The following is a 57,671-nucleotide window of genomic DNA, read 5'->3' on the forward strand; positions in this document are numbered from 1 at the left end:
GAGAATCCAGGCCCGTCACTTCGTCCTGCCACCCAGGCGAGAACGGCACTATCCCCGCGTCGTGAAACCTAAACCGACCAAATACCCCAAAAAGAAAAATGCCAGTCAGCTTAACTGACTGGCATTAGGCAGATGCCGGGCGTTTCCATTTCCGCTTGGCTGGCAGGGCAGGAAGCGTTGCTTCCTGTCTGTTAGCGGGCGCGGTAGGTGATGCGACCCTTGCTCAGGTCGTAAGGCGTCAGCTCTACGCGCACCTTGTCACCAGTCAGAATGCGGATGTAATTCTTGCGCATCTTTCCGGAGATGTGCGCGGTAACGACGTGCCCGTTTTCCAACTCCACACGAAACATGGTGTTGGGCAGGGTGTCGACGACAGTGCCTTCCATTTCGAAGCTGTCTTCTTTCGACATGCAGTAAAGCCCTCGGTATCCAATGAATGGCCCGGCGCAACTGGCCCCAGGCAAAAGCGGCGTGCATTGTGCCCGAAAACTGGGGTTGACGCCAAGGGGCTGTTCCTGTTTCAGCGCAAGTCATGTTGCCGCGCGAAACTTTACGCAACCCGCAAGCCTGGCTCAGGCGTGGTCAGCCAAACTTCGTGATGCGGATCTTTCCTCGAGGCAAGGCGGGTTCCAGCGCGGTCAGACTGAGGCGGGAGCCTTCAGGTGAGAACGACCCAATGCTGATTGACGAACAGCTCTATCGGCCGGTATTGCGTCTTGTAATTCATTTTTCGGCAATTCTTGATCCAGTACCCCAGGTAGACGGCTTGAAGATTCATGCGACGGGCCTCGCCTATCTGCCAGAGGATGGCGAAGCGGCCGAGGCTGCGGCGCTCTTCGTCAGGATCGTAGAAGGTGTAGACCGCTGACAGCCCATTGGGCAGCACATCGGTCACGGCAATGGCCAGCAGCCGCCCCTCATCCCGAAACTCGTAAAAGCACGAGAACGGCAGGTCGCGTACCAGGAAAGTGGAGAACTGTTCGTGACTGGGCGGGTACATGTCCCCGTCGGCGTGGCGCTGCTCGATGTAGCGTACGTAGAGGTCGTAATACTCCTCGCTGAACACTGGCCTGACCGCGCGCACTTGAACCGATTCATTACGCTTGATGATTCGTCGCTGCTGCCGATTGGCAATGAACCGGGCAGCAGGAATCCGCGCCGGCACGCAGGCAGTGCAGCGCTGGCAATGTGGGCGGTAGAGATGATCGCCACTACGCCGGAAACCAAGCTCGGAAAGCTCGGCATATACGTGCGCATCCATTGGCTGGCTAGGGTCGAGAAACAGGGTTGTGGCCTGTTCTCCGGACAGGTAGCTGCACGGATGCGGCTGGGTGGCATAGAACTTCAGGCGAGCCAGCTCGGTCATGATCGACTCCCGGGATTAGCCTCGAATCAGTGTATGCCAGCTAGCAGGAGCCGGCCAGAATGAGCAGGTCATCGATCGCTCGGCGGCGTTCGAGTGATCCACTTGGAAGAGCCGGGTCGATCCAGAAAGCGCCGCAGGTAATCGGAGAACTCCGCTCGAGTGATGGCTCGCGCACCGAGGCTGTGCAGGTGCTGGGTTGGCATCTGGCAGTCGATCAGTTCGAATCCCCAGCTCTTGAGGTGCTCGACCAGCGCCACGAAACCAACCTTGGAGGCATTGTCGGCCCGGCTGAACATCGACTCGCCAAAGAACAACTTGCCCATGGCCAGCCCGTAAAGGCCGCCAACCAACTGCTCGCTTTGCCAGACTTCCACACTATGGGCCACGCCGCGCCCGTGCAACTCGATATAGGCCTGCTGCATGGGGGGGGTGATCCAGGTGCCGTCGGCGTAGTCACGCGGTGCGGCACAGGCCTGGATGACGTCAGAGAAGGCCTGGTCGAAGGTCACTCGGTAATGACCCTGACGGATCACTTTACGCAGGCTGCGTGACACATGCAGTTCGTCGGGAAACAGCACGGTGCGCGGATCCGGCGACCACCACAGCAGAGGCTGTCCCTCCTGATACCAGGGAAAGCAGCCATGCCGGTAGGCGGCGATCAGACGCTCGGCACGCAGATCGCCGCCGGCAGCCAGTAGCCCGTTGGGCTCGCGCAGGGCTTTATCGAGAGGCGGGAAGGTCAGTGAGTCGCGTTGCAACCAGGTGAGCATTGGCGAAACCGCGGCAGGGGAGGGCGGGTTTTACCCCGCCGGGGTTGATCAGTTGTCGTCGAGAAATTTTTCGACGTCGAGGGCGGCCATGCAGCCGGCACCGGCCGAGGTGATGGCCTGGCGGTAGACGTGGTCGGCCACGTCGCCAGCGGCGAACACGCCTTCGATGCTGGTGGCGGTGGCGTTGCCTTCGTTGCCGCCCTGGATCAGCAGGTAGCCATCGCGCATTTCCAGCTGGCCCTGGAACAGGTCGGTATTGGGTTTGTGGCCGATGGCGATGAACACGCCGGCCAGCGGCAGATCGCTGGTGCTGCCATCCCGGGTGTTGCGCAGGCGGGCACCGGTTACCCCAGTGGCGTCGCCGAGAACTTCTTCCAGGGTGTGGTTCCAATGCAGGCGCACGTTGCCGTTGGCAGCCTTGTCGAACAGCTTGTCCTGCAGGATCTTCTCCGAACGCAGCTTGTCGCGGCGGTGTACCAGGTGCACTTCCTTGGCAATGTTGGAGAGGTAGAGGGCCTCTTCGACGGCAGTGTTGCCGCCGCCGATGACCGCGACCACCTGGTTACGGTAGAAGAAACCGTCGCAGGTTGCGCAGGCGGAAACCCCCTTGCCGGCGAACGCTTCTTCGGAAGGCAGGCCCAGGTACTGGGCCGATGCGCCAGTCGCGATGATCAGCGCATCACAGGTGTAGGTTCCGCTATCACCCTTGAGGGTAAACGGGCGGCTCTGCAACTCGGCAGTGTGGATGTGGTCGTAGATGATCTCGGTTTCGAAACGCTCGGCGTGTTTCTGCATGCGTTCCATCAGGCCCGGGCCTGTCAGCCCTTCGACATCACCCGGCCAGTTGTCGACTTCGGTTGTGGTGGTGAGCTGACCGCCAGGCTGAATACCGGTGATGATGACAGGCTTCAGATTGGCGCGAGCGGCATACACGGCGGCACTGTAGCCGGCTGGCCCGGAGCCCAGGATAATCAGGCGGGAATGCTTGACTTCGCTCATAAAAACACCTCATAAGCCTTTGTCACAAAAGAGAATGCGTGCTCAAATTGAGCCGCACGGACGAATAGTGGCCGCTATGCTACACCGAAGCGTCAAGCAAGCGGGAGCGGACGGGTTCGATCAGCTCCCCATCACTGGCGCAGCATGCCGTACAATGACGGCGTTTCGTCCTCCACCGATCATTCGGCGCGCTACTGGCGCAGGAACAGATGCGTTTGAAGAACTCTAGCTCTACAGCACCGGCGCCAGCCTGGCGTCAGCAACTACCGTATCGCCTCAAGGAGGGTGCGCTGATCGCCCTTGGCGCGTTGTGCCTCTACGTGTGGATGGCGCTGCTCACCTACGATCCGGCTGATCCGGGCTGGACCCATACCAGCAACGTCGAGCAGGTGCACAATGCGGCCGGTCGCGCCGGTGCCTGGTTCGCCGATGTATTGTTCATGGCTCTGGGCTACTTCGCTTATCTGTTCCCATTACTGCTCGGCATAAAGGCGCTGCAGGTATTCCGTGCCCGTCACGAACCCTGGCACTGGAGCGGCTGGCTGTTTTCCTGGCGCCTGATCGGCCTGGTGTTCCTGGTGCTGTCGGGGGCCGCGCTGGCCTACATTCACTTTCAGAGCAGTGCCGGCATGCCGGCATCGGCAGGTGGCGCGCTGGGCGAAAGCCTCGGACAACTGACCGTCGCCGCGCTGAACGTGCAGGGCAGTACGCTGCTGTTCATCGCGCTCTTCCTGTTCGGACTGACCGTATTTACCGACCTGTCCTGGTTCAAGGTCATGGATATCACCGGCAAGATCACCCTGGATCTGCTGGAGCTGGTGCAGAGTCTGGTCAATCGCTGGTGGAGCTCGCGCCAGGAGCGCAAGCAACTGGTCGCCCAGCTGCGCGAAGTGGACGAGCGCGTTCACGACGTGGCGGCCCCGGTAGTACGTGACCGCCGCGAGCAGGCCAAGGTCAAGGAGCGCCTGATCGAGCGTGAAGAGTCGCTCAACAAGCACATGAGCGAACGCGAAAGCCGTCCTGCTCCGGTCATTACCGCTCCGATCGCGCCCAAGGCACCTGAGCCGAGCAAGCGCGTGCAGAAGGAAAAGCAGGCGCCGCTGTTCGTCGACAGCGCCGTGGAGGGCACCCTGCCACCGATCTCGCTGCTCGACCCGGCAGAAGCCAAGAAGATCGAGTATTCGCCCGAGTCCCTGGCGGGTGTCGGTCATCTGCTGGAGATCAAGCTCAAGGAGTTCGGTGTCGAGGTGTCGGTCGACTCGATCCACCCCGGCCCGGTGATCACCCGCTACGAAATTCAACCCGCCGCTGGCGTCAAGGTCAGCCGCATCGCCAACCTGGCCAAGGATCTGGCGCGCTCGCTGGCGGTGACCAGCGTCCGTGTGGTGGAAGTGATTCCAGGCAAGACCACCGTCGGTATCGAGATTCCCAACGAGAACCGCCAGATCGTGCGCTTCTCCGAGGTGCTGTCGACTCCCGAATACGATGACGCCAAATCGCCGGTCACCCTGGCCCTGGGCCATGACATCGGCGGCAAGCCGGTGATCACCGACCTGGCGAAAATGCCCCACCTGCTGGTCGCCGGTACCACCGGTTCCGGTAAGTCGGTGGGCGTGAACGCGATGATTCTGTCGATCCTGTTCAAGTCGGGGCCGGAAGACGCCAAGATGATCATGATCGACCCGAAAATGCTCGAGTTGTCGATCTACGAAGGCATTCCCCATCTGCTCTGCCCGGTCGTCACCGACATGAAGGAAGCGGCCAACGCGCTGCGCTGGAGCGTCGCCGAGATGGAGCGTCGCTACAAGCTGATGTCGAAGATGGGCGTGCGTAACCTGGCGGGCTTCAACCGCAAGGTGAAAGACGCCATCGAGGCCGGCGAGCCGCTGTCCGATCCGCTGTATCGCCGCGAAAGCATGGAAGACGAAGCGCCGCTGCTGAAAACGCTGCCGACCATCGTCGTAGTCGTCGACGAATTCGCCGACATGATGATGATCGTCGGCAAGAAGGTCGAAGAACTGATCGCCCGTATCGCCCAGAAGGCACGGGCGGCGGGGATTCACCTGATTCTCGCTACCCAGCGGCCGTCGGTGGACGTGATCACCGGTCTGATCAAGGCCAACATCCCCACCCGCATGGCCTTCCAGGTATCGAGCAAGATCGACTCGCGCACCATCATCGACCAGGGTGGTGCCGAACAGTTGCTCGGCCACGGTGACATGCTCTACATGCCGCCTGGCACCAGCCTGCCGATTCGCGTGCACGGCGCCTTCGTCTCCGACGATGAAGTGCACCGTGTGGTCGAAGCCTGGAAGCTGCGTGGCGCACCGGATTACAACGAAGACATCCTGGCCGGCGCCGAAGAGGGTGGCGGTGGCTTCGACGGCGGTGGCGGCAGTTCCGAAGGTGGCGACGACAGTGAATCGGATCCGCTATACGACGAAGCGGTCAATTTCGTACTGGAAAGCCGCCGTGCGTCCATCTCCTCGGTACAGCGCAAACTGAAGATCGGCTACAACCGCGCCGCTCGCATGATCGAAGCCATGGAAATGGCCGGTGTGGTAACGCCAATGAACACCAACGGTTCGCGGGAAGTGATTGCCCCCGGGTCTAACCGCGATTAATACCCTGACAGAGGATTCACATGCGCCTGATTCGCCTGATGTTGCTCGCCGTGCTGAGTACCGCGAGCCTGTTCGCCCATGCCGATGATGAAGCCGCAGTACAGCGTCTGACCCAACTGCTCAACCAGGCGCAGACCATCACCGCGCGCTTCTCCCAGCTGTCCCTCGATGGCAGCGGTACCCAACTGCAGGAAACCTCCGGTGAATTGGCGCTGAAACGCCCGGGCCTGTTCCGCTGGCACACCGATGCGCCCATGGAGCAGTTGCTGGTATCCGACGGCAAGCAGGTATGGCTGTACGACCCGGATCTCGAGCAGGTGACCATCCAGGCGCTCGACCAGCGCCTGACCCACACCCCGGCCTTGTTGCTCTCCGGTGATGTCTCGCAGATTCGCGAGAACTTCGAGATCACTTTCAAGGAAGGTGGCAGCGTGGTGGATTTCATCCTCAAGCCGAAGTCCAAGGACACCCTGTTCGACAGCCTGCGCCTGTCGTTCCGTAACGGTGTGCTGAACGACATGCAACTGATCGACAGCATCGGCCAGCGCACCAATATTCTGTTCATGAACGTGAAGATGAACGACCCCCTGGATGACAAGCAGTTCAGCTTCGAAATCCCTGAGGGTGCGGACGTCATCCAAGAGTAGGTAGTCGTGGATCTGTTTCGCAGCGCGCCCGTCGCCCAGCCGCTGGCCGCCCGTTTACGGGCGACCACGCTGGACGAATACGTTGGCCAGGAGCACCTGCTGGCCCGCGGCAAGCCGCTGCGCGAAGCGCTGGAGCAGGGCGCTCTGCATTCGATGATCTTCTGGGGGCCGCCCGGTGTGGGCAAGACCACCCTGGCACGGCTGCTGGCCCAGGTCACCGATGCGCATTTCGAGACCATTTCCGCAGTGCTGTCCGGGGTCAAGGAAATCCGCCAGGCCGTGGAGGTCGCCCAGCAGCATGCGGCCCAGTACGGTCGCCGCACCATTCTGTTCGTCGACGAAGTGCATCGTTTCAACAAGTCGCAGCAGGATGCCTTCCTGCCTTACGTGGAAGACGGCACGCTGATCTTCATCGGCGCCACCACGGAAAACCCCTCGTTCGAACTCAACAACGCCTTGCTGTCCCGCGCCCGCGTCTACGTGCTCAAGAGCCTGGATGATGCAGCGCTGCGCAAGCTGGTCGACCGCGCCCTGAGCGAAGCCAAGGGGCTGGGCGAGCGCCAACTGACGCTACCGGACGAAAGCTTCGAGATTCTCAAGAGCGCCGCGGATGGCGATGGCCGACGCTTCCTCAATTTTCTCGAGAACGCCGCCGACCTGGCCGATGACGGGAGCGAGATCAGCACCGAACTGCTGCTCGATCTGCTGGGCGACACCCGCCGGCGTTTCGACAAGGGCGGCGAAGCCTTCTACGACCAGATTTCCGCGCTGCACAAATCGGTACGTGGCTCCAGCCCTGACGGTGCGCTGTACTGGTTCGCGCGTATGCTCGATGGCGGTTGCGACCCCCTGTATATCGCCCGGCGCGTGGTACGCATGGCCAGCGAGGATATCGGCAATGCCGACCCGCGCGCACTGACACTGTGCCTGAATGCCTGGGACGTGCAGGAGCGCCTCGGCAGCCCGGAAGGTGAGCTGGCCGTGGCCCAGGCCATCGTCTACCTGGCCTGCGCGCCGAAGAGCAATGCCGTGTACAGCGCCTTCAAGGCGGCCATGCGAGACGTGGCGGAAAACGGCTCCCGCGAAGTACCGCTACACCTGCGCAACGCACCGACCAAGCTGATGAAGCAACTCGGCTATGGCGATGAATACCGCTACGCCCATGATGAACCCGATGCCTACGCCGCTGGCGAAGACTACTTTCCCGAAGACCTCGAACCGCGTCACTATTACCAGCCGGTACCACGCGGCCTGGAATTGAAGATTCGCGACAAGCTCGCCCATCTGGCCGATCAGGACGCCAACAGCCCGCGGCAACGGAGAAAGCCATGATAGTGACGATTCTCGCCGTGGCCGTGGGTGGCGCGCTGGGTACTTTGGCACGCTTTGCCACGGGCAACTGGGTCAATGCCAACTGGCCGCAGCATTTCTATGGGGCAACCTTGCTGGTGAATCTCGTCGGCTGCCTGCTGATCGGGGTACTCTACGGCCTGTTCATGCTGCGCCCCGAGGTGCCACTGCCGATCCGGGCAGGGTTGATCGTCGGCGTGCTCGGCGGCTTCACCACTTTTTCTTCGTTTTCCCTGGACACCCTGCGCCTGCTGGAAAGCAGCCAGGCACCACTGGCCCTGGGCTATGTGGCAGCGAGTGTTCTGGGTGGCCTGCTCGCCACTTGGGCAGGCCTTTCGCTAACCAAACTCTGATCGACGAGAACCTGAAATGCTCGATTCCAAACTGGTGCGCAGCCAACTGCACGATATTGCCCAGCGTCTGGCCACCCGTGGCTATGAACTGGACGTGACCCGCGTCGAAGCCCTCGAGGCTCAGCGCAAGTCCGTTCAGACCCGTACCGAGCAATTGCAGGCCGAGCGCAACAGTCGATCCAAGTCCATCGGCCAGGCCAAGCAGCGCGGTGAAGACATCGCACCGCTGCTGGCTGACGTCGACCGCATGGGCAGCGAGCTGGAAGAGGGCAAGCGCGAGCTGGACGCCATCCAGGTCGAGCTGGACAACCTGCTGCTGAGCATTCCCAACCTGCCGGACGAGTCGGTGCCGGTCGGCGCGGATGAAGACGACAACCTCGAAGTGCGTCGCTGGGGTACACCCAAGACCTTCGACTTCCCGGTGCAGGATCACGTCAGCCTCGGCGAACAGCACGGCTGGCTGGATTTCGAGACCGCTGCCAAGCTGTCCGGTGCGCGTTTCGCCCTGTTGCGCGGCCCGATCGCCCGTCTGCACCGTGCTCTGGCGCAGTTCATGATCAACCTGCACACCGCCGAGCATGGTTACGAAGAAGCCTACACGCCGTATCTGGTACAGGCGCCAGCGCTGCAGGGCACTGGTCAACTGCCTAAGTTCGAGGAAGACCTGTTCAAGATCAGCCGCGAAGGCGAAGCCGACTTCTATCTCATTCCAACGGCCGAAGTGTCGCTGACCAATATCGTTGCTGGCGAGATCATCGATGCCAAGCAGCTGCCGCTGAAGTTCGTCGCCCACACGCCGTGCTTCCGCAGCGAGGCGGGGGCGTCGGGCCGTGATACCCGCGGCATGATCCGCCAGCATCAGTTCGACAAGGTCGAGATGGTGCACGTGGTCGAACCGGGCAAATCCTTCGAGGCGCTGGAAGAGCTGACCGGCCATGCCGAGAAGGTACTGCAGTTGCTCGAGCTGCCGTATCGCGTATTGGCGCTGTGCACCGGCGATATGGGTTTCAGCGCGACCAAGACCTACGACCTGGAAGTCTGGGTGCCGAGCCAGGACAAGTACCGCGAGATTTCCTCCTGCTCCAACTGCGGCGATTTCCAGGCGCGGCGCATGCAGGCGCGCTATCGCAACCCGGAAACCGGCAAGCCGGAACTGCTGCATACCCTCAACGGCTCCGGCCTGGCGGTCGGTCGTACCCTGGTGGCCGTACTGGAGAACTACCAGCAGGCCGACGGCACGATCCGTGTGCCGGACGTGCTGAAGCCGTACATGGGTGGCATCGAGGTCATCTGAAGCGGGTCTGCGAGAAGGCTCGGGCGCGCTGCTGAGACCCGGCCGTTGCAATGGTGGACGGATAGAGCGTCGGCTACGCGCCCCGATCCACCCTACAAATCAGGCTCCGAGCTTTGTCTCGGGGCCGCTATTTTTTACTGTCGCTGCCGTGAGCGACTGAAGCGGGCCTCGTTATGGACTTCCTTCCTCTGTTCCACAAATTGCAGAACCGCCGCGTGCTGGTGGTGGGCGGTGGCGAAATCGCCTTACGCAAGGCGCGGCTGCTCGCCGATGCGGGCGGTACGCTGCGCGTGGTATCGCCCGATGTGGTCAGCGAATTGCGCGAGCTGGTCGAGCACGGGGCTGGGGAGCTGGTGTTGCGTGGCTACGAGACAGGCGACCTGCAGGGCGTATCCCTGGTGATCGCCGCCACCGACGACATGCCGCTCAATGCGCAGATATCCCAGCAGGCACAGGCGCTCGGCATTCCGGTCAATGTGGTGGATGCGCCGGCGCTGTGCAGCGTGATCTTCCCGGCGATCGTCGATCGTTCTCCGCTGATCGTCGCCGTCAGCAGCGGCGGGGATGCGCCAGTGCTGGCTCGCCTGATCCGCGCCAAGATCGAAACCTGGATTCCCGCCACATACGGTCAGCTAGCCGGCTTGGCGAAGATCTTCCGTGCCCAGGTCAAGAGCCTGTTCCCCGATGTACAGCAGCGCCGGGTGTTCTGGGAGGACGTGTTCCAGGGGGCAATCGCCGAAAGCGTATTCGCTGGCAAGCTCGGCGAAGCTCGCCGTCTGCTGGAAGAAAAGCTCAGTGGCGCCGCGCCTCGGGCGCTGGGCGAGGTCTATCTGGTCGGTGCCGGCCCAGGCGACCCCGATCTGCTGACCTTTCGCGCCCTGCGCCTGATGCAGCAGGCCGACGTGGTGCTCTACGATCGCCTGGTAGCCCCGGCGATCATCGAACTGTGCCGCCGCGATGCCGAACGCATCTACGTGGGCAAGCGCCGCGCCGACCATGCCGTCCCCCAGGAGCAGATCAACCAGCGCCTGATCGATCTGGCCAAGGCCGGCAAGCGCGTATTGAGACTGAAGGGTGGCGATCCGTTCATCTTCGGCCGTGGTGGCGAAGAGATCGAGCATTTGGCAGCCCATGGCATTCCCTTCCAGGTAGTGCCCGGCATCACCGCGGCCAGCGGCTGCTCGGCCTATGCAGGCATTCCGCTGACCCATCGCGATCATGCGCAGTCGGTACGCTTCGTCACGGGCCACCTCAAGGACGGCAGCTGCGACCTGCCCTGGCCAGAGCTGATCGCGCCAAGCCAGACCCTGGTGTTCTACATGGGGTTGGTTGGGTTACCGACCATCTGTCAGCAACTGATCGCCCACGGCCGTGCCGCCAGCACGCCGGCAGCGCTGGTGCAGCAGGGCACCACGGAGAATCAGCGGGTATTTACCGGCACCCTGGCCAACCTGCCGGATCTGGTGGCTCGCCATGAGGTGCATGCACCGACGCTGGTAATCGTCGGCGAAGTGGTGCAGTTACGGGAAAAACTGGCCTGGTTCGAAGGCGCTCAGGAGCGCTCCGAGTAGCGTCTACTGGTTTCGTAGTGGTGGATGAAGAGCGTCAGCGACGCCCCCTATCCACCCAGCGGCTCAGTTGTAGCGTTTGCGGTTGACGATCTGCGCTGCCTTGATCGCATCACTGCCAATCTCGGCTTCGAACTGCTGCCACACCGGGCGCATGGCTTCGCGCCAGGCTTCGCGTTGCTCCGGGGTGAGCGTGATGACCTGGCTCTTCCCCGAGGCTTCGATACGACGACGGTCAGCCAGATTGGCCTCTTCAGCCTGGCGGTTCACCGCAAAGGTGACCTCGTCGATGATGGCCTCGAGCTCGGTGCGGATCTGGTGGGGAATGCCGTACCAGAAGCGCGCGTTGCTGATCAGCATGTAGTCGAGCACGCCGTGGTTGGTTTCGGTGATGAACGGTTGAACCTCATGTAAACTCTGGCTGTAGAGGTTCGACCAAGGGTTCTCGGCACCCTGTACCTGGCCACTCTGCAGGCCCTTGTAGACCTCGGCGAACGGCATTTTCACCGACTTCGCGCCCAACTGGGAGAACTGGGCTTCGAGCACCGTGGAGTTCTGGATACGGAAGCTCAACCCTGTGGCATCTCCCGGTAGACGCAGGGCCTTGGTCGCCGACATCTGCTTCATGCCGTTGTGCCAATAGGCCAGGCCGACGATGTTCTGATCCTCCATGGAGCGCAGCAGCTGGCGGCCTTTGGCGCGTTTCTGGAAACGGTTGACCGCTTCCAGGTCATCGAACATGAAGGGTAGATCGAACACCTGGAGCTGCTTGGTGTACTGGTCGAACTTGGCCAGCGAAGGGGCCAGCATCTGCACATCGTTGTTGCGCAGCGCTTCCAGTTCGTTGGCGTCGCCATACAGCGATGAGTTGGGATAGACCTCGACTCTGACCTTGCCTTCCAGGCGCTGATCGACCAGCTTCTGGAACATCAGCGCGCCCTGGCCCTTGGGGGTGTCATCGGTCACCACATGAGCGAACTTGATCACCAATGTGCTTTCTTGGGCGAGGGTAGTATACGAAGTGAGCGTCAGGGCGCAGGCGGCCGCAACGGCGATCTTTTTGAACATGCGGGTGACCTTATTCTTATCGACTATTTTTAGGTCGGACGCTGGTTGGCAGAAGCGTCCGTGCGAGAACCGGTTACGGTTGTTCGCGGAGTCTACTGCAAACATGACGTCCTATTTGTGACGTCCGTCCGGGGAGCAGCAGGAAAGCTGGCAGATTGCCCTCAAACCTTTACTTTGCCGATAGCCGCATTCTTGGCCGCGATCCACTGCGACATGTACTGGGTACTCTTGTGCTGGTGGTGACGCAGCATGGCGCCCACGAAGTTGGTCTGACGGTGCTGCTCGCGCGTAATGAACAGCGCGTTCAGGCGGGCCACCAACTCTTCACCGAGCCGTTGACGATCGAAGCGGCTGTCGAGCAGGGCATGGCCATGCTGCTGCGCCTCTAGCCAGCGCGCTTGATCCTGATAGAGCTGCACTGCGGCATCGGCGAAAGCATCTGCGTCATCAGCGATGCCGCCGGGCCATGGCAACTCGCCGTGCATACCCTCACTGCCGATCGGCGTGGTCACACTCGGCGTGCCACAGGCCATGGCGTCGGCCAGTTTGCCCTTGATTCCGGCACCGAAGCGCAGCGGCGCGAGGCAGACCCTGGCCTGGGCCATTACCCGGTGAGCATCATCGACCCAGCCGAGCACATGGAAGCCCTGTTTGGGATTGTGCAGCGCCGTGGCCTTGGGTGGCGGATAGGCGCCGTAGACGTGCAGTTGGGCCTGAGGCAGGCGCGTTCGGATCAGCGGCCACAGGGCGTGCTTGAGCCACAGCACGGCATCCCAGTTCGGCGCATGGCGAAAGTTGCCGATGCTGAGGAAATGCTGCCGTTCGGAGAAGGGCAGATCCTCGACCGCAGGCGGAATCAGCATCAGTGCACAGTCGTGCAGCAGCGCTGCGGGTACGCCGAATTGCTCCCGCAGTAGCTCCATTTCGAATTCGGAGATCATCAATGTCAGGTCGCAGCGGTAGATCGATGCGACCTCGCGTTGCGCCATGTCGCTATTCGCCATGGCCTCGTATAGCTGAATCGCCGTGGCGTGCAGCGGGCCGACCCGTTGCCGCTCGGCCTCCCCGGAGCAAGCCTGCTGGTTGGCCTTGAGCAAAGCGTGGCGGGCATCGCGCAGGCAGTGCAGATCGCTGGTATCGAGTACCCGCAGGGCAGCAGGCCAGGCGCGCTCGACACGCCAGGCGAACTGTTCCTCGGTGAAGAAACGGTCGAACAGCACCAGATCCGGCTGCAACTGCGCGACGAAGCCATCGAAACTGTCGCAGTTCAGGGCGACGGCGACTTCCTCGATCTGCAGCTCGCCCAAGTCAGCGCGGTGCGAGGACAATGCCGCAGCGCTGGCGAAGGTGACCTGCCAGCCCTGGCCGCGAAAAACGCCCAGCAGTTCGAGCATGCGGCTGCCCGCAGCGGACGAGCGCGGCTCCGGCCAGACGTAGCCGATGACCAATACCTTGCGCATGACGGACTCAGCGCTTGCCGCGAATGCTGCGCCACAGGGCGAGCAGCACCAGGGCGAACAGCGCGGCGATGCTCGCCAGTGTCCAGACGGTGAAGGGCAGGCCGAGAATCTTGTAGTCGTTCTGCCCGCAGATGCCGCCGCTCATGAACACCTCCGGCCAGTACTCGTGCAGAGGCAGGCTCTGGTAGTAGAAGGGGAAGGGCGAGCAACTGAAGCTTTCCATGACGCCCAGTTCGATCAGGGTGACGTGGGCGTTGTCGATCAGCGCCATACCACTGGCGGCGAGCAGCAGCGGCCAGAGTAGCACCGCCAGCCAGGTTTGCCGGGCGGCCGAGGCGGCGCTGAGCAGCAGGGCCAGAACGATGGTCAGGGCCAGCCACAGGCGAATCTGCACGCACAGTGTGCAGGGTTCCCAGGCAAAGATGTGTTGCGCGACCAGCGCGCCAGCGAGCATGGCGGCGCTGGCCAGTGCGATCACGAGCAGCAGCGGGGCGGGCGTGGCAGAGCGGGACATGGAGTTCTCCAGAAATACGGTGCTGTAGCGACAAGCTGCCGTTTGTACCGGAAGCTGGCGTGCACGGCAATCGAGGAATCCGATGAAACGCGGCGGATTGAACGATGCATCTTGCGAGTAGGAGCCATAGGGGCACCTGGCCTTGCTGGCAATTAGCGTTGGTGGATGCACTGCGGCATTCACATCGCGCCGGCAAGCCGGCTCTTACGCAATCTGATCCTCTGTAGGAGCCGGCTTGCCGCCGATCTTGTGAGCGGAATGTCGAGTTTCATGGCTCATTGCAACTACAAGTCCTGAAGCGCGTAACCCTTTTGCCAGAATATAAAAAAGCCCCACGGGCGAACCGTGGGGCGTCAAGGGCCAGCTATGCCGGCCGGGGAGGGAAAAACGATTCAGGACGCTGGCTGCCAACCTCCGCCCAGCGCCTTGTAGATGGCGACGATGCCCTGGTACAGCTCGACCTCGGCCTGCGCCTGGCTGTCCTCGGCGGCCAGGCGCTCGCGCTCGGCGTCGAGCAGTACCAGGAAATCGGCCGTGCCTTCGCGATACTGCAATCCGGCCTGGGCCGCTGCCGCGCGGCTGGCTTCCGACTGGCGCACCAGAGAGATCAGACGTTCCTGGCGTTTGCCGTAATCACTAAAGGCGTTTTCGGACTCTTCCAGTGCCAGCAGAACCTGCTGCTCGTAGCCTGCCAGGGCACCATCGGCATCCGCTTCGGCGCCGCGCAAACGTGCTCGAACGCTGCCCAGGTCGAACGCCGCCCAACTGATGGTCGGTGCAACGCCCCAGGCCCTGGCCGCCGATGAGCCCAGCTGCGAGCCGCGGCCAGCGGTGAAACCGAGGAAACCGGACAGGCTGACCCGTGGAAACAGATCCGCCGTGGCCACGCCAACCTGTGCGGTGGCTGCAGCCAGCTCGCGCTCGGCAGCACGAATGTCCGGACGACGACGCAGCAACTCACCCGGGTCACCGATAGGCAATGCCTTGGCGATGGCGGGCAAGGGGCTTGACGACAGATCCACGCTGAGCTGATCCGGGCGCTGGCCGAGCAGGGTGGCGATGCGATTGCGGGCACGCACCTGCTCGGCCTGCAGACGCGGCACGGTGGCTTCGGTGGCAGCCAGACGAGCGTCTGAACGCAGCACGTCCAGTTCGCTGCCCATGCCGACTTCACGACGCTGCTCGATGATGTCCCGCGACGAGCGCTGGTTGTCCAGGTCGTCACGGGCGATACGCTCACGCAACTGCGCGCCGCGTAGTGTGCCGTAGGCATCCACCAGTTCGGCGATCAGGCTGACCTGCAGTTGCTGATAGTCGGCCTGGGCGACATCGATCTGCGCTTCGCTGGCTTCCAGCTGCCGCTGAATGCGTCCGAACAGATCGAGCTCCCAGGCCATGTCCAGCCCCAGGTCATAACGCTCGGCGTTGACCCGTTGCTCGGTTCTGCCTGGTTGCTGCCCCTTGCCGATCTCGCTGCTGGCCCGGCTGGTCACGGTGGGCAGGCGGTCGTTGGCGACATCGTCACGGATCGCTCGGGCGGCGCGCAGGCGGGCATAGGCCACCCGCAATTCGCGGTTGTCCTGTAGCGACTGCTGTACCAGTTGGCTCAGCGTCGGATCCTCGAATTGCTGCCACCACTGGGTTTCGAAGCGGCTGGTGTCGTAGCCGGCCCCGGCGCTTTGTGCCGAGATCACAGCGGCGCTATCCGGCGCCCGGTAGTCAGGGCCGACCGCGCAGGCGCTCAACGCGAGTGTCAGGGCACTGAGCAGCAGGCTACGGGGTATTATGTTGTTCAGGGGTTTCATGCCTGCGCCTCCTGCAGACGCGCCACTTTGCGCGCCTCGCGTTTTTCCACGAAAGCCCGGATCAGTACATAGAACACCGGTGTCAGCAGCAGACCGAAGAAGGTCACCCCGAGCATGCCGCTGAACACCGCGACGCCCATGGCATGGCGCATTTCCGCGCCAGCACCGCTCGACAACACCAGCGGCACCACGCCCATGATGAAGGCGAAGCTGGTCATCAGGATCGGCCGCAGACGCAGACGGCAGGCTTCCAGCACCGCGGCGACGCGATCCATGCCTTCTTCCTGTTTGTCCTTGGCGAACTCCACCAGCAGGATGGCGTTCTTGCAGGCCAGGCCAACCAGTACGATCAGGCCGATCTGGGTGAAGATGTTGTTGTCGCTACCGACCAGGATCACCCCGGCGATGGCCGACAGCAGCGTCATCGGTACGATCAGAATCACCGCCAGCGGCAGACTCCAGCTTTCGTACTGGGCAGCCAGCACCAGGAAGGCCAGCAGTACGCAGAGCGGGAACACGAACAGCGCGGTGTTACCGGCGAGGATCTGCTGATAGGTCAGCTCGGTCCACTCGAAGCTCATGCCGTTGGGCAGTTCTTCCTTCAGCAGTTTGGCCATGGCCGCTTCGGCCTGGCCGGTGCTGTAGCCGGGCGCCGCCGCACCGTTGATCTCGGCCGTGATGAAGCCGTTGTAATGCATCACCCGATCAGGGCCTGCGCTGTCACTGACCTTGACGAAAGTCGACAACGGGATCATCTCGCCACGGTTGTTGCGCACCTTCAGTTGGCCGATCTGTTCGGCTTCCAGGCGGAACTGCTGATCAGCCTGCACGTTGACCTGATAGGTACGGCCAAAGCGGTTGAAGTCGTTGGCGTACAGCGAGCCGAGGTAGACCTGCATGGTGTCGAAGATTTCATCGATGGCCACGCCGTGGGTCTTGGCCTTCTCACGGTCGATATTGGCTTCTACCTGTGGCACGTTGACCTGATAACTGGTGAACAGCCCAGCCAGTTCCGGCACCTGCTGGCTCTTGGCGATGATGTTCTGCGTCTGCTTGTATAGCTCCTCGTAACCCAGGTCGGCGCGATCCTGGATCTGCACACGGAAGCCGCCGATGGTGCCCAGCCCCATCACTGGCGGTGGCGGGAAGATGGCGATGTAGGCCTCCTGGATATCAGCGAACTGGGCATTCAGATCCGCCGCGATGGCGTTGGCGCTGAGTGCCGGATCGCTGCGCTGGTCGAAGGGCTTGAGCGGCGTGAAGACGATGCCGCTGTTGGGGCTGTTGGTGAAACCGTTGATCGACAGACCCGGGAAGGACACGGTGTTCTCCACGCCCGGATGCTTGGCGGCGATATCCGACATGCGCTTGATCACCGCTTCGGTGCGATCCAGGCTGGCCGCATCGGGCAACTGGGCGAAGGCCACCAGGTACTGTTTGTCCTGAGGCGGCACGAAACCGCTCGGCGTGCTGGAGAAGCCCAGATAGGTCAGCCCCATCAGACCGGCGTACACCACCAGGGCGATGCCGCTGCCGCGCAGTATGCGGCGCACGGTGCCCACGTAGCGGTTGCTGGCCCGATCGAAGACCCGGTTGAAGGGGTTGAACAGCCAGCGGCCGAACAGACGTTCCAGCAAGCGCGAGAAGCGATCCTTGGGCTCGTGGTGACCTTTGAGCAGCACGGCAGCCAGGGCCGGCGACAGGGTCAGGGAGTTGAAGGCCGAGATCACCGTGGAGATGGCGATGGTCAGCGCGAACTGCTGGTAGAACTGCCCGGTAAGCCCGGAAATGAAGGCGGTGGGGATGAACACCGCACACAATACCAGCGCCGTGGCGACGATGGGCCCGGTCACTTCCTTCATCGCCTGCTTGGTGGCCTCTACCGGCGTCTTGCCCAGGCCGATATTGCGCTCGACGTTCTCCACCACCACGATGGCGTCGTCCACCACGATGCCGATGGCCAGTACCAGGCCGAACAGCGACAGGGCGTTGAGCGAGAAACCGAACATGTGCATCACCGCGAAGGTGCCGATCAACGACACCGGTACCGCGGCCAGCGGAATGATCGAGGCGCGCCAGGTCTGCAGGAACAGGATTACCACCAGCACCACCAGTACGATGGCTTCGAGCAGGGTATGCACCACCGCCTCGATGGAGCCGCGCACGAAGATGGTCGGGTCATAGACGATCTCGTAGTCCACGCCCTGGGGGAAGCTCTGCTTCAGCTCGGCCATGCGCTCGCGCACCGCGTCGGAAATGGCGATGGCATTGGAGCCCGGGCGCTGGAAGATCGGCATGGCCACGGCCGGTTTGTTATTCAGCAACGAACGCAGGGCGTACTGATTGGAGCCCAGCTCGATGCGGGCGATGTCCTTGAGGCGGGTGATCTCGCCATTCTCGCCGGCACGGATGACGATGTTCTCGAACTCGTCCTCACTGACCAGGCGGCCCTGGGTGTTGATCGACAGCTGGAAACTGTTGTCGCTGGCAGCGGGCGGCGCGCCCAGGGAACCGGCGGCAACCTGGCGGTTCTGCTCGCGGATGGCATTGACCACATCGGTCGCGGTCAGCCCGCGCGAAGCGACCTTGTCCGGATCCAGCCACACCCGCATGGAATAGTCACCCAGGCCGAACAGTTGCACGTCGCCGACACCATCGAGGCGTGACAGCTCGTCCTTGATGTTCAACGCCGCGTAGTTCGACAGGTACAGCATGTCGTAGGCGTCGTTCGGTGACGTCAGGTGCACCACCATGGTCATGTCCGAGGACGCCTTGTCCACCGTCACACCGAGACGCTGCACTTCGGTGGGCAGGGTCGGCATGGTACGGGTCACGCGATTCTGCACCTGCACCTGGGCGGTATCCAGGTTGGTACCCAGAGCGAAGGTGATGGTCAGGGTCATGCGCCCGTCGTTGGTCGCCTGGGAGGACATGTAGAGCATGCCCTCGACGCCGACGATGGCCTGTTCCAGTGGCGAGGCCACGGTTTCGCCGATGACCTTGGGGTTGGCGCCGGGGAAGTCGGCCCTGACCACCACGGTGGGCGGCACCACTTCCGGGTATTCGCTGATCGGTAGCTGGAACAGCGAAATGGCACCGCCGATCAGGATGATCAGCGATAGCACCGCGGCGAAGATCGGCCGCTGAATGAAGAACTGGGAGAAGTTCATCGGGGTGTTCCTTTGTTTAACACGCACAGTCCAGCCTGCCCACGCCATGAATTGCGCGAGCAGGTTCTCGGGATCGGTATAAGGGGAGGGCCAGGCCCGGTATTACTTGAGGCTGACCTTCAACGGTTCCTCGTCACGCACCGGCCTCGTCAGTGCGACGGCACGGCGTTGCTGCTCCAGGGCTGCGAGGGTTTTCTCGTCAGCCATCGGTACCGCTTGCGGATCCACCGTACTGCCTGGCATCGCCCGCTGCAGGCCGTTGACCACGATACGCTCGCCCTTGCTCAGGCCGCTGCGAACGATGCGCAAACCTTCCAGCTTCGGCCCCAGTTCAACGGAGCGATACACCACGCTGTTATCCGCACCGAGTACCAGCACGAACTTCTTGCCGAGATCGGTACCGACAGCGACATCCTGGATCAGGGTTGCGTCGTAGGTATCGCTGCCGACCAGTTTCAGGCGGGCATACAGGCCCGGAGTGAAGCGTCCGTCGGCGTTGTCGAACACGGCGCGACCACGGATGGTGCCGGTACGCGGGTTGACCTGGTTATCGAGAAAGTCCAGTTGACCCAGGTGCGGGTTGCCGTCTTCGTTGGACAGCCCCAGGTACACCGGGCTCTTGCCGCGGCTGTCCTGGCCGGACTGGCGAGCCAGTTCGGTGTACTTGAGGAAGGCACGTTCGTCGGCGTCGAAGTAGGCGTAGACCTTGTCGGTGGACACAACCGAGGTCAGCAGCGACTGGCTGGCGGTTACCAGGTTGCCGGCAGTGACTTCGGCGCGGCTGACGCGACCGTCGATGGGCGCCGTCACACGGGTGAAACTGAGGTTGAGTCGGGCGTTGTCCAGTTCCGCCTGAATCCCGGCGACCGCCGCCTGAGCTTCCTGGGCCGAGCTGCTGCGGGCATCTGCCAACTCGGCAGAGATCGCATTGCCCTGGCGCAGACGCTCGCCGCGCCGAGCTTCGCTGCTTGCCCGAACCTGATTGGAGCGGGCTTGCTGCAGTTGAGCTTCGAGGCGTTTGACCTCAGCCTGGAAGGGGCGTGGGTCGATCTGGAACAGCAGATCGCCTTTCTTCACCAGGGTGCCTTCAGCGAAGCTCACCTTGTCGATGAAGCCGGAGACCCGCGGGCGGATCTGTACGGATTCAGGGGCCTCGAGGCGGCCAGTGAATTCGTCCCATTCGTTGAGTGGCTGTTCGATGACTTCGGCCACGCTGACTTTCGCTGCGGGCATCTGCTGAGCCACGTCCTCACTCTTGCCGCAGGCGGCGAGCACCAGTGTCGCGGCCAGTGCCAGGGGGAAATGCCAGAGCTTGGTGTTGGGGTGTTCCATGATTGCGATCCGCCAAGATGTAGTGATAGAGGCGGAGTCTGGTCGCAGCAACATCCAGGAACGAATCGAACGCCCCGAAGATAGATATCACTGTGAATGATGATATTACGATTTGGAATATAAATAGCAAGCTATCTATTTATTTTGCATAGCGCAATTACCGATGCACGCTCGACTATTCGAGGCTGTCGGGATCGCCGAAGAACATCTGGATGCGCGAGCGCAGCCAGCGTTCGGCCGGATCGTTGTCCTGGGCGCCGCGCCAGGCCATGGACATCTCGAAGCTATTGCTTTCGAACGGCAGATCCTCGGCCCGCAGACCACCTGCCGCAGTGAGAGTCGCTGCAGTGTAGTCGGGCACCACGGCAATCAGATCCGTGCCAGCCAGCAAGGTGCCCAAACCATTGAACTGCGGGACGGCGAGCACCACCTTGCGCGTACGGTTGAAACGCACCAGTTGCTCGTCGATAAAGCCATTGAGATCTCCCGCGAACGACACCATGGCATGGGGGCGAGCGCAGTATTCATCAAGACTCAGGGTGCCCGGCACGGCATCGGCCCGCAGCAGCTTCGGCTTGCTGCGGCGCAGGGTCTTGCGCTTGGCATTGGCCGGTAGCTCCTCGGTGTAACTGACGCCAACGGAAATCTCGCCGGAGGCCAGCAGGTTGGGCATCAGCAAATAGTTGGCCCGGCGCACCACCAGCACCACGTTGGGCGCTTCGGAACGCAGGCGGCGCAGCAGGGCGGGGAGCAGGGCGAACTCGACGTCATCGGACAGACCAACGCGGAAAACCGCCGTGCTGGTGGCTGGGTCGAACTCCGACGCGCGGCTGACCGCCGTCGAGATCGAATCGAGCGCCGGCGAAAGCAGAGCGAAGATTTCCTGGGCGCGGGCGGTTGGCTCCATGCTGCGACCGGTGCGCACGAACAGGGGATCGTCGAACAGGCTGCGCAGTCGTGAGAGAGCCGCGCTGATCGCCGGTTGGCCGAGAAACAGTTTTTCTGCCGCGCGGGTTACGCTGCGTTCGTGCATGAGCGTTTCGAACACGATCAGCAGGTTGAGATCGAGACGGCGCAGGTCGTTGCGGTTCATCCGGGTACCAAATGTGCGGGCTTGCCAGAGCGGGACGCTAGTGAGAGCCTTGTGCGCCAATAGTACGAGCACTTGAGCAGATTGGGAAAGACACCGGTATCATCGATATATCCACACGTTCTAGCTGCCTATATCACTACCAGGCATGACGACTATCAATCGGGGCGGGTGGTATGCATGAAGGTCTGCAGATAAAGTCGATGACAGTGAATATCCAATCCGCGATCAGTTGAGGTGATGATGTCCCGCATGATCCGTTTCCACAAGTTCGGCGACGCCAGCGTATTGCAGTGCGAAGAATTGCCGACACCGACCCCCGCCGCGGGGGAGGTACTGGTACGCGTCCAGGCCCTTGGGGTTAGCTGGGGCGATGTGCTGTGGCGTCAGAATCTGGCGTCGGAAGAAGCCAAGTTACCCTCAGGTGTCGGCGCAGAACTGGCCGGCATCGTCGAAGCCGTGGGCGAGGGCGTTACCGACCTCGAGATCGGCACGCCGGTTGCTGCATTCCCGGCCAGCACTCCCAATCGCTATCCGACCTGGGGCGACCGTGTGGTCGTGCCGCGCTTTGCCCTGACCCGTTACCCTGACGTGCTCAGCCCGGTGGAAGCCAGTGTGCACTACACGGCGCTGCTGTTTGCCTACTTCGCCATGGTCGACTTGGCCAAACTCAAGCCGGGCCAGCACGTGTTGATCACCGAGGCCTGCCACTGCCTGGCGCCTCAGTCGGTGCAGTTGGCCAAGGCGCTGGGCGCCAACGTGATCGCCTCGACGAGCGTTCCGGACAGCCGTGATTTCCTGCGCGAACTGGGCGCCGACAAGATCATCTTCACCGAAGAGCAGGATCTGGTGCTGGAGGTCGAACGCTATACCGAAGGCAAGGGCGCCGAGGTGATTCTCGACCACTGCGCTGGCCAACAGCTCAAGCTGCTCGGTGATGTCGCGGCAACCCGCGGCAAGCTGATTCTGTATGGCATCAACGGCGGCAACGATACCGCGTTTCCGGCCTGCGCCGCATTCAAGAAACACCTGCAGTTCTTCCGTCACTGCGTGCTGGATTTTACCGGGCATTCGGAACTGGGGATCGAACAGGACTGCGCAGCCGTGCAACGGGCGCTTAATCATATCAACCAGCTCACCGCTGACCGTTTACTCAGGCCGCGCATCGACAAGGTCTTCAGCTTCGATGAATTCGTCGAAGCGCACCGTTATATGGAGGAAGCCTGCCCGGATCGCGGACGTGTCGCACTGACACTGGAGTGATCCAGCATGCAGCGAAAGAAGCCCGGCATCTGACCGGGCTTTTTCTTGGGGCGACACTTCCCTGTGTCATGACGAAAGATACGGGAAGCCGATTAAGCTTTGATGACTGGAACGAGCTAACTGCTTTCGCGCACTCGTAATTCGAAACCGAGATCGATATGCGGTGCCGCTGCGCGTCCATCGAGTATCTTCAGCAGCAGGTTGGCCGCCTCACGGCCAACTTCGGTGCGCGGCGTATGGATGGACGACAGCCTCGGCACTGTGTGCGCGGAAGCCGGCAGGTCATTGAAACCGACCAGCGCCACTCGGCCAGGAACCGCGACTCCACAACGCTGCGCCTCGAACAAGGCGCCCTGCGCAAGGTCGTCGTTGCAGAAGAAAATGCCGTCTACATCCGGGTGCTGCTGCATGAGTTCGCGAAACAACTGGCCGCCCAGGGCGATGGATGAGGGCAGGGGATGCAGCAGTTCCAGCGCCGGGTCATACACGCCGGCGGCCTGCAGAGTACGCCGGAACCCCTCACCACGCTGCATCACCCGCGGATCCAGCTGCGCGGCGATGTAGGCGAGCCGCTTTCGGCCCTGCTGCAGCAGGTGCTGCGCCACGGTTTCACCCGCAGCCTGTTGCGAAAAACCGACGCTGGCGATACCAGGCGCGCTACTCAACTCCATCATGTGCACACAGGGAATACGGCTGGCACTCAGTAAATGCCGCGTGCCCTCGGTGCGATCGAAGCCGGTCAGCAGCATGCCCATCGGCCGATACGGCAGGTAGTTGCGAACCAGCCGTTCCTCCTCATCGCGGCAATAGTGGTAATCGCCAATCAGCACCTCGATACCGCGCGGGCGCATCACCTCGTGAATCGCCTCCAGCGGCTCGATGAACAGCTGATTGGACAGAGAAGGGATCAGCACCACCACCGACGTGCTGCGTGCCGACGCCAGGGTGCGTGCGGCAGGGTTCACCACATAGCCCAGCTCGTCGGCAGCCATGCGCACGCGCTCAGCAAGATCGGCGCCCACCGTGGCCACGCCACGCAATGCCCGCGATGCAGTGATGGTGGAAACACCCGCACGTTCGGCGACTTCTGCCAGCGTGGGCATGCCCAGGGTACGGGAGTTGCTATGCGTCGGAGATTTCATCGCAAGGGTTGTCATCGATCATAATTGATGGTTAAGGTAGCGCTGTCTCGAAGGCTTGGCAATGTTGCGTATTGCACATCTGGCCTCGGGAGCTAGTCCCTGGCGAATAACATTTACAACATTCGAAGCCGCCGTCTTGCAGATGTCTACGATCTTCAAAGATAGCGCTGTCTTCCGCTGGAGTTGCGATATGGATAACCCAATAACCGCGTTGGTCGTCATGGGCGTATCCGGCTGTGGCAAAAGCTGCGTCGGAGAGTCGATCGTCGAACATATCGGCGGTTACCTGATCGAGGGTGACCAGTTTCACCCACCCGCCAACATCGAGAAGATGAGCACCGGCGTTCCTCTTACCGATGAGGATCGTGCTGACTGGCTGACTCGCCTGGGCCAGGAACTGGCCAGCGCACTCGAAACCCATGATCGGCCACTGCTGGCCTGCTCTGCGCTCAAGCGCAAATACCGTGATCGGTTGCGCGAGGCCGTCCCCGGCCTGGGCTTCGTCTTTCTCGAACTGTCCCGCGAAGAAGCAGCAAGGCGCGTGGGCGACCGTCCAGGTCATTTCATGCCCGCCAGCCTTATCGACAGTCAGTTCGCCACACTGGAATCACCGAGCGGTGAGCCCGCTACGCTGACTCTCGATGCCACTCTACCCATCGACACCCTTGGTCAGAAGGCCGCCGATTGGTGGCGCTCTGCCGGCAACACCCGCTGATAACGCAACACAACCACGCTTCTCCCATAACAAAGACAAGTGGAGACGACATGAAAACCGTCAATCAAGCTCACCGTTACCCATCCCTGAAAGATGATCGTGTTCGGCATTGCCGAATGGCCGCAGCTGTAGTAGAGGAGGGCGCTCATCATGAATGAGGTGACCACCACTCTCGGCGCCGGAGCGCTTCTATCCATAGCGGCTGGCGCCGTCCTTCTGCTGCTGTTGATGATCATCCGCTTCCGTCTGCATGCCTTTCTGGCGCTAGTGCTGGTGAGCATCATCACCGCACTGGTCACGCAAATCCCCTACGACAACGTCGTCCCGACGTTACTCGGCGGATTCGGCACCACGCTGGCGGCCGTAGCCCTGCTGGTCGGGCTTGGCGCCATGATCGGCCGACTGCTGGAAATAACCGGCGGCGCTCAGGTACTGGCGGACACGCTGATCAACAAGTTCGGCGAACAGCGGGCGCCGTTCGCCCTGGGTGTCGCTTCATTGTTGTTCGGCTTCCCGATCTTCTTCGATGCCGGGTTGATCGTGATGCTGCCGATCATCTTCAGTGTGGCCAAGCGCTTCGGTGGTTCTACCCTGACATACGCGTTGCCGGCCGCAGGTGCCTTTGCGGCGATGCATGCCTTGGTACCGCCGCATCCCGGGCCGGTCGCCGCTGCAGATTTGCTGGGCGCGAACATCGGCTTGCTGGTCATCGTCGGTACCGTGATCGCGTTGCCGACCTGGTACTTCGGTGCTTATCTGTTCGGTTTGTGGGCTGGCAAGCGCTTCAATCTCAAGCTGCCGGCCAGTTTCCTGACCGATGTCGAGCGTGACACCAGCGTGGCGCCGCCGCGGTTCTCGCTGGTACTGACCATTCTGCTGATGCCGCTCGTGCTGATCTTCCTGGACACCGGGCTCAATACCCTCAGCGTGATGGGCGTGGTCGATGGCAGCAGTAATTGGGTGCAATTCCTGCGGATGATCGGCAAGACGCCAGTGGCACTGCTGATAACGGTGCTCTTCGCTCTGATCGCCTTCAGTGGCTGGCACAGCCGCAAGCACCTCGAAAAAGTCTGTGAAGGTGCGCTCGGGCCGATCTGCTCGATCATCCTGGTGACAGGGGCCGGGGGCATGTTCGGTGGTGTCCTGCGTACCAGCGGTATCGGTGATGCCCTGGCGGAGACCCTCTCGGATACCGGTATGCCGGTCATCCTCGCGGCCTTCGTGATCTCCGCAGCGCTGCGCGTGGCCCAGGGCTCGGCGACAGTGGCGCTGACCACCACAGCGGCACTGGTGGCACCCATGGTTGCTGCCACACCAGGACTGAGCGAGTTCGACCTGTGCTTCATCGTCGTTGCCATTGCCGGCGGTGCGACGGTGTTGTCTCACGTCAACGACTCGGGGTTCTGGCTGGTCAGCCGCTTCCTGGAAATGGACGAGAAAACCACCCTGAAAACCTGGACGGTGATGGAAACCCTGCTGGGCGGCATTGCCTTCCTGCTGGCCGTAATCGGTAGCCTCATCCTCTAGAGGCTGGTGCAAATCAGGCATTCGCAGCGAACCGCAACGGTCGCTGCGAATGCCTCGCTCATGTTTGAAAACATGCAAGCTAGACGTATCCGCTCAATCACCTACAGTAACGAAAGGAACAAGAGGCCGTATGAAACGGCCATTAACCCTGCGTGGCAGGAAGCCATCAGGCGCCATTTATCGCGGAGCGCTCCCCATGCCTACTTTAACCAGCAAAGCGCCGGTATTCACTCACACCAGCCAAACCGGCTCACGCAGCGTTCAACTCGAATTCATCTGGGCAAACGAATTGGGCGGTATCGCTCAAGCGGTCATCGCTACATTCCAGGACGACACCGGAAAGCCGCTCAAGCAGTTCATCATATCAGGCCCATTCAGCGAGCCGGACAGCGCCCGCAAAGCAGTGATCGCCAAAGCGAATGCCTGGTTCGATCATGGTCGCGAGTGAGCGGATCCGAAGAAATCTCAGAAACCCTCAAAATAGAAAAAAACATAAGCACAAGCGACTTCAAACGCCGGCTGGACATCGGAAATTCTGCGCGTGCGGCCAGTATTTCGAGGTCGTGGATACCGTTCGAGGTGGGCAAGGGCAGTATCTGCTTCGGGCATGGGTCTATTGGCCTTGATCATCAGTGCGGCCGCATTTCCCGCCCGGCCTGAGCGAACCAAACCAAGTTGACCTCAAAAACGTGGCACGGACACGTCAGCGCGTCATCAGCGTAAAATAACGCACGAATGGTTACGATATAAAGTAACATTCTTGAGTTGCCATCATCGATAGCCTCCACTAGAGAGGCGCGATGCCACACATCGCGCGGCACAGAATGTGATCTAAAAAGAAATGATATAACGATTCCAATCTGACGGAGATAGGGATCAATTGCTTGTTTGATGTACGCCGCCGGCAGTGGCGTACGCAGTTCAGAAGGGGATAGCGCCATGTCTTACACCTCACCGCGCCTGCAGCTTTTGTCGCTGGTTTCTGCTTTGCCGTTCATGGCAACTGCGGCAACGACACCTATCGATCTGGATGAGCTTGTCGTTACCGCAACCTCCACCGAGCGACAGCTCAAGGATGCTCCGGCAAGCATCTCGGTCATCACCCGTGAAGCGTTGAGTGAGCGCCCCGTGCAGGATCTGGAGGATGCCTTGCGTGGCACACCGGGCTTGCAGTTCACCGGTGTGGGGATGACCCGAAGAGGTATCAGCATCCGCGGCATGGACAGTGGCCACACGCTGGTTTTGCTGAATGGTCAGCGCATCAATACCGCGGCAGGTGCCATCGCTCACTCGGATTTCGATTTGGGCTGGGTTCCGGTCGAGTCCATCGAACGAATTGAGGTCGTACGTGGCCCGATGTCATCACTCTATGGGTCGGAAGCACTGGGTGGTGTGATCAACGTCATCACGCGCAAGGCCACCGATGAGTGGAAAGGCAGTGCGTTGCTGAGCGGCGGTTTGCGAGAGGATGATCGTGGTGGGCAAAGCCACCAGGTGGGTGCCTATGTGGGTGGGCCTCTGGTGCCAGGTGTGCTGGGTTTGTCGCTGACTGGAGAAAGCCGACGCCGTCAGGAAACGCCACTGCACCTGGATGCCACGCAGTCGGAACTTGAAGGACGTGATGCGCACAATGCCAGCGCTACTCTCAGTTGGACGCCCGACCAGGCCCAGCGTATCGATTTCACCTATGGCAATGGGCTTGAGGATCGTTGGCGTAATACCCGCAGCGCAGGCGCAAGCCCAATCGATTACGAGTCTAGCGACCGCATCGAACGTGAGCACTATGCGATTGCCCATAGTGGTGACTGGAGCTGGGGGAGCAGTTCGCTGCGTGCTTACCGTAGCGAACTGGAGCGCACCAACCGCTACACCAACGGTGTTGTCCCGAGCTCACCCCATCAGCGCCTGACCGACGATATCGTCGATGGCAGTTTCAGTGTGCCCTTGGCAGATACTCATTTGCTTACTGCCGGTGCCGAATGGCGCAAGGAGCAATTGGAGGACGGCGGATTCCTTGTCGGTGATGCACAGACCATCCACCGTGCGCTGTTCCTGCAGGATGAGCTCACTTTCAGCCCCGCTTGGTCGCTGGTACTCGGTAGCCGCTTCGACAACCACGAGCAATATGGTTGGCAGAAGAGTCCGCGTGCTTACCTGGTGCACCATGTCAATGACGCCCTGACTCTGAAGGGAGGCGTCGGACGTGGTTTCAAGGCACCGACGCTGAAGCAGCTGTCACCCGGCTATTCGGCTGTCGGCGGCGGCGGACAGTTCACCATTTACGGCAATCCGGATCTGGCCCCGGAGATCAACACCACCTACGAATTCAGTGCCGACTATCAGGGGCTGGGCTGGTCGGCCAACGCCGGGGTGTTCCAGAACAACGTGCACGGTCTGATCCAGACCCGTTGCGTCTCCTCCTGTGGCATACGCCGGCTGGAAGTTCGCAATTACGAAAACGTCGACAAGGCACGTATCCGAGGGCTCGAGTTGGGCGGCGGGGTGGATCTGCCGCAGAACCTGCGCTGGGATCTCAACTACACCTACCTCGATGCCATTGATCGTAGCGCCGGGCGTCGATTGGGTGATCGTTCCCGACACCTGGGCAACACCACATTGCAGTGGAAGCCCAACAGTGGCTTCAACGCCCAGATCCGCGGCGAATATGTCGGTAGTCAGTTGAGTTACTCGGGGAGCAGCACCTACTCCATGCCTGCCTATAGCCTCTGGCATCTGGAAATGAGCCAATCGCTGACCGATAACCTGACCTTGCGCGGCGGCATCGAGAACCTGACCGATAGAGACTTCAGCGATACAGAAGACGCATTCACCTTCGCCGAGCCTGGTCGTACCTTGCATATCGGTTTGAACCTGAGTTTCTGACATGCGCCAGTACTTCTATGCATTGCTGGCCCTGTTGATAGCGGGCTCGGCGGTAGCCGAGGCGCGTGAGTCGAAAGCCGATGTCCGCATCCTGACAACTGATTTCGTTCTGCAAGGCAAGCTCGATCGCTTGCAGCAGTGGGGGCAGGAGGCCGGACTATCGTTGCAATCCGAACACCTGTCCAAACGCTTGCCGGGGCTAGGCGGTTCGCTGCTGGGGGCTCGCCTGGTGCTTCTCGATACGCCACGCCCGAGCGACCTGGCGGAGATGCAACAGGCGTTAGGTGACGAACTGACGGCCACCAGTACGCCCTGGCTACGTGTTGGCGGCGGTTCGCCAGCATTCGGCAATCTGCCTGCACCCGTGGCGATGCGCCTTGCTGCTTACTACGGCAATGGCGGTGAGCGTAACTTGCGCCATTTCTTTCTTTATCTGAAGGCCTACCAGACGGGGACTGCATCTGATGACATACCGAAGCCCGAGCTCCTGGGCAAGTCTGGTATCTATCATCCGCAAGCCCCGGAAGTATTCGAGCGCCTGGAGGATTATCTGCAATGGGGAGCTGCACGATGGCCTGAAAAGGCCCCTCGGGTAGCGTTCGCCATTCACCGTGGCGCCATAGTCGATGCGCAGTTGCGCCTGATCGATGATCTGCTTCTGCGCAGCGAGCGTCATGGTCAGGCGCCGCTGGTGTTCTGGTTCGATGACAGTGATCCGCAAGCCTTGCAGAAGCTTCTCAAGCCCTGGCATGCCGATGTGCTGGTCAACCTGCAGCACATGCAAAACGCGCCGGCCAGAAAAGCCGAGTTCCTCGCGCTTGGGATACCGGTTATCGCGACCCTGGTCTCGCGCGAAGGTGATCGCGAGCATTGGCGCCAAGCCGGCAGCGGTATCTCCCCACGCACTGCGGCCACGCTGTTGAGCGTGCCCGAGAGCTGGGGCATGAGCGATCCGTTGGTCATCGGTGCCGTTGAAGGCGGTGAACCTCTGGCTTTGGACGAGCAGGTCGAGATTCTGCTGGGCAAGGTCGACAGCCTTGCTCGCCTGCGCCATACCTCCCCGGCAGATAAGCATCTGGCCCTGATGTTCTGGAACCACCCGGACGGCGAACGCAATATCGCGGCCTCCAATCTCAACGTACCCAGAAGTCTGCAGCATCTGCTGCACGAGCTGGCGGTCGCCGGCTACGACGTTCACGAGCAATCGGAGCAACAGCTGATCGACGCTGCCAGGCAGCTTCTCGGCGGCTATTACCATCCGCAAACCCTGGATCGATTGCTCGAGAAAAGGCTGGCCATAACCTTGCCGCTTTCCGCCTATCAGGCCTGGCTGGCGCAGCAGCCACGAGCCGTTCAGCAGCAGTTGCGAGCGCGCTGGGGAGAGCCTTCGGTACATTGGGCATTACGCGAGGTCGATGGTGAACAGCAGTTCGTCATTCCTGCAATGCGCCTGGGCAAGCTGATACTCATGCCACAGCCGCCACGGGCAGGTCGTCCGGGCGAGGCCTATCACGACGCCAAGGTGCCGCCTGATCATGTTTATCTCGCGGCTTATCAGTATCTGCGAGAAGGCTTCAAGGCAAATGCGCTGATCCATTTCGGTACCCACGGTACTCAGGAGTGGCTGCCCGGCAAGGATCGTGGCCTGGCTGCCAGCGACTATCCCTTTCTGGCACTGGGCGATTTACCCGTCTTCTATCCCTACATTCAGGACAATATCGGTGAAGCGATGCAGGCCAGACGTCGGGGCAGGGCGGTCATCGTCAGCCACCAGACGCCGCCATTTGCCCCGGCAGGTCTTTACGACGAATTGCGCGACCTGCATGAGCTGCTTCACGAGTATCAGCAACTGGATGAGGGGGCGGTACGCGAGGAAACGGCAGAGCGGATACGCGTTTTAGCGCTGGACAACGACCTGGGCCGTGACATCGGCTGGGACGAGACTCGCATGCGTGCCGATTTCGGGGCGTTTCTGGCTGCGTTGCATGAGCATGTCCATGACCTGGCCGAAGCCAACACGCCATTGGGGCTGCACACCTTCGGCTTGCCGGCCACCCTGGAGCAGCGACTGGCCACTGTCCTGCAGCAGCTGGGGGAGCCCTATCTTCAGGCTCTCGGGGTATCCACCGACGAACCGCTGGCCGAGGATTTTGCGGCGCTTAAAGCCAGCCTGCCGTATCGCACCCTGGAACGTTACCTGAGTCAGCCTGCGGCGATCGCGCAGATCGACAACGCAAGGTTGCGTGAACAGATCGAGCGCGCCCGCGACCTGGAACGGCACCTGGCCAATCCTGGCGAGATGCAGGCCTTGCTCGCCGGCCTTGCGGGCGGTTTCATCGCCCCAGGCCCTGGCGGTGATCCCATACGCAACCCGCAGGTACCCAGCGGCCGTAATCTCTATGCCTTCGAGGCTGACAAGCTACCGACACGCTCGGCCTATGCCAGTGGCGAGGTTGCCCTCGAGCAACTGCTGGACAGCTATCGACGTGAGCACGGCGGCCAGTACCCGAGCAAACTCGCCTTCAGTCTCTGGTCATCGGAGGCGATGCGTCATCTGGGCGTTCTCGAGAGCCAGGTACTGCATGCGCTCGGCTTGCGCCCTATATGGGATGCGGGGGGACGGGTAACCGGCCTGGAAATCATTCCCGCACGCGAGTTGGGGCGTCCACGTATCGATGCAGTGGTTCAGGTAACCAGTGTTTATCGCGATCAGTTCGACGGGTTCATGCGCCTGCTGGCTGATACGTTCGAGCAGCTTGCCCAGCTGGATGAACCAGGGAATAGCGTTTTTGCCAATAGCCAGTCCGTGGCAATGCGACTGCGCGCAGAGGGCGTGGAGCCCGAGCGTGCTCTGCAGCTATCGCGGGTAAGGGTATTCGGCAACGAGGCTGGCGATTACGGTACCGGCGTCTCTCGGTTGGCGCTGGACTCGACCAAGTGGGAAGGTGACTCGGCTATTGCCGAGCAGTTCCTCGCGCGCTTGCAGTATGGATATAGCGCGTCGGGATGGGGCCAGAAGCTCGAAGGCCACAACCTCTTCGCCGAGCACCTCAAAGGCGTGCAGGCTGCAGTCATGGCGCGTTCCAGCGAACTCAACGGAGTGCTCTCCACCGATCATCCTTTCGAGTTTCTTGGCGGCCTTTCTGCGGCTGTCCGGCACCTGGATGGTGCCAGCCCGGCGCTCTATATCTCCGATCTGCGCAAGACCCGGCCGCGTACCAGCGGCGCCGCCGAGTTCCTGGCCAGCGAACTGCGCAGTCGCTATCTGAACCCGCAATGGATCAGTGCCATGAAGGAGGAGGGCTACGCCGGTACCCTGGAGCTCCTCGACGTCACCAACAACCTGTTTGGTTGGCAGGCAGCCGATCCCTCCACGGTGCGGGCGGATCAGTGGCAAGCGCTTCACGACACCTACGTCATGGACAAGCGCGATCTGCAACTCGATCGATGGTTCGAGCAACACAACCCGACTGCGCAAGCTCAGCTCATCGAGCGCATGGCTGAAGCCATACGCAAGGGCTATTGGGATGCTCCGGAACAGACTCGCCGCGAACTGGCGCAGCGCTGGACGGAACTGACAGAACAGCATGAGGCCGATGCCGGCGCGCCGCTCACCACCGAGTTCGTACAGCAGATGGGCAGTGGCTTCGGTCTCGCCAATCCTGCGGCCAGCAATGCAGCACAAGGTGCAGGTGAAACCGTGCAAGGCCAGGTGCTGCGCGAAGTGCAGCCTGCCGAGCCCCCTCCGTTTCCCTGGGCCCTATGGCTGGGCGCCTGCGCCTTGCTTGCCTGCATCTTTTGGGGGGCTGCCAGGCAGTGGTTTGCCGGCCGTCAACAGCTTTTGAGCAAACGATTTGTACAGGACGCGACATGAATACTTTCGAAACCAGTCTCTACGAACTGACCCGTCTTTTCCTCGTGCCCGTCTTGCTGCTGATCATGGCGGCACTGGCATATGCCTTCGTGGCCTTGGGAGCTTTCCTGGTCGAGGCCTTCCAGCGACGTAAGGGGCAGTACCAACCAGCGCTTGTGCGCTATCAGCGCGTTCATGGCGGTAGTAGTGACGACCTCGAACTATGGATCATGGGTCGCCTGGAATGGTTGCGCATTACCTCGCGCAGCGCACCGATGCTCGGCCTGGTGGCGACCATGATTCCGATGGGGCCGACGCTGCTCGCTCTGACGCAGAACGATGCTCAAGGCATTGCCGATAATCTGGTGGTGGCTTTTTCTGCCGTGATTCTCGCCCTGGTTGCGGCCAGCATCACCTTCTTCATCCTCACCATACGCCGTCGATGGTTACTCCAGGAACTGCGAGCCATCGAGCGTTTGCAGGAGAATCGTTGATGCGCTTTCTCGAACACGACGATGCCGATGATCCGATCGTCTCCATGGTCAACCTCATCGACCTGTTCCTGGTGATCATCGGTATTTTGCTGATCATCATCGTCAAGAATCCGCTCAATCCCTTCACCCAGGACAAGGTCATCGTCATCGAGAACCCAGGTGAGGCGAACATGCGGATGCTGGTCAAGGACGGCCAGGAGCTGAAGGAGTACCAGTCCAGTGGAGAGATTGGTGAAGGGCAGGGTGCAAAGGCCGGTGTGACTTACCGCCTGAATGATGGGCGGATGATTTACGTGCCTGAATAAGACTTCCAGCCAGCCCTGTACCGTTACTCCAATGAGTTGAACTTCACCGTTACAGCCTGCTTCCTAACTTTAACGCCAGCAATCCACAGCCGCAGTTCGACTGGCCGTGATGTTGCCTGACGACCCAACGATAAGCCGTCCTGATACATCAACTGATAGGAGTGCGTGTGATGACCCGCAGCCAGCAAAATCAGTTCGCCATGGACTCCTTAGGCGCAGGGCGCAGGGCGGTTCGGCGATGACCAGCAAAGCAGGGGTTGCACTGATCACCATGGACACGCCAATACCTGAGCATGATGCTGCGATCCAGCTATTGCTGGGCGAAAAGCTGGCGTCGTTACTGGCAATTCCCTTGCTGGGCTGGCGAGATGGGAATCCTGCTGAGGGTGATTGCTACTGGGTGCCAGCTGAAACCCTGGTCGGTATGCAGAGCATGAGTCGACTCGGCATAAGCAACGCGGACGACTTTTTCGGCGGCGCGGTGCCGCAAGCCTTCATGGCGACCAAAGCCATCAGCCACCCATTGATCGACAAGCCACTATGCGTGCCCGAGGGATGGTGCACCGATTTTCATCAGCAGGTTGCATCGGTGGTTCTGGCTGGTTACACGGTGTTCGATCTACAGGACGCACGGCGCGCAGCGATACTGCTGCTGCGCAACGGGCCGGTCAGAATGAAGCCGGTACGGGGCAAAGCTGGGCTGGGTCAGGAATTGATTGCCGACCAGGCTCAGTTGGATGCCTGCCTTGTCGGTCAGGATGTTGAAGAAGTGGCCAAATGGGGGTTGGTATTCGAGGAGCAGCTGGAAAGTGTCGCAACCTTCAGCGTTGGGCAGGTGACCGTTGCAGGTATTACCGCCAGCTATTTCGGAACTCAGCGCTTGACCCGTGATGACTGCGGTCATGAGGTGTATGGCGGCTCTGAACTGAGCGTCGTGCGCGGCGATTATGCCGCGCTGCAGTCCTTGCCGCTCGACGCCCAAGCCCGCAAGGCCATTGATCAGGCGCAGTGCTACGAGCAGGCAGCGCTTGAATGCTATGGATTGATCGCCTCACGGCGTAACTATGATATCGCCCAGGGCATCGATCACCTTGGCCGCCAGCGCTCCGGAGTCCTGGAGCAGTCCTGGCGGATCGGTGGTGCCAGCGCCGCGGAACTCTTTGCCCTTCAGGCCCTGCAACAAAACCCACAGTTGTCGCGTGTATGTGCCAGCACCTACGAGTCTTATCACGATGATGCGCCCGTGGGAGCGCAGCTGCTTCAACGTTGCAGCATCGCGCCCCATGGCACGCTCAGCAGATATGTGAAGGTTGAAACCGATGGCATATAGCGAAAAGATAAACATCGAGGTGGGCAACGAACTCATGGCTGGCACCCTGATGTCGCCCGAGCGCAAGGTGCCTGGCGTGCTCTTTGTTCATGGCTGGGGCGGCAGCCAGCAGCGTGACCTGGCCCGGGCGAAAGGTATCGCCGGATTTGGCTGTGTATGCCTGACTTTCGACATGCGCGGGCACGAACAGACTGCCGCCAGCAGACAGAGCGTATCCCGCGAAGATAGCCTGGCCGATCTCCTCGCCGCCTATGACCGCCTGGTGAGCTTGCCCACCATCGACTCCGACAAGATAGCGGTCATCGGTACCAGCTATGGCGGTTACCTGTCCGCCATTCTCAGCGAGTTACGCGCCGTACGCTGGCTGGCGCTACGTGTGCCGGCGCTGTATTGGGACGAAGAGTGGAGTAGCCCCAAGCAACTGCTCGATCGCGAACGCTTGGCGCAGTACCGACGTACAGTCGTCACACCGCTCGAAAACAGAGCGTTGACTGCCTGCTCACGGTTCACCGGTGACGTACTGCTGGTGGAGTCGGAGTTCGACGACTACATACCTCATGCCACGTTGATGAACTATCGATCCTCTTTTGAGAAAGCACACTCATTGACACATCGAATAATGACCGGTGCCGATCATGCGCTCACTCAAGACAGTGATCAAAAAGCCTATACGTCGATATTGACCAGTTGGATAAGTGAAATGATTGTTGAATCGCGCACGGCTGAATATCCCTATTATTCAGCGTATTACTCATGAACCACTCTAAAAAATAGACGGCCTTCTATCATCATAAGGCTGGTTAGCGCGCCTAGCAGAGCCAAGGCCATATCTTTCTGTGCATCCCATGGGTCTTCCTGCGTCGCGAGGAAGGCCTCGGCTTGATCATCGCCCAGATATTGGCCTCCCACCCATTCGATCAATTCATACAATGCCGATGTCGCCAGAATCAGACTCACGGCCATCAGTGCCAGCCAGGCACCGCGTAGCGTGGTCTGGCGATAGATAATTTCCCTGAAAGGGATGAAGAACAGAACGCCGTAGCTTAGGTGTACCAACCGATCGAACTGATTGCGTTGCCAGCCCATCAGTGAACTTAACGAGTGACCCGTGAGGTCATGAATCCATTTCTCATAGGGCACCTCGGCATAGGTGAAATGCGCGCCCAGTTCATGTACGCCAATCATCAGCAAGATTGCCAGATAAGCCGCGCATGACAGCCGCAGGTGCCGCCAGACTGCGGCGAGCCCGAGCAACAGCCCGACCGGCAGAGCATTTTCGACAAGCCAGTCCACACGGCTATGCGGAGCTATGCCGGAGCAGATCACGGCGGCCACTGCCAAGGCCAGCAGAGTCGAGGCCTGAGCCGGCGTGGCTGTTGGCAGAGTCAAATTGTCAGGACGCCTGGAAATAATGGCAATCACCCAGCTATCAAAGGTCTAGACCTATTCAACCCCAAGGCCTGGTTCACAGGATGGGCTTTCCGCCGGTTACGCCATACCGTGAACCCGAGATGTAACTGGCTTCATCGGATGCCAGCAAGACAAAGATCGGTGCCACCTCAACCGGCTGACCGGGCCGCCCCAGGGGTGTCTGTTCACCGAAGGTGGTCACCGACTCCTGCGGCATTGTGGATACGATCAACGGCGTCCATATCGGGCCGGGCGCGACACTGTTGACTCGAATACCTTTAGGCCCCAGCAATTGTGCAAGCCCACCAGTGAAATTGGCGATCGCGCCCTTACTGGTTGCATAGGCGAGCAGCGTGGGTGTGGGGGCATCGGAATTGATCGAGGTGGTGTTGATGATCGAGCCGCCACGCGGCATGGACGGCACCGCCGCCTGGCACAAGCGGAACATGGCGGTGATGTTCACATCGAAGGTTCTGAGCCACTCCTCATCGGGAATCTCCTCGAGCGATTGACGGCTCATCTGGAAAGCGGCGTTGTTGACCAGAATGTCTATACGGCCGAACTGCTCCACGGTTCTTGCCACGATGCTCTGGCATACCGCCTTGTCCGCCAGGTCTCCGGGTAACAGTAAGCATTGCCGTCCGGCCTGTTCGACCCAGTGGGCGGTTTCGCGGGCGTCCTCGTCTTCTTGCAGATAGGCAACGGCCACGTCCGCACCCTCCCGGGCGAAGGCAATTGCCACTGCGCGACCGATACCGCTGTCACCTCCCGTGATAAGTGCGACCTTGCCGCTCAGGCGGTCACTGCCGGTATAGGTGTGTTCGCCGCAGTCCGGCAGGGGCTCCATTTTACGCTGTGAACCCGGCACTGGCTGGGGCTGGGCGGGGAAGGGCGGAGTAGGGTAGGTACGCATTGCTGTCTCTCCTTTGAACAGGGGAATCCTGCCGCTGTTCTTTTGGGAAAACTGGCAATGCATGAAAGTTGGAGCAAATCGTATGACATCTCGACGAAAGGTTCATGTGAGCCACGAGCCGTTCGTCCATCCGGTGGCACTCACACGCCAAGGCTAGCTTCATACCTAAACCAAGGGCTATCCGGGAGTGATCACCATGCCACGTGGAAGCAAAGACAAATACACCGAGGAGCAAAAGCGCAAGGCGCAGCATATTGAAGAGAGTTACGAGGACAAGGGTGTGTCCAGTGACGAAGCCGAAGCCCGTGCCTGGGCAACCGTTAACAAGCAATCCGGAGGCGGTGAGAAATCAGGTGGCTCGGGCAAGAAAACATCGTCGAGCGAAAAAAAGACCGCACGCTCGGATTCGGCCAAGCGCGCCGCCAAAACGCGTGAAGGGCATTCCCGCACCTCCCAGCCTTCACTGGACACCCAGACCAAGCAAAGTCTGCTGAAAGAGGCTCGCAGCAAGGATATTCGGGGTCGTTCCAGCATGAGCAAAGCACAACTGATCAAGGCCCTGCGCGAACACCATTGATGCAGCAGAAACGGGATAGTCGAGGAGTTTGCATGGCAGAAGCGAACGACCATCTATGGTGGAAGAGCGCGGTGATCTATCAGGTTTATCCGCGCTCGTTCGCCGACAGCAATGGTGACGGTGTCGGCGATATCCGTGGCATCAGTGCGAACCTCGATTACCTGAAGGCACTGGGTGTCGATGCGCTCTGGATATCCCCGGTGTTTCGTTCGCCCATGTGCGATGCCGGTTACGACATCTGTGATTACACCGATGTCGATCCGCTCTTTGGCACCCTTGACGATCTCGACACACTCATCGACGAGGCTCACCAGCGGGGCCTGAAAATACTGCTCGATTTCGTCCCTAACCACACCTCCGATCAGCATCCCTGGTTCGTTGAATCGCGGGCTAGCCGCGACAGTGCAAAGCGTGACTGGTACATCTGGCGTGACCAGCCCAACAACTGGCGAGCAGCCATCGGCGGCGGTAGCGCCTGGACATGGCATGAAGGCAGCCAGCAGTACTATCTGCACTTTTTCTTGCCCCAGCAGCCCGACCTAAACTGGCACAACCCGGAAGTGGTCGCGGCCATGCATGACGTGTTGCACTTCTGGCTCAAGCGCGGAGTGGATGGTTTCCGGATCGATGTGGTGCATTGCGTCGGTAAGGATCCGCATTTCGAAGATGACCCGCGGTGCCTGGCCGGGGAGGCCATGGTGCATATCAACGACCAGCCTTACAGTCATGAGGTGCTCCGAGGCCTGCGGCGGCTGGTGGACGGTTATCCCGGTGATCGCGTGCTGATCGGCGAGGTCAACATTCGCTCCACGCGCCAGGTTGCGGCTTATTACGGGGCCAGCGACGAATTGCATATGTCATTCAACTTTCCGCCGTTGGATGCTAGCTGGGATCCCGTACTCTTCCGTCTCTGCATCCGTGAAGTGGAAAATGAGCTGGGGCCGTTGCTGGCATGGCCTACCTGGGTACTCTCCAACCATGACAACAGTCGCCATCGCAGCCGATACGGAGGCTCGTTGCGTCGGGCTCAGGCCGCCGCTGTGCTGCTGCTCAGCTTGCGCGGCACGCCATTCATCTTTCAGGGAGAGGAGCTTGGCCTGGAAGATATCGAGGTCAACGAGCATTCCCGTGTCGACCCGGGTGGCCGCGACGGCAGCAGATCACCGTTGCCGTGGACAGCGAAAGCCCCTCACGGCTGGAAGGGTGCGCCGACCTGGTTGCCGTTTGCGCCTCGCGCCGGCCTGTTGTCGGTAGAGTCTCAACATCATCAATCGACTTCGACGCTTGCCCTGTATCGACGGCTGCTCGCCTGTCGACGCGTCAGCAATGCGCTGCGGCTAGGCAATTGGCAAGAACTGCCGTCGCACCCACAGGTTTTGGCCTATCGGCGTTGGTACGAAGACGACGAACGCCTGGTGTGCATCAACTTCAGCGAAACGGATCAGGTTTTTTCGCTTGCCGAACCCTGGCGGGTGCAGGTGGCAAGCGATGGTCATGGTGAAGGGCAGCCATTCACTGGTTGGCTGGCACCTGAGCAGGCTGTGGTTCTTTGCAGGAGCGACGCATGAATGCCCATTGGCATCTGAACACGCTGATCTATCAGATTGACCCCTCCCTGTTTCTTGACAGCACTGGCGACGGCTGGGGAGATCTGGGCGGCATCATCGAAAAGCTGGACTACCTGCAAGGTCTGGGTATCGGAACGTTGTGGCTGATGCCGATCTACGAATCGCCATGGCGCGACGCGGGCTACGACGTCACCGACCATCTCGCCCTGAACCCGCGCTTCGGCAGCGAAGCACAATTCAAAGCGCTGGTTCGTGAGATGAAGCAGCGCGGCATGCGGATCATCCTGGAACTTGTCATGCAGCACACGTCCGACCTGCATCCATGGTTCGTGAAGGCGCGGCAGGATCGGAATAGTCCATATCGCGATTATTTTATCTGGTCGGATCTGCCAGTCGATGATGGCAACACACCCATCTTTCCATCTGTCGAAGACAGCATCTGGCAGTGGGATGAGCAGGCAGGGCAGTATTACCGGCACTTGTTTTACCGTTATCAGCCGGATCTGAATTTGACCAACCCGAATGTGATCGAGGAAATCGAGCGGATCATGGCTCGCTGGCTGGCGCTGGGTATTGATGGTTTCCGCCTTGATGCGGCATCGCATATGGTTGAGCAGGCCGGTGGTGGAAAAGAAGAGCAGGGCGTGTGGCTACTGGAACGGCTTCATGCCTTCATGATCCGCCTCAACCCCCAAGCCATTCTGCTGGGCGAAGTGGACGTTGAACCCGAGCGCTTTCCCCATTACCTCGGTAATGGCCAGCGTATGGGATTGGTGCTCGATTTCTGGCTCAACAATCATATCTTCCTGGCCTTGGCCACTCGGCAGGCCGAGCCGCTTCAGCGAGCCATCGAACGCAGGCCGCAGTCGCCAGACAATGCCGGCTATGCAGTGTGGCTGCGCAATCATGACGAATTGGATCTGGAGCGTCTGAGCGAAGCAGAACGTGAGGAAGTCATGCGTATCTTTGCCCCGGAAGAAGACATGCGCCTGTATGGGCGCGGCATTCGCCGCCGGTTGGCACCGATGCTTGACGGGGATGTCCATCGCCAACTGTTGGCTCAGGCGCTGCTGCTTTCGTTGCCCGGCATACCGGTGCTGCGCTATGGCGACGAGATCGGAATGGGAGACGATCTGGATCTGCCCGAGCGCCTTGCGGTACGCACGCCCATGCAATGGTCCGACAAGGCCAATGCAGGTTTTTCCAGCTCTACCGGGAAACTCGCCATGCCGGTTATCGACCAAGGCGCTTTCGCCTACCAGACCCTCAACGTGACGGCACAGCAGCGCATCCCGGGCTCCATGCTTGATCGAGTCTCTGATCTGCTGCGCCTGCGTGCTAACTTGCCGGAAGTCGGCAAGGGGAGAGTGCGGTTATTGGATGTACAGCATCCCGCTGTCTTTGCAATCAGCCATGGCGAAGACCCTGTTTCGCTCATGTTGGCCAATCTCGGCAGCACGATAGCCGAGGTATCCGTCGACCTTGATGGATTCTCGGAAATTATCGCTGACACGTCCTACATGGATGAGCGTGCAACAGGCCTATCGATCAATCCGTATGGCTATCGCTGGTTCAGGCGCGTCCGCACGCCGTCAGAGAATCAACAAGACCAGTAAGGCTGCGGTGATTGCCAAGACAGCGATTACACGACTTGAACTCAATCCCCATGCGCGCTTGCGCGAATTACGGGTGAAACGTCCACGCACTTCATGCAGGCCGTTTACGGGTTCGAACAGGTTTCCTGCCTGAGGCGTTGGTTGAGTATTGTCCACCATCTGGCCCGACCATGCGCGACGCGCCAGGAGTCGATCGAGCAAGCCTGGAAAAAACAGGGTTCCCATGATTGCCTTGATGGTCGTCATTCCAAGCCAAAGCTCTCGCGGCGGAGCATTGACGACGCTGAGAATGGCTCGCGCGGCAACGTAAGGGTCGTGGATCGGCGGTACAGGTTGCACGCGCTTGCCAAGTTTATTGCACGCCCAATCGAACTGAGGTGTGTTCATGGCGGGAAGTTGAACCATGCAAACGTTGATGTTGCTGCGTTGGTGGATGAGCTCGCATCGTAGTGAGTCGGTAAAACCCCGTACCGCAAACTTTGCGCCGCAATAGGCCGATTGCAATGGGATCGCGCGATACGCAAGCGCCGAGCCCACCTGGATAATGACGCCACGGTTGCGCGAACGCATAAACGAAAGCGCCGCCAAGGTGCCATGAACAGTGCCCAGATAGGTCACCTCGGTGACCCGCTTGATTTCACCCGGTGTCAGTTGCTCAACCGGAGCGAAGACCGTCACCATTGCCGAATTGATCCAGACGTCGATCGGCCCGAGTTCCGTTTCGAATCGTTGTGCCGCCAGGGCAAGAGCTTCCGCTTCGGCCACGTCCACACTGATCGCCAAAGCGGCCACGTCGTAAGACTGCAACTCCTCGACTGTCAGCGCTAAACCTTCATCGCTGCGTGCGATCAACCCGATGGAATAGCCAGCGGCAGCGAAAGCATGGGCGGTGGCACGCCCAACACCAGCACTGGCACCGCAAATCACCACCACCGGACAATCAAGGTCTTTCATTCGTATTCCTCTCAGGCACTCGAGGAGTAGAGACATGCAGCTGCATGGGGTTCAATCAGAAGGACAAAGAGAAATTACGCTCAAATAATCACCGCATCAGCGGAAATATCCTCCTCACCATCACCTCCTACGTAGCATTGATCAGAGCCTTAATCTCGGTATCGATGAGTGGAGGACTAGACTACTCTCCGGTGATGTGCATACCTGGCTATAACTCGCTTCTCAGGGTGAATTCGGCGACCGGTTAGAGTCAGGCCGTCGGCGCAGCAGCATTGAGTGCTCTTCCTTGAGCGCTGCTACCAGTTCGCCGATTTCCTTGACGGTGCCTACCACCGGTTGCGTGGGACGGTGGTGGCACTTCTACTTGTGAGGGATGTTGCCTGTAATTACGACGCGTCGATCCAGATGGTTTTGATCTCGGTGTATTGATCATGCGCCCATTGCGACTTGTCACGACCGCCGAAGCCCGACTCTTTATAGCCTCCGAACGGCGTCGAGGCGTCGCCTTCGCCGAAGCAGTTGACGGTCACGATGCCGGCGCGAATCTCCCGGGACAGGCGCAGTGCGTTGCGCAGGTTGCTGGTGTAGGCCGAGGCCGCGAGGCCATAGACGGTATCGTTGGCCAGTTCGATGGCCTCGTCGATGGTATCGAAGGTGGTGACGCTCAGCACAGGGCCGAAGATCTCTTCCTTGAACAACCGGCTGTCAGGGCTCACGCCATCGACGATGGTCGGCTCGATGAACACGCCTTCGCGGGCATTGCCACCCTCGACGACATCGAGTTGCTGCTCGACCGCATACTCCAGGTACGAACGTACCTTCTCGAAATGCGACTTGCTGACCATGGCACCCAGGCGGTTCTCGGGATCCAGCGGGTCGCCCAGCTTCCAGTCACGCACCTGCACTTTCATGCGTTCGAGCAGGGCATCCTTGACATCGGCATGCACGATCAGCCGCGACGAGGCCGAACAGTTCTCACCCATGTTCCAGAATGCACCGGCAACCAGGTGCTGCGCGACACTGTCGATATCTTCGATGTCGTTCATCACTACGGCCGGGTTCTTGCCACCCAGTTCCAACACGACGCGCTTGATGTTCGATTCGGCTGCGTACTTGAGGAACAGGCGACCGGTGTCGGTAGAGCCAGTGAAGCTGACTGCCGAGACGTCCGGATGACGACCAATCGGTTCGCCGACTTCGCGACCGCCACCAGGTACCACGTTGAACACACCTGCGGGTATGCCCGCTTCGTGGGCCAGTTCAGCCACGCGCAGTGCGCTCAAGGTCGTCTCCTTGGCTGGCTTGACCACGATAGAGCAACCAGCGGCCAGCGACGGTGCAATCTTCCAGGCCAGCATCAGCAGCGGGAAATTCCAGGGCAGCACCAGGCCGACCACGCCAATGGCCTCACGTACCACCATGGTCACTGCACCTGAACCAGTCGGGGCGGTGCTGTCGTAGATCTTGTCGATCAGTTCGGCATGCCAACGTATCGTGTGAATGGTCTCCGGCACGTCGACGTTCTGGCATTCCTGAATCGGTTTGCCGCTGTCCAGGCTTTCGATCACCGCCAGCTCGTGGGCGTTGTCTTCGAGCAGTTGCGCGAAACGCAGCAGAACGCCTTTACGCGCGCCCGGCGAGAGCTTGCTCCAGCGGCCGTCGTCGAAGGTTTTCTTGGCGCTGGCCACGGCCAGGTCGACGTCGTGGCTGTCGCCTGCGGCGATGTTGGCCAGCAGCTTGCCGGTTGCCGGGTTGGTGGTGGCGAAGGTGTTGCCCGAGACGGAATCGCGGAACGCGCCGTCGATGAACGCCTGGGTCGGAAAGTTGAGTTTTGCGGCAATCGCCGCGTATTGCTCTTTGCTCAGCAATTCAGCCATGTCATACGCCCTCGGTGATTTTTGCGACGTTACGCTTGAGTACAGTGATGATCTCTTTAAGGGTCTGTTTCTCGTCGCCGCTCAGCGACTGCAGCGGGGCACGCACGCCGCCAGTTTTCAGACCCGCGACTTCGCTGCCGTACTTGATCGACTGCACGAATTTGCCTGTCTCCAGGAAGTCCATCAGGGGCAGCAGCTCGGTCATGATGCGGCGACCTTTGACGAAGTCGTTTTCGACCACACACGCCTGGTACAGATCCACATGCTCCTTCGGAATGAAGTTGGAGCCGGCACAGACCCAGCTGCGTGCCCCCCACGCGAAGAACTCCAGCGCCTGGTCGTCCCAGCCGCAGGAAAGGGCGATTTGCGGGTACTTGCTGGCCAGCAGGTGCAGGCTGGCGGCATCTCCAGTGCTTTCCTTGATGGCGACGATGTTCTTGTTGCCAGCGAGGGCAGAGAACACCTCGTCACCCATGGCCACGCCCATGCGGCCCGGGTAGTTATAGAGCATGATCGGCAGGCCGGCTGCGTTGTCCACCGCGTTCACGTGGGTGACGATCTCCTGCTGGGTTGGCAGGGCGTAAGGCGGGGTGCCGACCAGCAGCGCATCAGCCTTGATTTCCCTGGCGGCTTTGGCGAACGCCACCGAGTCTTCGGTGCGAATGGCGCCGGTTCCTACTATCAGCGGCAGGCGACCGTTGATCACGTCCTTGGCCTTGGCAGCGAGGTCGAAACGCTCCTGGGCCGTATGCGCGTAGTACTCTCCGGTGGAGCCGCCGATGATGATGCCGTGAACCTTGGACTCGATCAGGTACTCGAGCACTTCAGCGAATGCCGACGAGTCGATCTGTCCGTCAGCGGTCAGCGGGGTGATTGCCGGGGTATAGATGCCTTCAAATTTCACGGTGGTTCTCCTGTGGGGTTCAGCTTCTATCTGTCGCGCCTATCTCTGGATTAACTGGCGCGGAGGGTGGTTTAGGTCAGCGAAGCGGCTTGTGATGAACAGCAATGGGCCAACGAAAAAGATCTTCTTGCGGCCCAGGCGATCGGTCAGCCAGCCGCCCAGGAAGCCACCGAAGAAAATGCCGATCAGCGCAGACGCTGCAATCATGCCTTGCCAGAAGCTGCTGAGGCTCAGAGCCGCAGTCATTTGCACCATGCATACGCCAATGATGCTCAGCACGTAGCCGTCAACGAACGATCCGCCGCCGGAGCGTATGGTCAGAAGTTGGTGAAACCGGTTGAGCGGTACATCTTCGATCGAGGTAGTAGATATTGTCATTATTGTCTCCAGGTTCTAAGAGCTGCCGGGTAAATTCAGGCTGAGCGAATCCACAGAACTGAAATGCTTCAGTTCTGAAGTTTCCTTAAGCCACCACCTAAATTACGGTTGGCATTCCTTGTCTTTCGCAGGCCAAGAAATCATTGCCGCGCAAGAAAAAACGTTGCATGTATCAAATGTTCGAGTGCCTATATTTCCCGGCCCGAGCGGTGCTGGCCCCACTTCAAATTGAAATTCACACCGAAAGAAAGAAAGGGCTCCGGCGGATTTCTGTTCGGACCGGGCGAGCCCAGCAGAAACTCGGTCATCTCCGTACGTTCGCCCGCCAGCCAATCGGCAAGCAACTTGCCGGTAGCGGTGCCGCGAGTTACGCCGAGGCCGTTGCAACAAAGTGCGCCGTAGACGTTGGGAGCCAACTCACCGAACTGGCTCGTGTGGTTTCTCGACAACGCAAGAGAGCCGCCCCAGGTGTATTCGAACTCGACGTCGGGCAGCATTGGGAAGCGGTTGGCGAAGGAGGCGCGATGGTTGCGCACGAAACGCTCGTTGAATTTGCTTTTGCTCTGGCCGTCCGGGTTGAAACTGAAACTGTTGCGAATCAGCAGACGGTTGTCCGGTGTGCGGCGTACCGTGGTGCCGTAGGTATCGGCGGGTATCACACCCCAGTAGGGCTTGCCGCCGAGGCGAGCCTGCTCGTCGTCGGTCAATGGCCGAGTGATGCTGGCGTAGGTGAATACCGGTAGCATGCGGCCCCTCAGGAAACCGAAGCTCATGCCGAACGCATTGGTGCTGAGGATCAGCTTGTCGGCGGTGATGCTGCCGTTCTTGTGAGTCAGAACCACCTTTTCGCCATACTCCACATCGGTAATGGGCGTGTGCTCGTAGAGGGTCACATTGCCCGGTAGCGAGTCAGCCAAGCCTTTGACCAGAGCGGACGGCTGGAGGAGCACGGTGCCCGGAGTGAAAAGTGCCTTGCGATAAAAGCGAGTGCCAATATGGCTGGGCAGCTCATCCGCCTCGATCATTTCATACGGCTGGCCCAGCTTGTCCAAACCACGGCGGTAGGCATCCAGCACTGCTACGCCGCGATCCTCCACGGCCGCCTGGTATTTGCCGCAGGCTTTCATCTGGCACTCGATGGAATAACGCTCGACCAGTTCGGTGAGCATCGACTGGCCTGTGAGGTTGAGCTTCATCGAGGTTCTAGCGACAGCGATGTCGCCGATATAGTCTTCAGCCCCGATATCATGGGGGAGATCGATAGCGAATCCGGCGTTGCGCCCGGCTGTCCCGAAACCGACCTCCTGGGCCTCGATCAGAATGATCTCGTCGCCGGGATAATGCAGTGCCAACTGCCGAGCCGCTGCAAGGCCTACATAGCCAGCTCCTATGATGACCCAGCGAGCGGAGCTCTTGCCGCTATGGGCAGGTTCTGGTTGCCTGGGTTTGCTGAGATGGAACCAGCCGCAGGTCGAATCATCGGCAGGCAAGTGGGTCACTCTGGTCATTTCGGGAAACCTAACTTTATTGTTTGAGCTTTGGTTAACTATCCCTTGCGTGAAATGACTCATGATCAGGTGAGACCACCAGCGCTTGGGTTCCTAAAACGTCAATGCCACCTCGACACCGGCTGGTGCGGCGTATTCCGCCATGCGACGACGCGACAGCTCGAAGTGCGCACGCACGACTACCGCAGCGGTATCCGGGTCACGCCGCTCGATAGCGTCGATCATCTGGTCGTGCTGGTCGCAGGCGATCTCCAGATCGCGTTGCATGTCATCGGTAGTGGGGTGTCGGTAGAAGATTTTTCCAAGCCGCGCATGGTCGATCAGCAGACGTCGCAGGCTGGGCATGAGGTAATCGTTGTGTGCCATCCTGCCGATCTCGAGGTGGAACTCGTCGTTATGGATGACACGATTCTCGACATCCTTCTCTTCGATGGCCTGGCGAAACTGTTCCTGAATCCCTCTGAGCACTTCGATTTCCGCGGCCGAGGCATGTAGCGCTGCCAGTTGCGTGGTCGCGATGTAGATCAGTGGTGCAGCCAGGTAAAAGCTGTGCAGGGATTCGTGGTTCATCGAGGCAACGCGCGGCGCACGATTAGCCTCCAGTTCGATGTAGCCCTCCGCTGCGATCTGCCGCAGCAGTTCCCTGACAGGAGGCCGGGAAAGGCCGAACTCATTGCACAGAGCGATCTCGTCGACGACGGCACCAGGTGCCAGTTCCATGCTCAGAATTCGGCGGCGCAGCGCATCACCGAGAACCGTCTTGCGATCCAGGGGAATGTCGATGACGAGGTTGTCGGCTTCGGAATGAGCTTTCATGGACTGTTTTCTGCTGGTCATAATCTGTGTCTACAGTTTGTATAATGACTATAAAATCACGTTAGACAATATGTCTACAGATTTTTGCATGGACAGCAGGCGCCCTGATTTGGGTCTGGAAGACATCGTTCAGCAAGCGGGCGGGTGTACTCGGCGTGAGTACGCCACGGCTGCTGTAGGCCTAGTGCGGTGCCTGTGTCGTGGCGCTATTTCATCACATCCGCACCCCGAACCGCTCTTACTCGCGACCGCTGCGAGTTCGAGTCGATGAGCCTGTTGCGCTCATCGGTTCGGATCTTCACCTGCGCAAGATGAGTCACGATGAAGGTGTATTTCTGAAAGCGACCTGTTCATATCTGTTTGCGACTGGCCGGAGGCCTGCGAAGCACTGACCAAACTGTTGAAGCGAGCAAGAAAATAGCGGTCTCCGCGTATTTTTTATGAATTCTATTGGTATACATAAAGAATACAGTGCGTATTGACCGACGTCGGAGCGCGTGCGAGTCTCGATCCATCAGCCATGTGCGGCGGGTCGGTCAACAGCCGGAGGCCCTTGTGAAAAGCGATAAGAACAGTCTCTACGACGACATGAAACGGCAGATCCTGACGATGCAGCTCGATCCTGGCCAAGTCCTGGAAGAACTCAGCTTGAGCGCTCGCTATGGTTTGTCCCGCACACCGGTTCGCGAAGTACTGCGGCGCCTGGCAGGCGAGGGCTATCTCGACATCCAAGAAAATCGTGGTGCGCGGGTTGCACCGATGAATCACTCGACCTTGCGCAATTTCTTCCTCGCCGCACCGATGATTTATGCGGCGATCGGCCGGCTGGCTGTACAGAATTTCAAGCCTGCGCAACTGAATGATCTGCAGGCTACCCAGGAGCGATTTCGCGGCGCGACGCTCGCGCGCGATCCACTGGCGATGGTGGTGGAAAATAATCGGTTTCACGAAATCATGGGGGAAATGTCCGGCAGCCCTTATCTCGAGCCCAGTCTCGGCCGGTTGCTGATCGACCACGCGAGAATCGGCCATACCTTCTTCAGGCCGCGTAACGAAGAAATGGAAAAGCACCTGTTACTCGCTGTCGAGCACCACGACTCATTCATTGAAGCGTTCGCCAGGCATGACGAAACCGCTGTAGTTGATCTGGTGTTCGAACATTGGGAGCTGTCTCGAGGGAACATGGAAATGTTCATCGCCCCTCAAGGACTGAAGGCTGATACCTGGGCTGATAGAACAGGTACCTATTAAAAGCGAATGCACGCCTCCACCAACGCTGGGCGAATAAAAAGTCAGCATGATCGGACGCAGCGGCATGTGTCGCTGAGCGAGAGGCATCTCCGGACGTTCACGTTGAGAAAAAGAATGCGTCGTGAGTGTTTACGGCTTTCACGACGTTAATAAGAAGCGAAGACCACTATATCGCTGATCTCATCAGCACTACTACAGGGCATACACCATGAAGATTTTGTGGAAGGCACTCTGCGCGCTGGCGATCGTCAGCATGACGATTGTACAAAGCCATGCTGACGAAAAAATTATCAAAATGGGGACGCTGTCTTGGGAGGATCTCACGCCCATTACCGGCATTACCAAAAAGGCGTTGGAGAACGCAGGTTATACAGTGAAAGTTACTTCGTTTTCGGAATGGGGCATTGCCTATGCAGCATTGAGCAAGGGTGATATCCAGATACTTACATCGCAGATCGATTACGCCGCGCACGATTACTGGAACCGCAGCAAGAACCGTCTGGAAAAAATTTCTCCGGTTTCTCATGGTCTGTACCAAGGTATCGCGGTACCCAGCTACGTCGCCATCGACTCGATCGAACAGCTCAATGACAACGCCGAGAAGTTTGGCAACAAGATCGTCGGCATCGAACCAGGCTCGGGCCTGATGAGTGACGCGGCGAACGCGGTATCGGCATACGGCATCAAGCTCAACCTGCTGGAAGGCAGTACTGCCGCCATGACCGCAGCCCTCAAGTCGGCTGTCGATCGTAAGGACTGGGTCGCCGTTGCCATCTGGGAACCATCCTGGATGACGCAGAAGTTCGATGTGAAGTTCCTCAAGGATCCCAAAGGTGTTTTCCCGCCACCACAGGGTTACTACTGGATCGCTCAGAAAGGTTTCTCGGAGAAGAACCCACAGGCGCGTGAAGTCATTGCCGGTGTTTATGTGCCGCTGGCAGATATCACTGCAATCAACGGCGAAGTGAAAGATGGAAAAACCATGGAGCAGGCTGTCAGTGACTGGACTGAGAAGAACGACGAGCTTTTGACACGCTGGAATAATATTAAAAAATATTGAAGTGCGCTTTTTTAACTGCCGCTGCCGAACTTGATGTCAACAATTAAACCAGAATCTTCTGGTTCGACGGGTGCGAAATGAATTCCTTAAGTAATGGCACTGACGAAGTGCTGGTAAGTTGCCAGTCTGTCTGGAAAGTGTTTGGGCAGAACTCCTCAGCTGCAATGAAGGCTTATGTCGAGCGAGGGCTCTCCAAAAAACAGATCCTGCAGGATTACGGCTGCGTCGTCGGCGTGTCGGATGTCAGTCTTGAGGTTCGCCGCGGCGAAATCTTCTGCATCATGGGCCTCTCGGGCAGCGGCAAGTCCACCTTGATCCGCTTGCTGAACAAGTTGATTGCACCAAGCGCTGGCCAGGTGCTGGTCAAGGGCAAGGATCTGGCCACGCTCAATGCGGTGGAGTTGCGCAAGGTACGAGCGCAACACATTGGCATGGTATTTCAGAGCGTGGCGCTATTGCCGCACCGTACCGTTCTGGAAAACGCCGCCTTCGGGCTCGAGGTGCAAGGCGTTTCCAAGGCCGAACGACACAAGGTGGCTGAGCAGGCACTGGCCAAGGTCGGCTTGTCCGACTGGGCCGCTCGCTATCCATCCGAACTATCAGGCGGTATGCAGCAGCGGGTTGGATTGGCACGTGCCATCACTTCCGATCCGGAAATCATCCTGATGGACGAGCCGTTCAGCGCGCTCGATCCACTCATTCGTCGGCAGTTGCAGGACGAATTCCGCCAACTCACCAAATCCCTCGGCAAATCCGCGGTATTCATTACCCATGATCTGGAGGAGGCGATTCGTATCGGTGATCGTATCGCGATCATGAAAGACGGCATGATCATTCAGGAAGGTACGGCCGAAGACATCGTGCTGAATCCGGCTGATGACTATGTCGCCGATTTCGTTGCCGGCATCTCGCGCTTGCATCTGGTCAAGGCGCATTCGGTCATGACGCCTTATGCGAACTACCGGCAAGCCCATCCCGAGGTTGACGTCAGCACGCTGTGCCACACGACTCCAGCCGCGGATCTGAACGAGCTGATCAATCTGCTCATTCAGTCCGATGGCGAGGCGCTGGCGGTGCTGGAGGAGGGCACACCGTTGGGTGTCATCACGGCACGCGATCTGTTGCGCGGTGTGCAGGGGGCGCCAAACGAGTCTGTGGAGGTGCCGGTACGGGAATCTCTGGAGCACTCGCTATGAGCCCGGATGATTTCGCAGCGCAGTTCGACGAAACGGTCGACGCTGGCCTGGAGTGGCTCACGGATAACGGGGCCAATGTATTCGACTTTCTCAACCAGGTGCTCACAGGCTTTTATGAGACCGTACTATGGGTTTTGCAGGTTGCGCCCTTCTATGTGGTAGCGCTGGTGGTTGGCGCGCTAGCCTGGCGGCTGTCGTCGAACCTGAAGTTCGGTATCGCCTCGGCTCTGGCCTTGGCGTTCTGTTCGATCATGGGGTTGTGGCCCGAGACCATGAGTACGCTGGCGCTGGTACTGGCGGCGACCAGCCTGGCGCTGTTGGTCGGCATCCCGATGGGCGTGGCAGCCGGGCTGCTGCCGTCGCTGGACAAAGTAACCGAGCCAGTGCTCGACCTCGTGCAAACCCTGCCTCCTTATATATACCTGCTGCCCGCCATCGCGCTGCTGGGCTATGGCTCGGCGACTGCCCTGGTCGCCACCTTCATCGTTGCAGTGCCGCCGGTACTCAGGTTGACCTCACTGGGCATCCGCATGACGCCCAATCAATTCATCGAGCTGGGCGAGGCGAGCGGCACCAGTGGCTGGCAGCTGTTCTTCAAGATCCGTCTGCCTTTTGCACTGCCCAGCATCATGGCTGGGGTGAACCAGAGCCTGATGATGGCCTTCGGAATGGTGGTGATCGCTGGCATTGTCGGCTCGGGCGGATTGGGTGAGGCCATTTATGGGGCCATCCGTACACTGGATATCGCGCAGTCGATCAATGCCTCCATTGCCATTGTCATCCTGACTCTGATCCTTGATCGCATGGCTCAGAGCGCCACGCGCTCTGGAAAAAAGGAGGTGAGCAATGACGCTTACTGAACTGAAATTCTCGCCGGGTCAGCATCTCGCGCCTGCCATCGATTGGCTGAATGCAAACTTTCATCCTCTGTTCGCGACGATCAGCAGGGTTATCGAGACGGTACTCGGCGGTGTCGAGTCGGCACTGCTGGCCATGCCCGCGTATGCACTGATCGCTGTAGTGGCGGTGTTGGCATACCTGTTCACCAACTTGCGTGTCGCGGTGCTGTCAGCCTTCATGCTGGGCTTCTGTCTGATTTCCGGGCTTTGGACGGCATCGATGCAGACGATTGCCTTGGTCTCGGTGTCGGTTCTCATCTCGGTGGCGATCGCCTTCCCGCTGGGTGTGCTGGCTTCGCGGGTGAAGCGCTTCGAGGCAGCCGTTCGCCCGGTGTTGAACGTCATGCAGACGGTGCCGCCCTGGGTCTACCTGATTCCAGCCGTGATGATCTTCAGCCTCGGCAAGGTTCCGGCCATCATCGCCACCGTCATCTACGGTATCCCGCCGATGATGCGGCTCACTACCCTGGCTTTCAACCAGATCCCCAAGGATCTCCTCGAACTCGGTCAGGCAACGGGGGCCTCTCCGCGCGCCATCCTGCTCAAGATCGAAATCCCGGCTGCAACGCCGACGCTGATGGTGGGCCTCAACCAGTGCATCCTGCTGTCCCTGGCCATGGTGGTGCTGGCCGGCCTGGTCGGCGCCGGTGGTCTTGGCGCGGAAGTGACTCGCGGGCTGACGCGCATGGAAATGGGCCTGGGGCTGCGGGCCGGGTTGGCTATCGTCGCGGTCGCGCTGCTGCTGGATCGCCTGTCACGTGGTGCCCTGCAACGGCACTCCGCCCGTAAAGCAATCTAGAGGGAAGCGACGCATGCGCAGCACATTCTTCTGCATAGACTCCCATGCCTGTGGCAACCCTGTACGGGTGGTCGCAGGAGGCGCGCCGCTGATGCCCCATGTGAGCATGGCGGATCGACGCGAGCTGTTTATCCGCGACCATGACTGGATTCGCAAGGCGTTGATGTTCGAGCCCCGGGGCCATGAAGTGATGTCCGGCGCGATGATCTACCCCTCGATACGCAGCGATTGCGATTTTGCCGTGCTGTTCATCGAAGTGAGTGGTTGCCTGCCGATGTGCGGGGCCGGCACCATAGGCTTGAGTACCGTGGTGATCGAGCACGACCTGGTCAGGCCGAAGGTACCGGGCAAGTTGTCCATCGAGACGCCGGCCGGCAAGGTGGAGGTGGAGTACCGCATGGACGGCGACAAGGTCGAATCGGTAAGCCTGTTCAACGTACCGAGCTACCTGCACACGGCGGATGTCCGTGTCGAGGTTCCGGGGCTGGGTTCGCTCGTTGTGGACATCGCCTACGGCGGCAATTACTACGCGGTGGTCGAGCCTCAGGAAAACTGGCCTGGGCTGGATGGAATGTCCTCAGCGGACATCGTTGCCCACAGCCGCAGCCTACGCAGTGCGCTTGCCGGGATCTGCGAGCCAGTGCACCCGGACGACCCGCGGATCAACGGCGTACACCATGCCATCTGGTGTGATATCGGAAGCAGCGAAGCGTCCGATGGACGAAACATCGTTTTCTATGGTGACAAGGCAATCGACCGTTCCCCAGGCGGCACCGGTACGTCTGCACGCCTGGCACAGCTGTATGGCAAAGGGCGCCTTGCAGTCGGTGACACGTATCGCAGCGAGAGCCTGATCGGCACGATCTACCAAGGGCGTATCGAAGCCGCCGCTCAGGTTGGTACTTATCCGGGCATCCTGCCCAGCGTCACCGGGTGGGCACAGGTGATCGGACTCAATACCATTTTCGTGGATGAGCGCGATCCGCTGGCTCACGGTTTCCTCGTTGACTGAAAGCGCGCTGGTGAAGAACATCGACACGCCAACAACAAATGATCGATAGGGGCAGAGATTGTCGGACAGACGAAGTTTCAGTGAGGCGATGCAAGGACAGAACCTCCGTTTTGTGGGCGACAAGAGCCGCGTGCTGAAAGAGGCTCGCGTTGGCTTCCTGCTTCTCGATAATTTCTCCCTGCCTGCGTTCACTCAGGCACTGGATATTCTCGTAACGGCCAACCTCATCAGTACGGGTGTCTTCGCCACGCAGACGTTCAGTCTGAGTGGCCAGGCGGTGGTCAGCGATCTTGGCATCATCATCTGCCCGAACGCCGAGCTGAGCGCGAAACATCTCGCGGGCCTGGATCTACTGGTGATCTGTGGCGGGCTGCGCACCACCTTGCGGCCGATCCCTGCGCTCAAACAGCTCCTGCATGCGGCCGATGAGAAGAATGTGGCCCTGGCCGGGCTGTGGAGTGGTGCCTGGTTCTTGGGGCAGGCGGGGTTACTCGACGGCTATAAATGCGCGATCCATCCCGAGCACCGTGCGGCACTGGCGGAAATCGCCAAGCACAGCCAGGTTACCTCTGAAAGCTTCATGGTTGACCGTAATCGGCTGACAGCCGCCAGCCCGACCGGCGCCTTCAATATGGTGCTGGAATGGATCAACAAGCTCCATGGCCGCGACCTGGTCGAGGGCATCGTTGGCATTCTGGCTTTTGAAGAGTCTCGCTACCGGCGAGTGCGCCCGACGGTGCACGCAAAAATGAGCGAGCCGCTACGCAATGTGATCAACCTGATGAGTGCAAATATCGAGGAGCCACTGAGCCTGGAGCAATTAGCGAGCTACGCAGGGCGCTCTCGGCGCCAGATCGAGCGACTGTTCCAGCAGCAACTCGGCACCACGCCGGTACGCTACTACCTGGAGCTTCGAATCACCGAAGGGCGACGGCTGCTCCAGCATTCCGACTTGCCGATTCTGGATGTGAGCGTCGCCTGTGGCTTCGTATCCCCCAGCCATTTCAGCAAATGCTACACGGCATACTTCGGCAACTCACCCTCCAAGGAAATACGCCACGGCAATGTGAGGTCGAGCAAATAAGTGAATAGGCATTGTGTAAGCGTCCGGCCAAGTCACCTAGCGAACTTCCTCATGATGGGCGATGATGTCCGCGCATTTTTAGTAGACGAGATCGCAAGTATCGACAGGATTTTCATGCGCCACCGAAGCTCTTTTCCGTACCACTCAAAGCCCACACTGCCCAGGAAAAGCTGCAATATGTAGCGGCGGCTATCCCATCACCGCTCAGCGCCACGGCCAGCACGTATGATCCGAGGCTAAGCCGATGTGCTAAGTAGCATTTTTACTTCGCGGATATCTTTCGCGGGGGACACGCCAAACATTCGACCGTATTCTCGCGTGAATTGGGGGATGCTTTCGTACCCCACTCCATAGGCGGCGTTGGCGATAGGTGTACCCTCCAAAAGCCTTCGCCTGGCCTCGATCAGTCTGAGTTGTTTTTGATATTGAAGCGGAGTCAGCGAAGTGACCGTCCTGAAATGGGTGTGGAACCCTGAAACACTCATACCGGCTGTCTCTGCCAACTGCTCCACTCGCAGCGGTTGGGCGAATTCATCTCGAATCCGGGCGATCGCCCGGCCGACTCTTTGGGCGTGGCTGCTTGCAATTCCAAGCGCTCGGATTGCTCCACCATGGCGCCCTGACAGGAGCCAGTAATGGAGTTCCCTGAGCAGTTGGCTTTTTAATACTGCTACTGAACTAGGTCGCTCAAGCAGGCGAAGCAAGCGCAGGGCTGCGTCTGTCACCTCTGTTTCTGTGGACTCTACCCTTAATGGCTCGCCCACAGTAAAGGGGGCCGTACCCATCTCGACGACCAAAGATTCTATAAGTACGTGATCAAGCTCTATGACGAATGCCAAGTAAGGTTCGTTCTGAGAGGCGACAATGATCTGACTTACCGTTGGTACATCAGCGGTGATGATCAGTGATTCGCCGGCCCCGAACTCAAAGATTTTGTCGCCCATCGAGACACGCTTTTTCCCTTGAAGCACCAGCGCAACCAACGGCCTTGAGATCGCGTAGAGGAGTGCCGTAGGCGTTGTCTCCCGAAGAATCACCAGCCCAGGGAAAGGGGTCGCAGCAATACCGCCTTGATGATTAGCCTCAGCGTAGCGGCTCACAGCCTTGAGCAGATCGTTCATAGGTCATCACCCCCTCAGTCCGTATCGGCCTATTGCAATGTCGAACGCTTGCCGATGCAAGCTGATTGGATGAATCCGCAAACAATCTAGAGGAATAAGCAAATTCAGCACAACCATTGCAGGGGGATCGACGCCAGTTTGCTTGTCACCCTACCAGTTTGGACGAATAAGCAATTCAAGTGTCCGATCGCGCAACCTGCAACGCCAGCGAGATGTCATCGTTGACGCTCATTCAGCATGTGCTTGGCAGGAGTATAACGATGACCACTATTTCAATTGTAACCGGTGCAAACCGTGGCCTTGGCCGCAATACTGCACTGAGCATTGCTCGCCAAGGTGGCGATGTGATCCTTACCTACCGTACTGGCAAGGAAGCTGCGGATGTCGTGGTAGCCGATATTCGGGCACAAGGCCGCAAGGCCGTCGCGCTGCAACTGGACACGAGCAAGGTGTCGTCCTTCCCGGCTTTCGTGACCGCCGTGCGCGCAGCACTGAACGACACTTGGAGCGCGAATACGATTGACCACCTTATCAACAACGCCGGGCATGGTGAAATGGCGGATTTTGCTGCCACCACGGAAACTCAGTTCGACGCACTTTTTGACGTGCACGTCAAAGGGGTGTTTTTCCTGACTCAGTCTCTGCTGCCGATATTGGCCGATGGCGGGCGTATCGTAAATTTCTCGTCGGGCTTGACCCGTGTGTCCTTCCCAGGCTTCTCGGCCTACTCAGCAGCCAAAGGTGCAGTCGAGATACTCACCGTTTACATGGCCAAGGAACTGGGCAGTCGTGGCATTACCGTCAACACCGTAGCCCCGGGCGCGATCGAAACCGACTTTTTGGGCGGAGCAGTGCGCGACGTTCCCGAATACAACAAAGCGTTCTCCGATATGACCGCTCTTGGCCGCGTAGGTGTACCCGACGACATCGGCCCAATGATCGCCAGCCTCTTGAGCCCTGGCAATCGCTGGGTCACAGGTCAGCGTATTGAAGTCTCAGGTGGCCAAACGATTTGATTGATCGACGATGGATTCTGCTTAGGCGCAATCCATCGTTCCCCCGTCACCTGAATCAGGAATTCACCATGCCTAAATTGATCATTCATTCCCCTTTAAAAATACGCGGACACCATCGCCCTTAATGCTGGAGTTTGGTAGGTGACTTGGCCGGACGGTTACGGCATTGTTTACTTCGATGACAGTCCAGCGAACAGCGCGAGGAGGGCGGGTAATGAAGAATCGGTGTTTATTGCCAAGGGGGGAGAGATTGATTGTTGAACGCCCTCAGGAGCGAAAACCTCAACTTATCTACGCTGGCGGTACTCACGTGGTGTAGCGCCGGTGTGACGTCTGAAGACCCGCGCAAAATGACTTGGGCTGTTGTATCCAACATCAAGAGCGACATTTACGATGCTTAAGTCGGATTCCAGAAGGAGCTGACGCGCCATTTCCATCCGCATATGAATGAAATACTGGGAGGGAGATCGCCCTGTTGCCTTCCGGAACATACGACTGAAGTGGGAAATACTCATGCTTGCGTCTGACGCCAGTCTTTCGAGGCTGAACTCGCTATCAAGCCCTGTACGCATGGCCTCAATCGCCCTATGCAATTTGTAAGCAGGCAACGCGTATACCTGTTTAGAAAGCCCACTACTACCGTCCCTGTAGCATCGGACTAGATGCACGGCGAGTGCTTGGCCGATACCTTGTAGATACAACGCACTGGCTTGCCGGCTTGAAGTCATTTCACGATAGAGGGATCTCATCAATCCGGAAATTTCGTGGTCTCGTTCTCCAGACACCTCTC

At 59.8% G+C, this 57,671-nt stretch carries 48 protein-coding genes and 1 pseudogene (1 of these 49 running past the window's edge); 27 read left to right on the forward strand and 22 right to left on the reverse strand.

Features of this window, described 5'->3' with window-relative positions:
- Positions 1-191: 191 nt before the first annotated feature.
- The 4 genes from infA to trxB all read right to left on the reverse strand — a co-directional run bounded on the left by infA (position 192) and on the right by trxB (position 3,135).
- Complete coding sequence (gene infA / locus DNK06_RS13560) at positions 192-410, reverse strand: translation initiation factor IF-1 (protein WP_002553999.1); 219 nt, start codon at positions 408-410, stop codon at positions 192-194.
- 248 nt (positions 411-658) lie between these two features.
- Positions 659-1,366: an arginyltransferase gene (locus tag DNK06_RS13565; protein WP_131180529.1), complete on the reverse strand. Its 708-nt coding sequence runs from the start codon at positions 1,364-1,366 to the stop codon at positions 659-661.
- 68 nt (positions 1,367-1,434) lie between these two features.
- Positions 1,435-2,136 (reverse strand): leucyl/phenylalanyl-tRNA--protein transferase, encoded by a 702-nt coding sequence (gene aat, locus DNK06_RS13570; RefSeq protein ID WP_131180530.1) that lies wholly within the window; start codon positions 2,134-2,136, stop codon positions 1,435-1,437.
- Between the two features lie 48 nt (positions 2,137-2,184).
- Positions 2,185-3,135 carry a thioredoxin-disulfide reductase gene (trxB, locus tag DNK06_RS13575; RefSeq protein WP_131180531.1) on the reverse strand — a complete coding sequence of 317 codons (951 nt, stop codon included), beginning with the start codon at positions 3,133-3,135 and terminating at the stop codon, positions 2,185-2,187.
- A 209-nt stretch (positions 3,136-3,344) separates the two neighbouring features.
- On the opposite strand from trxB, the gene ftsK reads away from it, so the two are divergent.
- From ftsK to cysG, 6 genes are all read left to right on the forward strand, one after another.
- Positions 3,345-5,759: a DNA translocase FtsK gene (gene ftsK / locus DNK06_RS13580; RefSeq protein WP_165493634.1), complete on the forward strand. Its 2,415-nt coding sequence runs from the start codon at positions 3,345-3,347 to the stop codon at positions 5,757-5,759.
- Positions 5,760-5,779: 20 nt separating this feature from the next.
- Positions 5,780-6,406, forward strand: coding sequence for an outer membrane lipoprotein periplasmic chaperone LolA (gene lolA, locus DNK06_RS13585; protein ID WP_131180533.1), 627 nt, complete (start codon positions 5,780-5,782; stop codon positions 6,404-6,406).
- A 6-nt stretch (positions 6,407-6,412) separates the two neighbouring features.
- Entirely contained in the window at positions 6,413-7,738 is a 1,326-nt protein-coding gene (locus tag DNK06_RS13590) for a replication-associated recombination protein A (protein ID WP_131180534.1), read from the forward strand.
- Entirely contained in the window at positions 7,735-8,109 is a 375-nt protein-coding gene (gene crcB / locus DNK06_RS13595; RefSeq protein ID WP_131180535.1) for a fluoride efflux transporter CrcB, read from the forward strand. Before DNK06_RS13590 ends, crcB begins: the two co-directional genes overlap by 4 nt.
- Positions 8,110-8,125: 16 nt before the next feature.
- Complete coding sequence (serS, locus tag DNK06_RS13600; RefSeq protein WP_131180536.1) at positions 8,126-9,403, forward strand: serine--tRNA ligase; 1,278 nt, start codon at positions 8,126-8,128, stop codon at positions 9,401-9,403.
- Between the two features lie 173 nt (positions 9,404-9,576).
- Positions 9,577-10,974, forward strand: a complete 1,398-nt coding sequence (gene cysG / locus DNK06_RS13605; protein WP_131180537.1) for a siroheme synthase CysG — start codon at positions 9,577-9,579, stop codon at positions 10,972-10,974.
- 63 nt (positions 10,975-11,037) lie between these two features.
- Here cysG and DNK06_RS13610 read toward each other — a convergent pair whose 3' ends face one another.
- From DNK06_RS13610 to DNK06_RS13640, 7 genes are all read right to left on the reverse strand, one after another.
- Positions 11,038-12,039, reverse strand: coding sequence for a TRAP transporter substrate-binding protein (locus tag DNK06_RS13610; RefSeq protein ID WP_131180538.1), 1,002 nt, complete (start codon positions 12,037-12,039; stop codon positions 11,038-11,040).
- Positions 12,040-12,200: 161 nt separating this feature from the next.
- Entirely contained in the window at positions 12,201-13,499 is a 1,299-nt protein-coding gene (locus tag DNK06_RS13615) for a glycosyltransferase (protein WP_131180539.1), read from the reverse strand.
- A gap of 7 nt (positions 13,500-13,506) precedes the next feature.
- A complete protein-coding gene (locus tag DNK06_RS13620; RefSeq protein ID WP_131180540.1) occupies positions 13,507-14,013 on the reverse strand; it encodes a disulfide bond formation protein B in 507 nt (168 codons plus the stop codon).
- A gap of 392 nt (positions 14,014-14,405) precedes the next feature.
- Positions 14,406-15,818: an efflux transporter outer membrane subunit gene (locus DNK06_RS13625; protein WP_131180541.1), complete on the reverse strand. Its 1,413-nt coding sequence runs from the start codon at positions 15,816-15,818 to the stop codon at positions 14,406-14,408.
- The gene (locus tag DNK06_RS13630; protein WP_131180542.1) at positions 15,815-18,988 is read right to left on the reverse strand and encodes an efflux RND transporter permease subunit; all 3,174 of its coding nucleotides are present in this window, start codon (positions 18,986-18,988) and stop codon (positions 15,815-15,817) included. The genes DNK06_RS13625 and DNK06_RS13630 overlap by 4 nt, the downstream gene beginning before the upstream one ends.
- Before the next feature lie 102 nt (positions 18,989-19,090).
- Positions 19,091-20,320, reverse strand: coding sequence for a multidrug efflux RND transporter periplasmic adaptor subunit MexE (gene mexE / locus DNK06_RS13635; protein ID WP_131180543.1), 1,230 nt, complete (start codon positions 20,318-20,320; stop codon positions 19,091-19,093).
- A gap of 175 nt (positions 20,321-20,495) precedes the next feature.
- On the reverse strand, positions 20,496-21,413 hold the full coding sequence (locus DNK06_RS13640; RefSeq protein ID WP_131180544.1) for a LysR family transcriptional regulator: 918 nt from the start codon (positions 21,411-21,413) through the stop codon (positions 20,496-20,498).
- Between the two features lie 240 nt (positions 21,414-21,653).
- Here DNK06_RS13640 and DNK06_RS13645 point away from each other — a divergent pair, with 240 nt between their 5' ends.
- The gene (locus tag DNK06_RS13645) at positions 21,654-22,673 is read left to right on the forward strand and encodes a zinc-dependent alcohol dehydrogenase family protein (RefSeq protein WP_131180545.1); all 1,020 of its coding nucleotides are present in this window, start codon (positions 21,654-21,656) and stop codon (positions 22,671-22,673) included.
- 116 nt (positions 22,674-22,789) lie between these two features.
- On the opposite strand, the gene gntR is transcribed toward DNK06_RS13645, so the two are convergent.
- Entirely contained in the window at positions 22,790-23,815 is a 1,026-nt protein-coding gene (gene gntR, locus DNK06_RS13650) for an HTH-type transcriptional regulator GntR (RefSeq protein ID WP_131180546.1), read from the reverse strand.
- 190 nt (positions 23,816-24,005) lie between these two features.
- On the opposite strand from gntR, the gene DNK06_RS13655 reads away from it, so the two are divergent.
- From DNK06_RS13655 to DNK06_RS13695, 9 genes are all read left to right on the forward strand, one after another.
- On the forward strand, positions 24,006-24,530 hold the full coding sequence (locus tag DNK06_RS13655; protein ID WP_131180547.1) for a gluconokinase: 525 nt from the start codon (positions 24,006-24,008) through the stop codon (positions 24,528-24,530).
- Positions 24,531-24,680: 150 nt separating this feature from the next.
- Positions 24,681-26,057: a GntP family permease gene (locus tag DNK06_RS13660; RefSeq protein ID WP_131180548.1), complete on the forward strand. Its 1,377-nt coding sequence runs from the start codon at positions 24,681-24,683 to the stop codon at positions 26,055-26,057.
- A gap of 130 nt (positions 26,058-26,187) precedes the next feature.
- Positions 26,188-26,505 (forward strand): hypothetical protein, encoded by a 318-nt coding sequence (locus tag DNK06_RS13665; protein WP_131180549.1) that lies wholly within the window; start codon positions 26,188-26,190, stop codon positions 26,503-26,505.
- Between the two features lie 548 nt (positions 26,506-27,053).
- Positions 27,054-28,940, forward strand: a complete 1,887-nt coding sequence (locus tag DNK06_RS13670; RefSeq protein ID WP_242674676.1) for a TonB-dependent receptor domain-containing protein — start codon at positions 27,054-27,056, stop codon at positions 28,938-28,940.
- Position 28,941: 1 nt separating this feature from the next.
- Positions 28,942-32,814: a cobaltochelatase subunit CobN gene (gene cobN / locus DNK06_RS13675; RefSeq protein ID WP_131180551.1), complete on the forward strand. Its 3,873-nt coding sequence runs from the start codon at positions 28,942-28,944 to the stop codon at positions 32,812-32,814.
- Positions 32,811-33,287, forward strand: coding sequence for a MotA/TolQ/ExbB proton channel family protein (locus tag DNK06_RS13680; protein ID WP_131180552.1), 477 nt, complete (start codon positions 32,811-32,813; stop codon positions 33,285-33,287). The genes cobN and DNK06_RS13680 overlap by 4 nt, the downstream gene beginning before the upstream one ends.
- Entirely contained in the window at positions 33,287-33,592 is a 306-nt protein-coding gene (locus tag DNK06_RS13685; RefSeq protein ID WP_131180553.1) for a DUF2149 domain-containing protein, read from the forward strand. Before DNK06_RS13680 ends, DNK06_RS13685 begins: the two co-directional genes overlap by 1 nt.
- 238 nt (positions 33,593-33,830) lie before the next feature.
- Positions 33,831-34,922, forward strand: coding sequence for a DUF3182 family protein (locus tag DNK06_RS13690; protein ID WP_131180554.1), 1,092 nt, complete (start codon positions 33,831-33,833; stop codon positions 34,920-34,922).
- A complete protein-coding gene (locus DNK06_RS13695; RefSeq protein WP_131180555.1) occupies positions 34,912-35,679 on the forward strand; it encodes an alpha/beta hydrolase family protein in 768 nt (255 codons plus the stop codon). Before DNK06_RS13690 ends, DNK06_RS13695 begins: the two co-directional genes overlap by 11 nt.
- On the opposite strand, the gene DNK06_RS13700 is transcribed toward DNK06_RS13695, so the two are convergent.
- Positions 35,670-36,344 (reverse strand): DUF2238 domain-containing protein, encoded by a 675-nt coding sequence (locus DNK06_RS13700; protein WP_242674674.1) that lies wholly within the window; start codon positions 36,342-36,344, stop codon positions 35,670-35,672. The two genes, DNK06_RS13695 and DNK06_RS13700, sit on opposite strands and share 10 nt — an antisense overlap.
- A gap of 43 nt (positions 36,345-36,387) precedes the next feature.
- Positions 36,388-37,245, reverse strand: a complete 858-nt coding sequence (locus DNK06_RS13705) for a glucose 1-dehydrogenase (RefSeq protein ID WP_131180556.1) — start codon at positions 37,243-37,245, stop codon at positions 36,388-36,390.
- A gap of 196 nt (positions 37,246-37,441) precedes the next feature.
- On the opposite strand from DNK06_RS13705, the gene DNK06_RS13710 reads away from it, so the two are divergent.
- From DNK06_RS13710 to DNK06_RS13720, 3 genes are read left to right on the forward strand one after another with little or no spacing between them, the layout of a single operon-like run.
- Complete coding sequence (locus DNK06_RS13710) at positions 37,442-37,822, forward strand: termination factor Rho (protein WP_131180557.1); 381 nt, start codon at positions 37,442-37,444, stop codon at positions 37,820-37,822.
- A gap of 32 nt (positions 37,823-37,854) precedes the next feature.
- Positions 37,855-39,390 (forward strand): alpha-amylase family glycosyl hydrolase, encoded by a 1,536-nt coding sequence (locus DNK06_RS13715; RefSeq protein WP_131180704.1) that lies wholly within the window; start codon positions 37,855-37,857, stop codon positions 39,388-39,390.
- A complete protein-coding gene (locus tag DNK06_RS13720; RefSeq protein ID WP_131180558.1) occupies positions 39,387-41,006 on the forward strand; it encodes an alpha-amylase family protein in 1,620 nt (539 codons plus the stop codon). Before DNK06_RS13715 ends, DNK06_RS13720 begins: the two co-directional genes overlap by 4 nt.
- Here the strand turns inward: DNK06_RS13720 and DNK06_RS13725 are convergent.
- The 6 genes and pseudogenes from DNK06_RS13725 to DNK06_RS13750 all read right to left on the reverse strand — a co-directional run bounded on the left by DNK06_RS13725 (position 40,983) and on the right by DNK06_RS13750 (position 47,443).
- Positions 40,983-41,960, reverse strand: a complete 978-nt coding sequence (locus tag DNK06_RS13725) for an SDR family oxidoreductase (RefSeq protein WP_131180559.1) — start codon at positions 41,958-41,960, stop codon at positions 40,983-40,985. The genes DNK06_RS13720 and DNK06_RS13725 overlap by 24 nt on opposite strands.
- Before the next feature lie 386 nt (positions 41,961-42,346).
- Positions 42,347-43,837, reverse strand: coding sequence for an aldehyde dehydrogenase (locus DNK06_RS13730; protein ID WP_131180560.1), 1,491 nt, complete (start codon positions 43,835-43,837; stop codon positions 42,347-42,349).
- Between the two features lies 1 nt (position 43,838).
- Positions 43,839-44,741 carry a dihydrodipicolinate synthase family protein gene (locus tag DNK06_RS13735; protein ID WP_131180561.1) on the reverse strand — a complete coding sequence of 301 codons (903 nt, stop codon included), beginning with the start codon at positions 44,739-44,741 and terminating at the stop codon, positions 43,839-43,841.
- A gap of 78 nt (positions 44,742-44,819) precedes the next feature.
- Positions 44,820-45,119: pseudogene (locus DNK06_RS13740) on the reverse strand (MFS transporter); the annotation flags it as partial.
- Between the two features lie 188 nt (positions 45,120-45,307).
- Positions 45,308-46,627 carry an NAD(P)/FAD-dependent oxidoreductase gene (locus DNK06_RS13745; protein WP_131180562.1) on the reverse strand — a complete coding sequence of 440 codons (1,320 nt, stop codon included), beginning with the start codon at positions 46,625-46,627 and terminating at the stop codon, positions 45,308-45,310.
- A 93-nt stretch (positions 46,628-46,720) separates the two neighbouring features.
- Positions 46,721-47,443 (reverse strand): GntR family transcriptional regulator, encoded by a 723-nt coding sequence (locus tag DNK06_RS13750; RefSeq protein ID WP_131180563.1) that lies wholly within the window; start codon positions 47,441-47,443, stop codon positions 46,721-46,723.
- 555 nt (positions 47,444-47,998) lie between these two features.
- Here DNK06_RS13750 and DNK06_RS13755 point away from each other — a divergent pair.
- From DNK06_RS13755 to DNK06_RS13785, 7 genes are all read left to right on the forward strand, one after another.
- On the forward strand, positions 47,999-48,694 hold the full coding sequence (locus tag DNK06_RS13755) for a GntR family transcriptional regulator (protein WP_131180564.1): 696 nt from the start codon (positions 47,999-48,001) through the stop codon (positions 48,692-48,694).
- Between the two features lie 208 nt (positions 48,695-48,902).
- Positions 48,903-49,754 (forward strand): glycine betaine ABC transporter substrate-binding protein, encoded by an 852-nt coding sequence (locus DNK06_RS13760; RefSeq protein ID WP_131180565.1) that lies wholly within the window; start codon positions 48,903-48,905, stop codon positions 49,752-49,754.
- 77 nt (positions 49,755-49,831) lie between these two features.
- The gene (locus DNK06_RS13765) at positions 49,832-50,950 is read left to right on the forward strand and encodes a quaternary amine ABC transporter ATP-binding protein (protein WP_131180566.1); all 1,119 of its coding nucleotides are present in this window, start codon (positions 49,832-49,834) and stop codon (positions 50,948-50,950) included.
- Positions 50,947-51,810 carry an ABC transporter permease gene (locus tag DNK06_RS13770; protein ID WP_131180567.1) on the forward strand — a complete coding sequence of 288 codons (864 nt, stop codon included), beginning with the start codon at positions 50,947-50,949 and terminating at the stop codon, positions 51,808-51,810. Before DNK06_RS13765 ends, DNK06_RS13770 begins: the two co-directional genes overlap by 4 nt.
- The gene (locus tag DNK06_RS13775; protein ID WP_131180568.1) at positions 51,797-52,648 is read left to right on the forward strand and encodes an ABC transporter permease; all 852 of its coding nucleotides are present in this window, start codon (positions 51,797-51,799) and stop codon (positions 52,646-52,648) included. Before DNK06_RS13770 ends, DNK06_RS13775 begins: the two co-directional genes overlap by 14 nt.
- A 13-nt stretch (positions 52,649-52,661) precedes the next feature.
- Positions 52,662-53,660, forward strand: coding sequence for a 4-hydroxyproline epimerase (locus DNK06_RS13780; protein ID WP_131180569.1), 999 nt, complete (start codon positions 52,662-52,664; stop codon positions 53,658-53,660).
- A gap of 88 nt (positions 53,661-53,748) precedes the next feature.
- A complete protein-coding gene (locus DNK06_RS13785) occupies positions 53,749-54,744 on the forward strand; it encodes a GlxA family transcriptional regulator (protein ID WP_165493637.1) in 996 nt (331 codons plus the stop codon).
- Between the two features lie 236 nt (positions 54,745-54,980).
- Here DNK06_RS13785 and DNK06_RS13790 read toward each other — a convergent pair whose 3' ends face one another.
- Complete coding sequence (locus DNK06_RS13790; protein WP_131180571.1) at positions 54,981-55,865, reverse strand: AraC family transcriptional regulator; 885 nt, start codon at positions 55,863-55,865, stop codon at positions 54,981-54,983.
- A 260-nt stretch (positions 55,866-56,125) separates the two neighbouring features.
- Here DNK06_RS13790 and DNK06_RS13795 point away from each other — a divergent pair, with 260 nt between their 5' ends.
- Complete coding sequence (locus DNK06_RS13795; protein WP_131180572.1) at positions 56,126-56,881, forward strand: SDR family NAD(P)-dependent oxidoreductase; 756 nt, start codon at positions 56,126-56,128, stop codon at positions 56,879-56,881.
- 287 nt (positions 56,882-57,168) lie between these two features.
- Here DNK06_RS13795 and DNK06_RS13800 read toward each other — a convergent pair whose 3' ends face one another.
- Positions 57,169-57,671, reverse strand: partial view of a helix-turn-helix domain-containing protein gene (locus DNK06_RS13800; protein ID WP_242674673.1) — the 3' portion only. 430 nt of this gene lie beyond the right edge of the window; 503 of the gene's 933 nt are visible here — the last part of the coding sequence; its start codon lies beyond the right edge, outside the window — the gene reads right to left on this strand; the stop codon is at positions 57,169-57,171.

The sequence above is a fragment of the Phytopseudomonas daroniae genome, assembly GCF_004327285.1.
In the GTDB taxonomy this organism is placed as follows: Bacteria; Pseudomonadota; Gammaproteobacteria; order Pseudomonadales; family Pseudomonadaceae; genus Aquipseudomonas; species Aquipseudomonas daroniae.

Bases quoted from the DNA above. Each gene is read 5' to 3' on its own strand.
- infA (WP_002553999.1), bottom strand. From the start codon at position 410: ATGTCGAAAGAAGACAGCTTCGAAATGGAAGGCACTGTCGTCGACACC.
- DNK06_RS13565 (WP_131180529.1), bottom strand. From the start codon at position 1,366: ATGACCGAGCTGGCTCGCCTGAAGTTCTATGCCACCCAGCCGCATCCG.
- aat (WP_131180530.1), bottom strand. From the start codon at position 2,136: ATGCTCACCTGGTTGCAACGCGACTCACTGACCTTCCCGCCTCTCGAT.
- trxB (WP_131180531.1), bottom strand. From the start codon at position 3,135: ATGAGCGAAGTCAAGCATTCCCGCCTGATTATCCTGGGCTCCGGGCCA.
- ftsK (WP_165493634.1), top strand. From the start codon at position 3,345: ATGCGTTTGAAGAACTCTAGCTCTACAGCACCGGCGCCAGCCTGGCGT.
- lolA (WP_131180533.1), top strand. From the start codon at position 5,780: ATGCGCCTGATTCGCCTGATGTTGCTCGCCGTGCTGAGTACCGCGAGC.
- crcB (WP_131180535.1), top strand. From the start codon at position 7,735: ATGATAGTGACGATTCTCGCCGTGGCCGTGGGTGGCGCGCTGGGTACT.
- serS (WP_131180536.1), top strand. From the start codon at position 8,126: ATGCTCGATTCCAAACTGGTGCGCAGCCAACTGCACGATATTGCCCAG.
- cysG (WP_131180537.1), top strand. From the start codon at position 9,577: ATGGACTTCCTTCCTCTGTTCCACAAATTGCAGAACCGCCGCGTGCTG.
- DNK06_RS13610 (WP_131180538.1), bottom strand. From the start codon at position 12,039: ATGTTCAAAAAGATCGCCGTTGCGGCCGCCTGCGCCCTGACGCTCACT.
- DNK06_RS13615 (WP_131180539.1), bottom strand. From the start codon at position 13,499: ATGCGCAAGGTATTGGTCATCGGCTACGTCTGGCCGGAGCCGCGCTCG.
- DNK06_RS13620 (WP_131180540.1), bottom strand. From the start codon at position 14,013: ATGTCCCGCTCTGCCACGCCCGCCCCGCTGCTGCTCGTGATCGCACTG.
- DNK06_RS13625 (WP_131180541.1), bottom strand. From the start codon at position 15,818: ATGAAACCCCTGAACAACATAATACCCCGTAGCCTGCTGCTCAGTGCC.
- DNK06_RS13630 (WP_131180542.1), bottom strand. From the start codon at position 18,988: ATGAACTTCTCCCAGTTCTTCATTCAGCGGCCGATCTTCGCCGCGGTG.
- mexE (WP_131180543.1), bottom strand. From the start codon at position 20,320: ATGGAACACCCCAACACCAAGCTCTGGCATTTCCCCCTGGCACTGGCC.
- DNK06_RS13640 (WP_131180544.1), bottom strand. From the start codon at position 21,413: ATGAACCGCAACGACCTGCGCCGTCTCGATCTCAACCTGCTGATCGTG.
- DNK06_RS13645 (WP_131180545.1), top strand. From the start codon at position 21,654: ATGTCCCGCATGATCCGTTTCCACAAGTTCGGCGACGCCAGCGTATTG.
- gntR (WP_131180546.1), bottom strand. From the start codon at position 23,815: ATGAAATCTCCGACGCATAGCAACTCCCGTACCCTGGGCATGCCCACG.
- DNK06_RS13655 (WP_131180547.1), top strand. From the start codon at position 24,006: ATGGATAACCCAATAACCGCGTTGGTCGTCATGGGCGTATCCGGCTGT.
- DNK06_RS13660 (WP_131180548.1), top strand. From the start codon at position 24,681: ATGAATGAGGTGACCACCACTCTCGGCGCCGGAGCGCTTCTATCCATA.
- DNK06_RS13665 (WP_131180549.1), top strand. From the start codon at position 26,188: ATGAAACGGCCATTAACCCTGCGTGGCAGGAAGCCATCAGGCGCCATT.
- DNK06_RS13670 (WP_242674676.1), top strand. From the start codon at position 27,054: ATGGCAACTGCGGCAACGACACCTATCGATCTGGATGAGCTTGTCGTT.
- cobN (WP_131180551.1), top strand. From the start codon at position 28,942: ATGCGCCAGTACTTCTATGCATTGCTGGCCCTGTTGATAGCGGGCTCG.
- DNK06_RS13680 (WP_131180552.1), top strand. From the start codon at position 32,811: ATGAATACTTTCGAAACCAGTCTCTACGAACTGACCCGTCTTTTCCTC.
- DNK06_RS13685 (WP_131180553.1), top strand. From the start codon at position 33,287: ATGCGCTTTCTCGAACACGACGATGCCGATGATCCGATCGTCTCCATG.
- DNK06_RS13690 (WP_131180554.1), top strand. From the start codon at position 33,831: ATGACCAGCAAAGCAGGGGTTGCACTGATCACCATGGACACGCCAATA.
- DNK06_RS13695 (WP_131180555.1), top strand. From the start codon at position 34,912: ATGGCATATAGCGAAAAGATAAACATCGAGGTGGGCAACGAACTCATG.
- DNK06_RS13705 (WP_131180556.1), bottom strand. From the start codon at position 37,245: ATGCGTACCTACCCTACTCCGCCCTTCCCCGCCCAGCCCCAGCCAGTG.
- DNK06_RS13710 (WP_131180557.1), top strand. From the start codon at position 37,442: ATGCCACGTGGAAGCAAAGACAAATACACCGAGGAGCAAAAGCGCAAG.
- DNK06_RS13715 (WP_131180704.1), top strand. From the start codon at position 37,855: ATGGCAGAAGCGAACGACCATCTATGGTGGAAGAGCGCGGTGATCTAT.
- DNK06_RS13720 (WP_131180558.1), top strand. From the start codon at position 39,387: ATGAATGCCCATTGGCATCTGAACACGCTGATCTATCAGATTGACCCC.
- DNK06_RS13725 (WP_131180559.1), bottom strand. From the start codon at position 41,960: ATGAAAGACCTTGATTGTCCGGTGGTGGTGATTTGCGGTGCCAGTGCT.
- DNK06_RS13730 (WP_131180560.1), bottom strand. From the start codon at position 43,837: ATGGCTGAATTGCTGAGCAAAGAGCAATACGCGGCGATTGCCGCAAAA.
- DNK06_RS13745 (WP_131180562.1), bottom strand. From the start codon at position 46,627: ATGACCAGAGTGACCCACTTGCCTGCCGATGATTCGACCTGCGGCTGG.
- DNK06_RS13750 (WP_131180563.1), bottom strand. From the start codon at position 47,443: ATGAAAGCTCATTCCGAAGCCGACAACCTCGTCATCGACATTCCCCTG.
- DNK06_RS13760 (WP_131180565.1), top strand. From the start codon at position 48,903: ATGAAGATTTTGTGGAAGGCACTCTGCGCGCTGGCGATCGTCAGCATG.
- DNK06_RS13765 (WP_131180566.1), top strand. From the start codon at position 49,832: ATGAATTCCTTAAGTAATGGCACTGACGAAGTGCTGGTAAGTTGCCAG.
- DNK06_RS13770 (WP_131180567.1), top strand. From the start codon at position 50,947: ATGAGCCCGGATGATTTCGCAGCGCAGTTCGACGAAACGGTCGACGCT.
- DNK06_RS13775 (WP_131180568.1), top strand. From the start codon at position 51,797: ATGACGCTTACTGAACTGAAATTCTCGCCGGGTCAGCATCTCGCGCCT.
- DNK06_RS13780 (WP_131180569.1), top strand. From the start codon at position 52,662: ATGCGCAGCACATTCTTCTGCATAGACTCCCATGCCTGTGGCAACCCT.
- DNK06_RS13785 (WP_165493637.1), top strand. From the start codon at position 53,749: ATGCAAGGACAGAACCTCCGTTTTGTGGGCGACAAGAGCCGCGTGCTG.
- DNK06_RS13790 (WP_131180571.1), bottom strand. From the start codon at position 55,865: ATGAACGATCTGCTCAAGGCTGTGAGCCGCTACGCTGAGGCTAATCAT.
- DNK06_RS13795 (WP_131180572.1), top strand. From the start codon at position 56,126: ATGACCACTATTTCAATTGTAACCGGTGCAAACCGTGGCCTTGGCCGC.